The sequence below is a fragment of the Synechococcus sp. H60.2 genome (assembly GCF_047462315.1).
In the GTDB taxonomy this organism is placed as follows: domain Bacteria; phylum Cyanobacteriota; class Cyanobacteriia; order Thermostichales; family Thermostichaceae; genus Thermostichus.
The window spans coordinates 1-54,630 of sequence record NZ_JANSIZ010000007.1 but is presented as its reverse complement, the minus strand read 5'-3'; the positions used below and the strand labels follow the sequence as shown (position 1 = coordinate 54,630).

Sequence of the window (54,630 nt, the reverse complement as noted above, 5' to 3'; positions counted from 1 at the left end):
GGCCTTGGCAAGGGCTGTAGAACGCCTGGATAGCCTCGACCGCAGCCGCTGCCGACACCAGGTAGAACAGCACTATTCCCTACCGGCCATGACGGAGCGGTTTTTGGCCTGGAGTGAGCAAATTGTCCGGAATCCGATCCCAGCCGCTCGCGAGGGAGGGGACAGGCAATGGTACTATTAACTTGATTTTGGTGCCTGGGGCCGGATGACCAGCCCACTAATGCGAAGCTTCGACTCACGACGGGGAAACCACCATGACGACTGGGAAAGGATCTGTTGCGCTGGTGCGACCAGAGGTTCGTCGGCGGTCACAGGTTCTGGGAACGCAGGTGATTAGCCAAGCCAATGCAGCCCGACTCGGAGTAGTTAGCGAAGTTTGGGCAGATCTGGAAGCCAAGCAAGTGCTGGTGCTGGGGGTGCTGGAGAAAGCCTTTGCCGGATCCCCACGGTTGCTGGATCTACGGCAGGTAACGGCCTTGGGCCAAGATGCCATCCTCATTCCTAGTGATGAAGTTTTCGACGACTTGGACTTGCAAGGCCTAAGTCGAGTGGTTGGCAGCGAGGTGGTTACAGAAGAAGGGATCCGCCTTGGAAAAGTCAAAGATTTCGAATTCAACTCCGTCTCTGGCCTGATCACAGGCCTAATCCTCTCTAACCTCGGCCTTACCTTTTTGCCCGGCTTCATCCTCAGCACCTATTTGCTTCCTGCGGATGAGATCGTCTCAGTTGGCGGCGATCGCCTTATTGTTGCTGATGGCGCCGAAACCCGCCTAGCCCAACTGACCAAGGGAATTTTGGAAACCCTGGGACTGGGTAAGCCCTCTTGGTTACCCGAAACTGGCTTCGCCCCCGCCCTGCCCAGGGCTGTCGATGACTACTCTGCCGTCGAGGAAAACTACGAGGAAGAATACGAGGAAGGCGAACAAGAAGACGATCACCCCGAAGAAGAGCCCGAACTCCAGGGCGAAGCAGGGTCTCCCCGTCAGCCCGAGCCTGTTCCTGCTCCTGAACAACCGGAGTGGGAGCAGGAGTACGTCCAAGCAGAAGCCCCCCCTTCCGAGCCAGCTCCTGAGTCTGCCCCCGCCCCTCCTAGCCCCCCTCTGGATATCGACCCCTGGGAGAAAAATACTGGGGAGCCAACCTGAGCTGCTGCGCCCGGCTTACCTAGAAACCGCAGGAGCCCTGCCCTGTACCCGTAGGGGTACGTTCGGGAGGAATGCGCCCTGATGATACTGGGAACTCCCCCTGAATTAGAAGAACCCCAGCAACCAGGTCCCAGGCCAACGGCGCAATCCTTGTAACCGGCAGTCAGTCTGGTTGCTGCAGCAATCAAGGCGAAGGGATCCCCTATGCCGGCAGGGCAGCTTCGGCCTCGCCCAAAAAGCGCAAAGCTACTGACAAGAAGGCCTGCGGCGCTTCGATGTGAGGAAAAGCAGCCCCTGGCAGTCGATAGATCGGCACCTCTGGGCGCAAAGCGCGATACCGCTCCGCCTGTTCCAATCCGGTGAGGCGGTTGTTTTCTCCCCAGACCAGAGCCAGCGGCTTGTCCACCACGCGAAAGTCCTCCTGAATGGGCAGGTTAAGCTTGCCGGTCAAAAAAGAACGGGGGGCAAATTGGGCCCCCGCCTGGTGAGCCGCCTGATAGTAGTAATCCACCACCGTCTCATCCAGAGTGTACCCAGGAGAGAACAGGCTCTGCTCCGTAAATAGACGTACACTCCAGGGGGTGGTGATGGCGTTGTAAAAGGCCAGCCCCAAAACCGGCAGGCTGAGGATCCCGTAGACCGCCTCAGCCAAAGGGATCCCTAGCGCCTCGGGGATGAGGCTGTTGTCTCCTAGAGGGGCGATGAGTAGCAGCTTCTGCCAGTGGTGAGGTTGCAGCCGGGCCGAACGCAGCACAAACCCTGCCGAGAGGGAGTTGGCGATGGCGTGGCAGGGGCGCCCGATCACCTGCTGGACAAAATCCCCGATCATCCGGGCATATAGATGGCCAGTGTACTCCAGATCGGGGCGCTCCGAGTTGCCCCAACCCAACCAATCCAAAGCGTAAACCTGATAGTGCTGACCCAACTCTGCCATCACGGCGCGAAACTCGTAGCTGGAGGAACCGGCCCCAATGCCGTGCAACAACAACAAAGGCTGGCCAGATCCCGCCACTTTGTAAAACAGGCGATGGCCACACCAAAAATGGTGCCTCTCCTCCCCCGGCAAGAGGCTGGGCAAAGGCTGGGTTCGAGAAGCAATCCAGGCGTTGAGAACGGCCAAGGCGCTCACCCCGCCGGCTGCAACCCAGAGACCGGTTTTGAGAACTTGGCTCAGCTCCTTCATGCTCAGCGGCCCCAGCTAAGGCCAGGGATCTACTTTTTCTTGAGGCGGTAGGTGATGCGCCCTTTGTTTAGGTCATAGGGGCTGAGCTCGACCTTGACCCGGTCGCCGGGCAAGATCTTGATGTAGTTGCGGCGGATCTTGCCGGAGATGTGGGCGAGGACGTTAAAGCCGTTGTCCAGATCTACCCGGAACATGGCGTTGGGCAAGGACTCGGTAACCACCCCTTCCACTTCGATGGCGTCTTCTTTAGACAAGGAACCCTCCTTAAAACAACACAACAGAAGTAAGCGACGCTAAACCCGCTCTGTTAAGAGCGAGTTAAGAGCTGAAACAATACTCCACCTCTTCTATCCTAGCCGTTGCCGCCCTCCAGCAGGGGATCCCTAGGACTGAAAAGGGGTGCGATCCGTCAAAATCTCAGCCCCAGAGTCTGTGATCAAGACAGTGTGCTCAAACTGGGCCGACCAAGAGCCATCCACCGTAACCACTGTCCAGCCATCCGACAGCACCCGTGTGGCCTCTCCTCCTGCATTCACCATCGGCTCGATTGCCACCGTCATGCCGGAGCGCAGCTTGGGATTGGGAAGGTCGCGGGTGCGGTAGTGGGGAAACTGCGGCTCCTCGTGCAAGTTGCGCCCCACGCCGTGGCCGACGTACTGCTTCACCACGGAGTAGCCCCGCCCCTGGATATAGTCCTCGATGGCGCCTGAGACATCCTGTAGCCAGACGCCGTGGCGCACGTGGTCAATGCCCGTCTGCAGCGCTTTGGCTGCTGTGTCGATCAGGTCGCGGGCGGCATCGCTGAGGGGCTCTAGGCCAATGGTGATGCAAGAGTCGGCATGCCAGCCTTCGACCATGGCGCCAAAATCCACCTTGACAATGTCCCCCGGCTGCACCACTTTGCGGGGACTGGGGATCCCATGTACCACCTCATGGTTGACGCTGACACAGACACAGGCGGGAAAGCCGTAGTAGCCCTTGAAGCTGGGCAGGGCGTTCAATTCGGCCACCCGTCGCTCGGCATAGGCATCGATGTCTGCCGTTGTCCAGCCCGGCTGCAGGCACTCCGCGATCTCCTGTAGCACCTGGGCTACCACCCGCCCGGCCCGCCGCATCTTCTCCACCTCCCGGCGGGATTTGATCTCGATGAGCTGCATGCCCCGCCGCAGGGATCCGGGCTGGGAGGGATTTCCGGCCCCCGTTTTGATCACGCTGTCCTCCTGAAGCCTTCCAAGAGAGCCCGCAGATGCTCTTGTACCGATTCCATCGGCTGGTTGCCATCGATCCGTCGCAGACGACCCCTGGCCTCGTAAAAGTCGATCAGGGGAGCCGTTTGCTCCCGATACACCTGCAAGCGTTTGAGGATCACCGCCTCGTCCGCATCGTCGCTGCGCCCCTGCTCTTTGCCGCGGGCCAACAGCCGTGCCACCACCACGTCATCCGGCACTTCCAGGTTGAGGACGTGGTCGTAGTCTTGCCCCAACTCCCGCAACAGCTCTTCCAAAGCCTCCGCCTGCGCCAGGGTGCGGGGGAAGCCGTCTAGGATCCAACCCTGCGCTGGCGAGTGTTGCAACTGGCCTTTCACCATCCCGATTAACACCTCGTCAGGCACCAGCTCTCCCGCATCCATGTACACCTTAGCCTGGCACCCCAGCGGCGTTTGGGCTTTCACCTCGGCCCGCAGCAGGTCGCCTGTGGAAATTTTGGGCGTGTGGTAGATCGCTGCCAGCCGCTCTGCTTGGGTGCCCTTGCCCGCTCCCGGCGGTCCCAAAAAGATTAACCTCGGCACTATTGCTTGACCATCCCTTCGTAACGCTGCGAAATGACGTAGGTCTGGATCTGCTTGGAGGTCTCGATCGCCACCCCCACCAGGATGAGCAGCGAAGTTGCCCCCAAGCCCTGAAAAGTGGTGATGCCGGTCGCCCGCTCCACCGCCGTCGGGATGATGGCCACCGCACACAAGAACAAGGCCCCCAGCAGGGTCAGCCGGTTGAGGATCCCTTCGATGTACTCGGCAGTGGCCTTGCCCGGTCGGACTCCCGGAATGCTGGCTCCCATCTTCTTCAAGTTTTGCGCCAGATCCACCGGGTTAATGATCAAAGAGGCGTAGAAATAGCTGAAAAGGAGGATCAGCACGAAGTAGAAGGGAATGTAAAACCAAGAAGTAGGGGCCAAAAGGTTGGCCACCTGCACCAACGTTAGGTTCTGGGTGTACTGGGCCAAGGCAAAGGGCAGGGACATCACCGAGTAGGCGAAGATGATCGGCATCACACCCCCCTGGTTTAGCCGCAGGGGCAGGTAGCTCTTCTGCTCGCGGAATAGCTTGTTGCCCACCTGGCGCTTGGCGTAGACAATGGGAATTTTGCGGCTGCCCTCCTGGACGAAGACAATGCCGACAATGGTGGCTAGGAAGACGGCCATTAACACCAAGATGCCGCCAATAGTGCTGCTATCAGCGCGGGCCAGGCTGATGGTCTGACCCAGGGCGCGGGGCAGCGTGGCGACAATGTTGACGAAGATCAACAGCGAGGGACCACTGCCCACCCCCTTCTCCGTGATCATCTCCCCCAACCACATGACAAACATGGAACCTGCCGCCAGGGCCAGGGTGGTGGAGGCCATGAAGGCCAACTCGTTGCTGGTGTTGGCAAACTCCCGCACCCAGAAGGAGATGCCGATGCCCTGGATGATGGCCCAAATCAGGGTAACGTAGCGGGTGTACTGGGAAATCTGTCGCCGCCCCTGCTCCCCCTCGTTCTTCTGCAGGTTCTCCAGGGCCGGAATGGCCGAGACCAGCAGTTGCATGATGATGGAGGCGTTGATGAAGGGCAGGATGCCAAGGGCGAAGATCCCCAAAGCGGAGATACCGCCGCCCGAGAAGACATCCAGAAAGCCAAACACGGGGCTGTTGGCGGCTTCGGCGGCAAAGCGAGCCCGGTCAATGCTGGGGATGGGAATGTAAATGCCCAGACGCACCAACAGCAACAGGCCTAGGGTAAGAAACAGACGGCTGCGCAGGCCAGAGGCCATGGCCATCTGCATGAAGGTCTCTTGGGCGGAGGGAGCGGAGCCTCGTGTGTCAGCCATAAATGTAGAAAACCTCGCGGAAGGGAAAGGCAAGGTGAGCTATTTACCACTCTACGCTGCCGGTGGGAAAGTCGGCAAAATAGAGAAGCTGCAAACTGCGGCCCAATTTTAGGATCCGGCGGAAGCGGCCCGGGATCCCCCAATCTCCACCCGACCCCCCGCTGCCTCGACTTTAGCTCGGGCTGAGGGGGTGATGGCAGCCGCTCTGATCGTCAGGGGCACGCCCACTTCCCCGTCTCCCAAAATCTTCAGCGGGCCATCGTTGGTGGTCACGATCCCCAACTCCATCAAGCTTTCCAAGCTGACCTCGCTGCCGGCGGGCAACTTGGCCAAAGCGCGCAGGTTGATCAAGGTGTACTGGGGGCGCCGCACGTAGCGGGGGAAGTGCTTAAGTTTGGGCAGCCGCCGATAGAGGGGGGTCTGCCCTCCCTCAAAACCAGGCCGGGGACCGCCCCCTTTGCGCGCCTTCTGTCCCCGCATTCCCTTGCCACAGGAGGCTCCCTGTCCAGCAGCGATGCCACGGCCTAGCCGCCGCCGCCGCCGCGTTGAGCCTGGTTGGGGGCGAATGTCTTTTAGTCGCATACTGACCTCCGGCTGACTTGCTGTTACTTACTCAACAGGCGGCGCACGTCGATCCCTCTATCTTCAGCTACCTGCTCAAAGGTGCGCATCCGCCGCAGCGCGTCAATGGTGGCGCGGGCGTTGTTGAGGGGGTTGCTGGATCCCAGTTGCTTAGCCAGGCTGTTGCGCACGCCCGCCAGCTCCAGAACAGTGCGCACCGCTCCCCCGGCGATGACCCCTGTGCCAGGAGCTGCCGGCATCACCAGGACAGTGGCTCCACCGCCTGATCCCCGCATGGGATGGGGCACAGACAACCCTTTGGTGAGGGGCACTTCGATTAGGTGCTTTTTGCCATCTACAACTCCTTTGCGCACAGCCCCGATGACGTCGTTGGCTTTGCCCACGCCAACTCCCACCTGGCCGCGCTCATTGCCCACCACCACCACGGCCCGGAAGCTCAGCTTTTTGCCGCCCTTAACGACTTTGGTGACGCGCCGGATCTGGATGACCCGCTCCTGCCACTCGCTAGTCTGCTCTTCGCGGCTCTTTTTGCTTCTGCGACGTTCTCTTTGCTCAGCCATATGCCATCTCCTCAGGGCCTAGAACTGTAAGCCTGCTTCGCGGGCGGCTTCCGCCAGGGCCTGAACGCGCCCGTGGTAGAGCTTGCCGCCGCGGTCGAAAACCACTTGAGAAATGCCTGCCTGTAAGGCCCGCTGGGCGACGGAGCGCCCCACCATGGCGGCAGCCTCTCGGGTGGCCGTGCCAATGTCCTTGAAGGCTTCCCGCAGCTCCCTGTCCAGAGTGGAGGCAGAGGCCAAAGTGTGCTGGGCTACATCGTCGATCACCTGGGCATAGATGTGCCGATGGGAGCGAAACACAGCCAAACGGGGCCGCTCGGGTGTCCCGAAGACCTTGCGGCGAATGCGGCGATGGCGACGTTGGGTGGCAGCTTTGCGAGTGATTTTCATAGCTACTTCTTGGCCTTCCCGGATTTACCTGCTTTGCGACGAACCTGTTCCCCTACATAGCGAATCCCTTTGCCCTTGTAGGGCTCTGGCGGGCGGACGGCCCGAATCCGCGCCGCCGTGTTGCCCACCAGCTCTTTGTCGATACCTGAGACGACGATGACGTTGTTGCCCTCAACCGCAATTTGGATCCCTGGCGGGAACGGGATCTCCACTGGGTGGCTGTAGCCAACGTTCAAGATTAACTTGTTGCCCTGGGTGGAAGCCCGGTAGCCCACACCCACCAATTCCAGCCTGCGCTCAAAGCCCTTAGATACACCGTCCACCATGTTGGCGACCAAGGTGCGGCAGAGGCCGTGCAGTTGGCGGGCCGGGCGAGACTCGTTGACCCGGCTGACCTTGAGCGTCTGGGCTTCTTGATGCACCGCAATCAAGGGGGGCAAACTGCGAGACAGTTGTCCCTTCGGGCCTTTTACCGAGATCTGCTGGCCCTCGATCTGAACCTCTACCTTGGCAGGAAGGGTGATGGGCCGCTTGCCGATACGAGACATGGGGCAACTCCTGACAAGAGAACAACTCATCAATAGACATAGCAGAGCACTTCGCCGCCGATGCCCTGTTTGCGAGCCTCCCGATCGGTCATGATGCCGTTGGAAGTAGAGATGATGGCAATCCCAATTCCGCCCAATACGCGGGGCAGCTCTTTGTGGCTGCGGTAAACCCGCAGGCCCGGTCGACTCACCCGCTTCAGGCCGTTGATGATGGGCCTGCAGTTGCGCCCTTTACCTTTATACTTCAACCGCAACACAAGCTGAGCGTGGATCCCTTCTCCCTCTTCCTTCCAGTCGCTCACGAAACCTTCCTCATGAAGAACGCGAGCGATGCTGCGGGTCATGCGTGTGGCCGGAACCGCCACCGATTCATGCCGAGCCATGGTGGCATTGCGAATGCGGGTGAGCATGTCGGCGATCGTGTCGTTGGTGTGGGCCATGGGTGGGTCGGTGCTCCTCGGAAGATCGATCAAGTCGAGACAATTCGAGATGGGCAAACCTTAAGAGGCAAAGGGCATGCCAAACTCTTTGAGCAGGGCACGGCCCTCTTCGTCGGTTTCGGCCGTGGTCACAATGGAGATGTCCATACCTCTAATCTGGTCTACAGAGTCGTAGTTGATTTCGGGGAAGATCAGTTGCTCGCGAATACCAAGGGTGTAGTTGCCCCGCCCATCAAAAGATTTGGGGCTGACGCCGCGGAAGTCGCGGATACGAGGGAGGGCAATGTTGATCAGCCGATCCAAAAACGCATACATACGCTCCCGCCGCAGGGTCACCATCAGGCCGACCGGCATGCCCTTGCGGATTTTGAAACTGGCAATCGCCTTTTTGGCGCGGGTAATCACCGGGCGCTGGCCCGTGATGGCGCTGATCTCAGCGATGGAAGATTCCAGGGCCTTGGCGTTTTGGGAAGCATCTCCCAGGCCGCGGTTGATCACGATCTTTTCCAGACGCGGCACCTGATGGATGTTGGTGTAGCCCAACTCTTTTTGCAGCTTAGGAGCGATGACGGTGTTGTAGAGGATTTGCAGACGTTGGGGCATGGTGGGTTCTCCTTGCGGCTCTGGGCTGGGTCAGAGCCAGGCCAGTCTTGAAAAGGGAGTCTTAGTCGAGGATCTCGCCGGTTTTCTTGAGGACACGGACTTTGCGGCCATCGGCAGTGATTTGATAGCCAATACGGCTGGCCACTTCCTGTTTCTTGGAATAAAGCATCACCTTGCAGGCGTGGATCGGGGCTTCTTTGGTCTCGATCCGACCACTTTCGCCTTCCCGTTGCGGCTTGCGGTGGTAGGTGACGATGTTTACCCCTTCCACCAAGACCATGTTGCGCTCGGGAAAAACCTGCAGCACCTCGCCGATTTTGCCTTTGTCATCGCCGGAGATTACCTGGACGGTATCTCCCTTTTTGATGCGCATTTTGTAGCGTAGGCTGTTGCGGTGCTTGCGAACGCCAGTCTGCCGAATCAGCCGTCGAATTTGGCTGGGCTTGAGGGGACGAACCATTACAGAACCTCCGGGGCAAGGGAGATGATCTTGGTGAAGTTTTTCTCCCGCAGCTCGCGGGCTACAGGGCCGAAAACGCGGGTTCCGCGAGGGTTGCCGTCGTTGTTAATGATGACGGCAGCGTTGTCGTCGAAGCGGATACACATGCCGTCGGGGCGGCGTACCGTATCGACGGTGCGGATGACTACAGCTTTGACGACGTCGGATTTTTTGACAGGCATATTGGGTAGGGCGTCTTTGACAACGCCGACGATCACATCCCCCAGGCTGGCGTAGCGACGGCCACTGCTGCCCAGGACGCGGATGCACATCAGCTTGCGGGCGCCAGTGTTGTCGGCTACCGTTAACATGGTTTGCTGCTGAATCATAGTTTCTTCACCTCCCGAATGATTTCGGTCACTCGCCAACGCTTGGTGCGGCTGAGGGGACGGGTTTCCGTAATGCGCACCAGATCCCCTTCTTGACAGCGGTTCTCTTCGTCGTGGGCCTTAAACTTTTTGGTTTTGACGACGATTTTGCCGTACTTGGGGTGGGCAACCCGGTTTTCCACGGCAACGACCACTGTCTTTTGCATCTTGTTGCTGACGACAACGCCGATCTTTTCGCGAGCAGGCATTACTCCTCCTTCTGGGTCTGAGTTGAGGACAAGGACTTGTTGCGCTTGCGCTCTGACTCAACGGTCAGCAGTTGGGCCAGCTTGTGTTTGCGCAGGCGAATGAGATGGGGCTGGTTCAACTGCCGCGTAGCCTGCTGCAAACGCAGCTCAAACAGCTCTTTCTTGACGGCGTAGATCTCCTGGCGCAATTCTTCGTCGGATAGGGCGCGAGCGTCGGCAATTTTAGGCATGGGCATGGCTCAACTCTCCTCCCTTAGATAGCGCTGGCTGCTACTTCTGTTGTTTCTGGAGCTGCTTTCTGAGCAGGTTCCGACTCCTCAAAGTTAGCCTTGGTAACAAACTTAACTTTGATCGGCAGCTTTTGGGCGGCAAGGCGCATCGCCTCTCGGGCCGTGGCTTCAGGAACTCCCCCCATTTCAAAGAGGACACGGCCCGGCTTGACGACGCAAACCCAGTATTCGGGGTTGCCTTTGCCGGATCCCATGCGGGTTTCAGCAGGCCGTTGGGTAACGGGCTTGTCGGGAAAGATGCGGATCCAGATCTGGCCTCCCCGCCGGACGTAGCGGGTCATGGCCCGACGGCTTGCCTCGATCTGCCGCGCGGTGATCCAGGCGGGTTCTAGAGCCACAAGGCCGTATTCCCCAAAGTTGATGCGGTTGCCGCGGGTCGCTTTGCCTTTCATGCGCCCGCGCTGTTGCTTGCGGTATTTGGTTCGTTTGGGGCTTAACATGGCCGTTCCTTAAATCAACTGTGATAGGGATCCCTGGACTCTCGGGTGCTGGCCCTCAGGCTTCCACTGCTGAGCGGTCTTCAAAGGTGGGCCGCCGCCGCTGTTGCCGACGCTTGGGCTGTTGCAGGGGAGCCTTTTGTTCGGGACGTTCCTGCCCGGGGAGAACTTCCCCTTTGAAAACCCAAACCTTGACACCAATGACACCAAAGGTGGTCTGGGCGATGTGGTCGGCATAGTCGATATCTGCCCGCAGGGTGTGCAAAGGGATCCGCCCTTCCCGTGTCCATTCGGTGCGGGCGATCTCGGCTCCGTTCAGCCGCCCGGCAATTTGAATTTTGATCCCTTGCACCCCCGCCCGCTGGGCCCGCTGGATGACCTGGCGCACGATGCGGCGAAAGGCAATCCGCCGCTCCAACTGCTGGGCGATGTTTTCTGCCAGCAAAACAGCCTCGGCATCGGCACGGGTGACCTCGACTACGTTGATGCGAATGGTTCGCTCGGGGCTACCGTGCGAGCTCAGCTCTTTCTGCAGGCCCTGGCGCAGGGCGTCGAGGCCGGATCCCCCCCGACCAACCACCACTCCAGGGCGAGCGGCTCGGATCTCGAGGTCGATCTGATCCGCTTTGCGTTCAATTTGAATGTCGGCCAGGCCGGCGCTGCTCAACTGCTTGGTCAGGTAGGCGCGGATGAGATCGTCCTCTCGCAGCAGGGCTGGGTAGCGAGCTGGATCGGCAAACCAGCGGCTGCGATGTTCCTTGATGACGCCGAGTCGGAAACCGGTGGGGTGAATCTTCTGTCCCATGGTGGTGTCGGTTGAGAGGTAAAGTCTGGGAATACAGGCGTTTAGGAGGCCGTCGCCGCTTCAGGTTCTATGGGCCGGACGGCAATGGTAATGTGGCAGGTGCGCTTGCGGATTGGGTAGGCCCGACCTTGGGCACGGGGGCGAAATCGCTTCAGCGTCGGCCCCTGGTCAGCGTAGGCCTTGCTGATAACCAGATCCCGAGGATCCAGGCCGTTGTTGTGTTCGGCATTGGCCACCGCTGAGCGCAGCACCTTGCGAACCGGCTCACAGGCAGCGTAGGGCATGAACTCCAACAGGATCAGGGCATCGGCATAGGTGCGCCCTCGGATCTGGTTCAGCACGCGCCGCACCTTATAGGGGGACATGCGGATGTAGCGAGCTACCGCTTTGATTTCGGGGGATGGATCGGCCATGGCGCTCTCCTCGCTTATTCCCTCTTCTGTTTGTGGCTGAACTTAACGGCGGGCGGCTTTTTTGTCACTGCCCGCGTGGCCGCGAAAAGTACGGGTAGGGACGAACTCCCCCAGCTTGTGGCCTACCATCTGATCGGTGATGTAGATGGGCACGTGCTGCTTGCCGTTGTGCACGGCGATGGTGTGGCCAATCATGACAGGCAGGATGGTGCTGGCCCGCGACCAGGTTTTGATCATGTGCTTCTCGTTGCGCTCGTTCATCTTCTCGATTTTGAGAAGCAGCTTGGCATCGACAAAAGGGCCTTTTTTGAGTGAACGTCCCATAGCAACCTCAACAGTCTGGCAAGCTGGTAAGGGTCGAAAGAAAAAGAAGATTCAGGGGCGCAGCAGATGGCCGGACTCTTATTGAGCGGCCCTCCCGCCCTTGTCCCGGCGGCCGCCACGACGGCGACCGCGCACGATGAACTTGTTGCTGGGTTTGTTGCGTTTGCGGGTTTTGTAGCCCAGGGTGGGCTTGCCCCAGGGGGTGACAGGGGTGCTGCGGCCGATGGGGGCTTTTCCTTCCCCACCGCCGTGGGGGTGATCTACAGGGTTCATCACCGAGCCGCGCACGTGGGGACGGCGACCTAGCCAGCGGCTGCGCCCCGCTTTGCCGAGGCTGAGGTTGCTGTGGTCAACATTTCCCACTTGGCCGATGGTGGCGTAGCACTCGCCTCGGATCATGCGGACTTCGCCAGAGGGCAGCTTAAGGGAGACATACTTGCCCTCTTTGGCCACCACTTGGGCGCCAGCCCCGGCGGCGCGAACGATTTGCCCACCGCGGCCGGGATACAGCTCCACGTTATGAACCACCGTCCCCAGCGGGATCCGCTCCAGGGGCATGGCGTTGCCAAGCTCAAAGGGGGCATCGGGCCCCGCCATAATGGTGGCCCCCACCTCGAGGTTGCGGGGAGCGAGGATGTATCGCTTCTCGCCATCTTCGTATTCCACCAAGCAGATGCGAGCGCTGCGGTTGGGATCGTACTCGATAGTCTTGACGGTGGCCGGGATCCCGTGCTTGTCGCGGCGGAAGTCGATGATGCGGTAGAGCCGCTTGTGGCCGCCGCCCCGGTGGCGGCAGGTGATGACGCCGCGGTTGTTGCGCCCTTTTTTGCGGTGGATGAATTGCAGCAGCGACTTCTCCGGCCTGGGCCGCTTGCCGTTCTCGTCCCGCGACAGCTCCTCGAAGTCGGAGACAGTCATGTGACGGGTGCTGGGGGTATAGGGTCGGAAGGTACGAATACCCATGGCTCAAGGGGGGTGAAGGACGGTCGGAAAGGGGGGGTTGGTTAGGTGTCGGGGAAGAGGGTGATGGAGTCACCTTCGGCCAGGGTTACCACAGCTCGCTTGGGACGGCTGCGATAGCCGACAGAACGGCCTACCCGCCGCTGCTTTCGGGGCAGCTTGAGGGTGTTGACGGAGGTGACCCGCACCCCAAACATCTCCTCAACGGCAGCTCGGATGAGCGGCTTGGTGGCAGTGGGCATCACCTCAAAGACGTATTTACGCTGTTCCATCAGGGCAGTTGCCTTTTCGGTGATGACGGGACGCAACAGGACATCAGCCAGGATCCGCTTGCTCTCAGTCATCGTCTTCCTCCTCTGCTGCGGCTGTTTCGGCCTCCTCTACGGCTGGCGGCTGGGCAATGGGCTTTGCTTCTTGGGCTAGTTCTGCTTGTCCTTGAACTTCTCGCTCTTGTTCTGGGGCCAGCTCTTCTTCCTGGGTTTCCTGAACTTGTGGATTTGCTAGAGCTACTTGATCAGATTGATCAGCTTGCGCCTGTGGATCCTCTGGCTGGGCTTGAGCTTCCGTTTGCTCTTCTTGCCCTTGGCTTTGACCTTCGACTTGCTGAGCTTCTTGCTTTGCGGCCTGAGCCTGATCTTCAAGGCGATCGGCTGGGGTTGGAGCTGCTGCTGCCGCGCCGGATCCCCAGCGGGCCTTGAGCTTCTCCAGGGCAGAGGTGGTGATCAGCACCCAATCGACGTTGAGCAGATCAAAGACGTTGAGCTGATCCAGGCCGATCAGCTTGACGCGGGCGATGTTGCGCACGGCCCGCTCGACAACTTCCGAGCGTTCGGCGACGATGAGCAGTGCCGACTGATCCTCCATCACCCCCCAGCGCAGCAGAGCTTGGGCCACGGCGCGAGTCTTGGGCGGGTTGAGCTGATCCTGGAAATCTTCCACCACGATCAGATCCTCCACCCGGCTTTGCAGGGCAGTGCGCAGAGCCAGTTGCCGCTCTTTGCGGTTCATGGCCAGGTTGTACTCCCGCTTGCGGGGGCCAAAGATCACCCCACCCTTGCGCCAAAGGGGGGAGCGAATGGAGCCGGCGCGGGCTCGGCCGGTGCCTTTTTGCCTCCAAGGCTTGCGACCGCCACCGCGCACCTCAGCCCGGGTCTTGGTGTGGGCGTTGCCTTGGCGGGCGTTGGTCATCTGCCGGCGAAGAGCCAGATAGAGAATGTGGGAGGCCGTTTCGGGACGGGCAACTTTGAGACTTAGCTCTGCGCTGCCCACCGTTTCCCCTTGCCAGTTTTTCACCACACAACTTGCCATGGTTTCCTCGTCTTTGCGGATGCTGGTCAGCCTTTGCCAGGGATCCCTTTCCTAGCGTTTGTTACCCACCTGCTTGGCAGGGGTAATCTCCAGCAGCCCCCCTTCCACGCCGGGCACACAGCCCTTGATGATCAGCAAGTTCCGCTCCGGATCCACCTGCACCAGCTGCAGTTTGCGAATGGTAACGCGGCAACCTCCCATCCGACCCGCCATGCGTAGCCCCGGAAACACGCGGCCAGGCGTTGTGCCGGCGCCGACGGAACCCGGTCGGCGATGGTTCTTGGAGCCGTGGGACATGGGGCCGCGACCAAAGTGGTGCCGCTTCTGGTAGCCGGCAAACCCCCGTCCGATGGAAGTGCCCGCCACATCCAGCAGCTGGCCCGGAGAGAAGATCTCGACGGTGATCTTTTGCCCCAACTGGTAGGCCTCTGGCTGTTCGACCCGGAACTCGCGCAGGTGGCGCAGCAGCTCCGTCACCCCCGCTTTGCTCAGGTGGCCCCGCTGGGCTCGCGTGAGGTGCTTTTCGGTGGTGGGCCAGTAGCCCAACTGCACGGCGTTGTAGCCATCTGTGGCTTGAGTCTTGATCTGGGTCACCGTGCAAGGCCCCGCCTGCACGACGGTAACCGGAATGGCCAACCCTTCCGGAGAGAAGATCTGGGTCATGCCGACTTTTCTTCCAAGGATGCCAAGCGCCACGAGAACCTCCCCTCGAGCCTCTACAACTTGCTTTTATCAGCTTGCAACGGCTCAATGAGCCGGATCCAGGCAGCAACGGCGCGGCAGCAGGAAGCTCAGGACTACCTGAGCCTGCCCGCTCAGGCGAAAAAGCAATGAAAAGGAATCTCTGGATCCCTGGAGGCCAAACAGCGCCAGCGGCGCTGTCCCCTCTGCTTAGTTCAGCCTCAAATCACACGCCAAACTGCTTTTAAAGACTGCTCAGACTTACCTGCAAAGAGGCAGTATCTGGTTTAGCAGTACGCTAGGTTGCCGAGAACCGTCGTCAGAGCGGGCGGACTTGATTGGCAACAGTAGTACATCATAGTGAGGTGAGGACCTGTTTGTCCAGATTTTGCCGAGAAAATGGCTCGGTTGGGGGGCAGCGACCGTGAAAGCCATTCTGGTGGGCGAAAAGAGCTATCGGCAGCAAGAGCCATCTCCTTTTAGGAGTGTGATGGGGTTAGCCGGCGGCGGGCTGACCCAGGCTTGTGTAGATCGCTACCTGGATTTGTTGCGGGCGGGATCCGAGCCGGGCCGGATCTTGTTTTTGGTGCGCAGCCAGCGGCAGGCAGAGGAGGTGTTGCGGCGCTTGCGGCAGCTCAGCTCGAGGTGGATGGGGCCGTGGCGGATCGAGACGTTTTTGCAGCGGGTGGGACGCTCTTTGGCAGATCACTGGCCGCAGGTGTGCGAGCGGGTTCCTCAGTTGCCGCGCTCGTTTGAGCCGATTCCCTTGGCCAAGGATCTGACCCAATTTCTCTGTGGGCGAGCCTGTGCTTTGTGTCCGCGGCATGGGGAGGTCTTTGCCAATCTTGGGCTGGAGGAGTTCCAGATTTGGGATCAGATCAGCAGCGCTGCCTATATTGCGGGGGCTTCGGGTTTGGCGGCGGAAGCGGTGGGATCCCGGCTGGCGGCGGCCTGGCCGGCGGAGGGGGATCCGAGGCGGGCAGAGGCCTTGCAGGCGATGGGCTGCTGTGTGGGTCGGCTGTGGGAGGTGGGGTTGCGGCTGGGATCCCTGGATTTTGGCCTGCAAATCCGGCTGTTTGGCGAGCACATCCTGCCGCTGGCGGAGTTTTGGCAGGAGTGGGATCACCTGATCGTGGATCAGGCGGAGGACAGTTGCGGGGTGGCGCTGGAGTTTTACCGGCAAGGGCAAGCCCATCTGCAAAGCCAGTTTTTCAGCTACACCATCGGCGGCGGAGTCTCTTTGACAGGGATCCCGGAGGCCGTGGCTCGCTTTCTAATGGAAAACACCCAGGTTCAGCTTCTGGAGGGGAGCTACCGCGGCTCAGCCGGCATGATCCGCCTGGGACTGCAGATTGCACGGGTGCTAGATCCGCAGTTTGACCCTCCCCTAACGGAGCCTCTGGCAGAGAGGCTGCCAAGGGTGCAGGTGCTGGAGGGCGAGACCCAATTCGCGGCGGTGGAGGCGATGGTGGCCCAGATCCGGCAGCTTTTGGCGGCAGGGATCCCAGCTTCTCGCATCGCCGTCCTGCTGCCTCGCATGGATGCGGCGGTGAGCTTGAGCTTGCAGGAGCAGTTGGCGGAGGTTCCCGTCTTGCCGATCGCTCCCTTCCCTGCCCTGATCCGCTACCCACTGGTGCGGGCTTTGCTGACGGCGGCGGAAGTGGCCCATCCCCAGTGGGGAGCTTTTCCCACCTTGCCGGCCTGGCGACTGCTCCTGGGCAGGGTGTTGGATTTGGATCCCATCCGGGCGGCTTTGCTGGCCGAAGATACCCTTGACCCGGTAGGGCGTTCCCTGCGGCCCAAGACCGCCGTGCGACAGCCGGAGCGGGTGGGGTTTGCCAACCTGGAGCGCTACCAGAAGCTGCTGGATTGGCTGCGCAGCTACCGCGGCGGGCCCTCCTTGGCCGCTTTCTTCCAGCGGTTTTTCGCCGATCACCTAGCCCAGGGGATGGCTCTGCCCCAAGACCAAGAGCTGCTGCAAGCGCTGATCGAAGCGGCGCAACGGTTTCGCCGGGCCTTTCCTGCCGAAGGGGATCCCGCCTTTTTGGCCATGATCCGCTCGGGACAAACCCCCAGCAACAGCCGCTTCGAGCCCGACTATTCCCGCTACCTCGTGGTGGCGACGCCGGTGGCTTATATCAACTGGGGTTTGCAGGCAGATTATCAGTTCTGGTTCGACATCACCAATCCGCTTTGGTTCCGTTCTCTCTGGCGTGTGCTTTACAACAGCCGTGTGCTGACGCCGGAATGGGATGGGGAGGTTTTCGATGCGGCCCAAGACCTGCAGGCGCGTCAACAAATTCTGGCTCGCACACTGTTGAACCTCTGCTGCCGTACACGGCAAGGGCTGTGGCTGGTGCGCTCCACTTTTAATTACCGCGGCGAAGAGAACACCGGTATGTTAGATTATCTCGTTCTGAAAGCCGTGAAGGCTATGGCAACAGCCTGAGAGAAGAAACCCTGTACTTAAACTCCACTCCGGGTGAGAAAGAGCCCCAAGTGGCGCAACAGGGGCTTTCCAAACCGCCGTGAAGCGAGGACTGTACCAAACCGGGAAGGGGTGGCTAGTCAACGCGGGTGCCAATTCGCAAGGACTCTACCCCGCTGACGCGAACAGCAAAGTAAGCAGAACCTCGGGGCTTTGCCTTAGGGAACTGTGCAGGGGTGTCTTGACAGCACTTTTGCAAGTCTGTTTGTGGACTGCGTAAGAATTCCCCAACTTTAGTCGGGGGAGTGGCAAGCCGCTGCCTGATTACCTGGATCCCGGTAGCCTTGAGGATCACGACTTTCTGGAAGCAGATAGCTCTACCCAACAGCGAGCGGGCCTCGAAGGCAATGTTTGAGCTAGAGCCTCCTGAATCTTCGCTCTATGGCAGCTTCATAGAAGCTTCACGGAGGCTGCGTTGAGGGCAGATAAAGCTATTTTTAGGCGAGAGCTATCTTGCGGAATCCGAAGCTTTATCTCCTCTTTATCTTGCCGGATTTGGGTTAGCCTTGGGTTGAGTTTCCTTAGGCCCTGCCTGATGGATCCCGCCACCTTTTTGGAGCGCTACGGGTTTGAGCTGGAGGGGCGGCCCGGCCAAGTGTGGGTGGAGGGCTGGGGCCAGCAGTTCCCGACCTCTTGGATCCCGGCGGCCCTGCTGGAAGCCCTCTACCAGGGGCGCTACAAGGCTGCCTCTGTAGAACAGATCCTCCGCCTCTGGCAGCGCCGCGGCGCTCCTCACCTCACCTTCCCCCTAGAAATCAGCCAATCCCTGTGGCGGGAACAACAGGAGCAGATCCGCTCCTTAGTCTCGACTACCGCCCGCTCTTTTGCTCGCCCTCCCTCACCGCTCCCAGCCCCGCTCAGGAGAGGATCTTCCTTCTCCGGAGAATCGGCCATTTCTCTCGACTTGTTGTTGAGTGAGCTGCAGGATCTCCCTCCCAAGCTGCGCCACCTGCTCGTCAAGCCACAGGCCCTCCAACCGGCTCGCACCGGTGAGGCGGAGCTCTTGGTAACTTTGGAGCTGCAGCAGACTGTCGCCGAGCCTTCCACTCCTACCCAGCCCTCCCAGGGAGAGCCCTGATCTGGACTTCCTTGCGCTTTTCTCGAAAGGTCTACCTTAAGTTGGGGGATTCTTACGCAGTCCACAGACAGACTCGCAAAGGCACTGCCAGGACTTCCCCAGAGGGTTCCGCTGTGTCGCCACCCTGCCAGAGCCAAAACCGAGGGCCCCCAAACCGTCTCTGTTGCTGCCTGGGGATCCCAACTCTTGCCTAGGCCAGGATGGCGGCCGCTCCCGCGAGAGCTTCCTCCCGCAGCAGGGCAGCTTTGTCAGTGCGCTCCCAGGGCAGATCCAGATGGGTTTGCCCGAAGTGCCCATAGACCGCCACGTTTTGATAGAAACGCCCTCCCCTTTGGCGGGGCAACTCTCGCAGTTGGAACTGCGCCAGGATGGCCGCCGGCCTCAGGTCGAAGTGGCGCTGCACCAGCCGCAGCAGAGCTTCATCGGGGATACGGCCGGTGCCAAAAGTTTCCACCAGAATGTTGATGGGACGAGCTACCCCAATCGCGTAGCTGACCTGCACCTCGCATTTTTGCGCCAGGCCAGCGGCCACAATGTTCTTGGCCACATAGCGGGCGGCATAGGCGGCGCTGCGATCCACCTTGGTGGGATCCTTGCCGGAGAAGGCCCCGCCCCCATGACGGGAATAGCCGCCGTAGGTATCGACGATAATCTTGCGGCCGGTCAGGCCAGCATCCCCCTGGGGGCCACCAATGACGAACTTGCCAGTGGGATTGGTGAGGAAGCGGGTGTTGCTGTCGGGTTTAATGGACAGCTCGGCAAACACTGGCTTCACCACCGCCTCCCAGAGATCGGCGCGGATCCGCTCCTGCACCGCCGCCTCGTCTGTAATGGCACCGATGGTCGGCGTGTGCTGGGTAGAGATCAGCAGAGTGTGAATGCCCACCGGGCGCCCCTCCTCATAGGCCACGGTTACCTGCGTTTTGCCATCCGGGCGCAGGTAGGGCAGGGTGCCGTTTTTGCGAACCGCGGCCAACTGGCGGCTGAGGCGGTGGGCCAAGCTGATGGGCAGTGGCATCAGCTCAGGGGTTTCATCGCAGGCGAAGCCAAACATCAAGCCCTGATCCCCGGCCCCGATCAAGTCGAATTCATCTTCCTGGGATGCGCGACTTTCCAGAGCCAAGTTCACTCCCTGGGCAATGTCGGGAGATTGCTCATCGAAAGCCACCAACACCGCGCAGCTTTCTGCGGAGAAGCCGTTCCTTGCGTCGGTATAGCCAATTTCGGCCACCTTGTCCCGCACCAGCCGGGTGAAGTTGACATGCGCCTGCGAGGTGATCTCCCCCGTCAGGATCACCATGCCCGTATTCACCACCACCTCTGCCGCCACTCGACTTAAGGGATCCGCCGTCAAGAGGGCATCCACGATGGCGTCAGAGATCTGGTCGCAAATTTTGTCGGGGTGCCCTTCTGTCACCGACTCCGAGGAAAACAAAAACGACTTGGACAACGAACCTCTCCTTAAGACGAAACAGATACAACCAAGAACTGCCCAAAAAGCAGAGCCTGCTGCTGCCGTTCATCATCCGCTGGCCTGAGCAGGGATCCCTCCTGGCTCAGCCGAGCCAGAGAGCAGACCTAGGCCGCGGCCGACGCAGGAGTAAGAGCACCCTATCGCACCGAGGACTTCGCCGCCGAAGCAATAGAGCCTTGCTCTGCTGCTGCAACCAGAGCTATTGGGAAGCGCTAAGAGGCGAAGTTGCCAGAAAACTCCCCTGCCAAGAGGACTGTCCTCTGGAGAAAGCTTTATTCCTTTATCTTTCGGTTACTGACTAACCGCAGGAGTTAGCACCGTAGCGGAGACTTCCGCCGGTTGCCGCAGCTTCGTTGGGCCTGATCCCTCAGTCTGCTCTGGATAAAGAACGGAACTTGTCCTTATCGTACCCCTAACCTCTCCGCATTTGTCAAAAAAATGCACTCCGGGCAGGTCTCAGCCAAATAGCTCCTGCCACCAGTCGGTGGCCTGGGCAGCCCTGAGAAAAAAGACGCCCGCCAAGCCCAGAGGGAAGAGAACTCCCAGAAAGCCAACCGCCCCCAGTGCCCAAGCCAAGCGATGCAGATGCCTTTTGCTGGCAGCGCCCGCGGTTGTTTCCGCCAAGACGGCCAACATCGATCCCAGGGCCGCCAACAGGGATCCCCCCAGCCCGGCCAGATAGGCGGGCCCCAGCCAGGGCTGTAACTGGGCGGCAGAGGCAATTTGCAAACGGGGCAGGACTTGAAAACACCCTACCGCCAGCACGGCCCAGATGAAGGAGTACATCAGCAGGCTATCTCGAAAAGCGGTAGCCGGTTCTTTCATGATCCCAGCCCAATCCAGCCAGAGGTAGGATAAAAGCAGTTTGCTGGGGAAGAGCTTGCTCGGCCCACCCGAATTTCCTCTGATTATGGCCCAACCCGCCATGTCCGACCTCTCTGCACCGGCTTGGGGATCCCACTCGACAACAGAGCCTGAGGCTGTTGGCGTTGGCAATTGCGGGACGGAGTCTCTAGCGGGCACAGAGACTGACCTCAACCAGTGGCACCGCCGCAGAATGCAGCGCCGCCAGCAAATCCAGCGGCAGCGCCTATCGGGCATGCGCGATGACAAGGGCTTGATCATCGTGCATACAGGGCAGGGCAAAGGCAAGAGCACGGCTGCTTTCGGCATGATCTTCCGTGCCCTCGGCCAAGGCTTGTCGGTGGGGGTAGTGCAATTCATCAAGGGGGCCTGGGATCCGGGGGAAGCCAAATTGTTGCGCCAGTTGGCCGCCCATCCGGAGCTGGGCCTGGGGAAAATCGCCTTTTACGCCATGGGGGAAGGTTTTACCTGGGAAACCCAGGATCGCGAGCGGGATATCGCCCATGCGCAGGCGGCCTGGGCAAAGGGGCGGGAGCTGCTCAGCAGCGGCGAGTACCACCTGGTACTTTTGGATGAGATCAACGTCGCCCTCAAGCTGGGGTACCTCTCCCTGGAGCAGGTATTGGCCGGCCTGGCCGAAAAACCGGAGCGGGTGCATGTGATCCTGACCGGGCGGGGCGCGCCGGCTGGCCTGATCGACCGGGCCGACTTGGTAACCGAGATGACCTTGGTCAAGCATCCTTTCCGCGACCAGGGGATCAAAGCGCAAATCGGCATTGAGTTCTAGTCCTTGGGTAGGGCAAGATGGCCATTCTGGTGGCGGCAGCCACAAGCGGCAGCGGCAAGACCACTGTCACGCTGGCTCTGTTGGCCGCTCTCAGGCGGCGGGGCCTGCGCATTCAGCCCTTCAAGGTGGGGCCGGATTACATTGATCCCCTGTTCCACACAGCGGTGAGCGGGATCCCCTGTCGCAACTTGGATCCCTTTTTAACCGATGAGAACTTTGTGCAGCGCTGCTTTCGCCACCACTGCCAAGGCAAAGATGGAGCAATTGTAGAGGGAGTGATGGGCCTCTTCGATGGACGAGCGCCCGCATCCCTGCCCGGCGAGACAGAACCCTTTTTGGCCAGCAGCGCCCACGTGGCCCGCCTGCTGGGGATCCCTGTGGTGTTGGTTATCGACGGCAGCGGCCTGGGAATGACGGTGGCCGCTCTGCTCTACGGCTTGAGCCGCTTTGATCCCCGCCTCACCATTGCCGGGGTGATTTTCAACTGTGTGGCCTCAGAGCGGCACGGCCAGATTTTACAGCAAGCGGCGGCAGCGGTAGGGATCCCGGTCTTGGGCCAGTTTCCCCGCCGTGAGGATCTGCGCCTGCCCAGCCGCCACCTGGGGTTGGTGCCCGTCTCAGAACTGGATCACTTCCCCCGCTGGCAGGAGACCTGGGCCGACCTGGCCGAGCAGCATCTGAATTGGGATGAGCTACTGCCCTTGATTCGCTCCTTGCCGCCGGCAGTGGGGGAGCTGTGGCCAGAGATTTCCCCACAACCGCGTCGGGTTCGGGTAGGGGTGGCCCGCGATGCCGCCTTTAACTTCTACTACGCCGACAACCTAGATCTCCTGCGGGCCTGTGGCGCCGAGCTGCTGGAGTACTCTCCCCTGCAGGTGGGGCTGTGGCCCCCGGATCCCTGCGATGGACTGCTGCTGGGGGGCGGGTTCCCAGAACTGTTTGCCGCGACCCTCTCCGAAAAAATAAGCCACCGCCCACCGCCGCCCGCCCATCCACCCCTCTATGCCGAATGCGGCGGGCTGATGGTGCTGGGACGATCCCTCACCGATTTCAAGGGAAAGACCTACCCCATGGCCGGGCTGCTGCCTATCCAGGTGGACATGGGCGACCGGCTGTGTCTGGGCTACCGCGAGGCCACTGTCCTGCGCCCAACCCTGCTGGCCAAGGCCGGGGATCGCCTACGAGGGCACGAATTTCACCGCTCCCGCAGCACCCCTCTCTCCCCCAACCCAATCTACATCTGGGGATCCCCGCCTCACCAGGAAGGATGGATCAGCCAGCGCCTGCACGCTTCCTACCTGCATCTCCACTGGGGATCTCGTCCCGATCTGGCAGTGCGGCTACTCCAGAATTTCTTAAGGATTGCTCAAGGCGCTCCTGATCCCGCCTAAAATGAAGCAGCGATGTAGCCCAAGTCTCCTGTTGTCGCGTCCGCCTCAGCCGCTTTTGGGGCCTCGCCTCAACAGGGTGCTGGTCATTGTCCAAAAAAAACCTGCCAGCCTGCTCTGGGAGCGGAGATCGGCAAGTTGGATGCAAATTCAAAGCAGGGGAGTGATAAAGATCGCCATTCAGGGGCCAAAATCCGCTCCGATAGCAGGTTTCACCGATCCCCAGTTGCTCTTTGAGACTCTTTAAGCAATCAGTCTCCCTCCTTCCAAATCCGCAGGCCACAACATCGAGTGTTTCTCTCTAGTTATCCGTGATATTCCTGAGGCTTTTCTCAGCATCATTCCTCGGGAACTTACCCTAGTTCCATCCGTCTGTAAGGCCTAGCCCCGCCACAATTGCCCCGGCCAGGCAAAATCTTCACCGATAAAGCCCTTCAGGATCAGGGCCCAAGCCCCACTGCAGGAAAACTGACCGGTTCTTGGCAGAGAGCCGAGACCAGCAGGCAAGAGTTTTGAATTAGGGTAAACTTTAATGTCTCTTCCGAGAAGAGTGTTAAATACTACATCCTACTGCCTTAGACTTTACATAGCGTGCTATTTGGTCTTCAGTAGCCTTGGTTGATCTCTGGAGAGAGGCTAAATGGATCCCTTTCTTGAGGATTTGTCGATTGTTATGCTAGATCTGACTCTAAGTGACTAGGCATAAATTACTAGAATGCGCCCCCAATGGGCCAACTCACTATAGGAGGAGTGTGATGTTCGCACGGTTGGCGGAGCAATACCGCAGCTACGTTCAAGACCTGGTGATGAGTTTGCAGGCTCTGGCCATCGTTTTGGAGAAGCGGGGCTACCCGGCTTCTTGCTACACCTGCGGCACCTCATTTGAGAGCGCCTCCTTCATGGTCAGCTTACGGGAGGGGCACTTGATTCGCTTTTTGGTTTCCGAATGCTCTATCAGTTGGACGGAGATGCGGGATGACCGGGAGCTCATGAAGCTAGAAGGGGCAGAAGCCATTCGCCAACTCCAGGATCTGGCAGAGCTGATCAAAGACGATCTGGCTGCTGCTGCGCCGGCAGAAGCTCTGGCCACCAGCAGTTGATTCCCATGCAACTGGGCAACAAAGACAGCCTACGATCCCCTGAACTTCACTTCGGCTAGGCCAAGCTCTGGGCGCCTCCCCAGACTCTTGCCAGCGCCCAAGAGACCCTCTACTTCCAGTACTCACTACAGTCCTTTATACCCCCAAGGGGATTCGAACCCCTGTCGCATCCGTGAAAGGGATGTGTCCTAGGCCTCTAGACGATGGGGGCATCCCAGAAACGACGCGATCTTGATTGTAAAGAGGGAGGTTTAATTTTGTCAACTTAAATCTTTCTCATGTCCTCTCCTAGTCGGCGTCTCCCGAGTCCCGTTCTGCCAAGTTCAGGATCAAAATCCCCAGCAGAGCCAGGCCCAGCAAGCTGGCAATCACGAGGGGTTCACCTGGGATCACATCCATGCTATGCCTCAATCTGTCAACGCTACAGGCTGCCGGCTCCGAGCAACACAGTACGGCCCGGAGGCGGCAAACCGTCCTAGGCGGAGCAGACGTCCGGTGGCTTACACTACACTAAAAAGTAATAACCCATCGCTTGGACTGGCATGATTCCCACCGTTATCGAGCAATCTGCACGCGGCGAGCGCGCCTTTGATATCTACTCGCGTCTATTGCGGGATCGGATCATCTTCCTGGGCACCCAGGTAGATGACGACATTGCCAACCTGATCGTGGCCCAGATGCTCTACTTGGAATCCGAAGACCCCGAGAAAGATATTTACCTCTACATCAACTCTCCTGGCGGCTCCGTCTACGCCGGTATGGCCATCTACGACACCATGCAGCACATTCAGCCAGATGTCTCCACCATCTGCATTGGGTTGGCCGCCAGCATGGGAGCCTTTTTGCTGGCAGGGGGTGCCAAAGGCAAACGCATTGCCCTTCCCCACGCCCGCATCATGATTCACCAGCCCCTCGGTGGAGCTCAGGGGCCAGCCACCGACATTGAGATTCAGGCCAAAGAGATCCTCTTCATCAAAAACAGTCTCAACAGCCTGCTCGCCTACCACACTGGTCAGCCCCTGGAGCGCATCGAACGCGATACCGACCGCGACAACTTTATGACTCCAGAGCAGGCCAAAGAATACGGCCTCATCGACCAGGTGATTACCAGGAGACCCCAACCATCCTTGGCCGCCGTTTCTTAACCCCTCTGGCCGCTGCAGACAAACCCACCTAGCTCCCTTCTCAAGGGAGCTTTTGCCTTTTTCAGGGATCCCACCCTAAGGATATTAAGAAAGCCAAAGAAATCTATATTTTCGGCCCCAAGCCAGAAGCCTCACTTTAACCAAACTAATCGAACTCATAAAGAAAGTAATGATCAGCCCATCATTGCGGATGATAACTTAGGATTAAACCAGTGTGGATCTACATCTGCCGAGATTCTAGCTTAGACACTGTCTAGAGGTCTTCCCACTGGGTTTACAAAATCCAGTGCGTCGAAGCTAGCAATTGGAGGCGCTTGAGAAGGAGGGTTCAGGACTTTCATCTGTGTAGATGAAGTGTGTCTTGAAGCCCAAGTATGACCTCACAGGTGTGGGGCAGGCTCATTCCCAAAAACCCGGTGGTCTGGGGTTTTGCCCCTGGGTTTTTGCATCTTGGCTACATTTGTGAATGGCATTTTTGTCATGCGTTAAAGGGAGATCAACGTGGCCTACTCAGCAACCCAAACCAAAAAGGGCTATCAAGCCGGCGTCAAGGATTATCGACTCACGTATTACACGCCCGATTACACGCCCAAGGATACTGATATCCTGGCCTGTTTCCGGGTTACTCCTCAGCCGGGCGTTCCCCCCGAAGAGGCCGGGGCGGCGGTGGCGGCTGAGTCCTCGACCGGCACCTGGACAACGGTATGGACAGATTTGCTCACCGACTTGGATCGGTATAAGGGCCGCTGCTACGACATCGAGCCGGTTCCGGGCGAAGAGAATCAATACTTCTGCTTCGTCGCCTATCCGCTGGATCTGTTCGAGGAAGGCTCGGTCACCAACATGCTCACCTCGATCGTGGGCAACGTCTTCGGCTTCAAGGCCTTGAAAGCGTTGCGGCTAGAGGATGTGCGGATCCCGGTGGCGTACCTGAAGACCTTCCAGGGCCCTCCCCACGGCATTCAGGTGGAGCGGGACAAATTGAATAAGTACGGCCGCCCGCTGCTGGGCTGCACCATCAAGCCCAAGCTGGGCCTTTCCGCCAAAAACTACGGACGGGCTGTGTACGAGGCGCTGCGGGGTGGTCTGGACTTCACCAAAGACGACGAAAACATCAACTCCCAGCCCTTCCAGCGCTGGCGGGATCGCTACCTCTTTGTGATGGAGGCTGTCCACAAGGCGCAGGCAGAGACTGGCGAGATCAAGGGGCACTACCTGAACGTGACGGCGCCCACTTGTGAGGAGATGTTCAAACGGGCGGAGTTTGCCAAGGAGATTGGCGCCCCTATCATCATGCACGACTACCTGACTGCCGGATTTACCGCCAACACCAGCTTGGCTAAGTGGTGCCGCGACAACGGCATCCTGCTGCACATTCACCGCGCCATGCACGCCGTGATTGACCGGCAGAAAAACCATGGCATCCACTTCCGGGTGCTGGCCAAGTGCTTGCGCATGTCCGGTGGCGACCACCTGCATGCCGGTACGGTGGTGGGCAAATTGGAGGGCGACCGCGCCATCACCATGGGCTTTGTGGATCTCATGCGGGAAAACTACGTGGAGGCCGACCGCTCTCGTGGCATTTTCTTCACCCAAGATTGGGCCTCTATGCCCGGGGTGATGCCGGTGGCCTCAGGTGGCATTCACGTCTGGCACATGCCAGCGCTGGTGGAGATCTTCGGCGACGACGCGGTGCTACAGTTTGGGGGCGGAACCCTGGGACACCCCTGGGGGAACGCTCCAGGCGCGACGGCCAACCGGGTGGCCTTGGAAGCCTGCATCCAGGCCCGCAATGAAGGTCGGGATCTGGCCCGCGAGGGCAACGACATCATCCGCGAAGCAGCCAAGTGGTCGCCAGAGCTGGCGGCTGCCTGCGAGCTGTGGAAGGAGATCAAGTTCGAATTCAAGCCCGTCGATACGCTTTAAAGAAAGATCTGCCGGGGGCAAGGGATCCCCACCGTTCTCTTGCCCCGCTGCTTCGGCTTGCCCCTGGACTGGTCATGGATCTGAAACAGATCGCCAAAGATACGGCCAAAACCTTGATCAGCTACCTGACCTATCAGGCGATGCGCACGGTGCTGGCCCAACTGAGCGAGACGGATCCTCCTAGGGCTCTTTGGCTGCAGCAGTTCTCGGCCCGGCAAAACCTTCAGGAGGGGGAAACCTACCTGCGGGCTTTGCTGGCAGAGCGGCCTGACCTGGCCTATCGCATCATGACCGTTCGCGAGCACATTGCGGCGGAGGTGGTGGACTACCTGCCGGAAATGGCCAAGACCGGCATTCAACAGGCCAACATGGAACACCGCCGTAGCCACCTGGAACGGCTGACCTCCGCGCCGGGATCCCTGCCGGTCACGCACCCGGAAGCAGGATCCCCTCTACAGAACCCTACACCTGAAACGGAGTAACTTTAGTCATGCAAACCTTACCGAAAGAGCGCCACTACGAAACCCTTTCTTACCTGCCGCCGCTAACGGATCTGCAAATTATCAAGCAGGTGCAGTACATCTTGGATCAGGGCTACATCCCTGCCATTGAATTCAACGAATCCTCTGAACCGACGGTTCGCTACTGGACTCTGTGGAAGCTGCCCCTCTTCAGCGCCACTTCTCCCCAGGAGGTGCTGACCGAGGTACAGGCCTGCCGCAGCGCCTACCCCAATTGCTTCATCCGTGTGGTGGGTTTCGACAACATCAAGCAGTGCCAGGTACTCAGCTTCTTGGTTTACAAGCCCAGCGGCCTACGCTAAGAGAGGTTCGGGGCAATTGGTCTAATTCCCAGTCAATCAGCGCGGAGGGAGAGCTTCTCCCTCTTTTTTATTTCTTGCTTCGCATAGCCATTCTCACTCTCAAAAAACAGTCATTCCAAACAGCAACGAAACGGTTCCTTGCCTCGTTATTGCTACACAACGCTGTCGCGAAGGCGCCGCTCCAACTCCCCTCTCCCTGAGGGAGAGGGGTTGGGGGTGAGGGGCCCCTTTTTAGGATCCGATCCCCAAAAGCGCTCCCAATCCCACGGCCAGGAGAGCTGCTAGGGTCGTTTGAATGCCGTTCACCACTTCATTGCTCATCCAAGCCAGGCGAGGTTGCAACACCACCCCCATCCAGCTTTCTGCCAAGGTGGCCAGAATCCCACCCAGACAGCAAATGCTCAGCCAAAACGGGTCTCCTCTTACCCACTCCCCACCGATCCCCCAGGCCAACGTGGCCATCCCTACCGCTGCCGCCATCCCTGCCAGGGATCCCTCCAGGCTCACAGCTCCCTCTGTGCCCGCCGGCACCGGCTGAAAGGTGGTGATCAAAAAGGTCTGGCGTCCGTAGGCTTTTCCCACTTCGCTGCTGACGGTATCGGCCAACTTGGCGGCGAAGCTGGCGCTATACCCCAACCACCAGAGGGGATGGGCAAAAAGTGCATATCCCACCGCACAGGCAGCCCCCGTCAGGGCAGATCCCCAGACATTTTCCGGCCCTCGCGCCCCCTCCCGCTTCTCGGCGATCCCCTGCGCCTGCTTGCGCCGGATCCCCAGCCGGGTAACGGCGGTGCCGACTAAAAAATAGGCGGCTACTACTAGGTAACCCCGCCACCCCAGGCCCCCCCATACCAGCAGGCCAAGCAAGCCTGCATGGAGAACCCCAGCCCGCGTCAACGCCCTTTGCGGGATCAGCAGAGCCAGCGCCACCAAGGCCAGGTTGAGCCAGAGCGCCACTCCCCACTGACTTAGAAGCCACACCTGACCCATCGGTGCCCTCCATCAGCAGAAAGGGCGGCTAGGAACTAGCCACGGCAACGGAGAGGGAGGGATTCGAACCCTCGACGGAGCTTTTGGGCCCCGTAACTTCTTAGCAGGAAGCCGCTTTCGACCACTCAGCCACCTCTCCAGAGCGGCAGAGACCTCAGCAAGCTGGGATCCAGCTGCTAGTTTACCCATTGTAGAAGATGGGATCCCACCCGGCAACTGTTCTCGAGCGGGATCCCTTCCGGAACTCAGCTCACCACCTGCACATAGATATCGAAGCTGCCGCTGTTGTCGCCGTAGCTGCCCTTGGCATCGTTGACGTTGAAGGCGATATCCAAATTGGGATCCAGATCCACCTCTTGGGGCTGCTCCGGCGAGGATTCCCAAACCTGATGGGCCACCAGTTGGGCGTTGGGCTGAAACAGCACGAGGCCGTAGCGGCAAAGACCCGGGTAGCGCCACTCTGGCGGGGTCGGGATCCCTTTGCCCAGAGGCGAGCGGATGCTGGTGGAGAAGGAAAAGCCGTAGCGCCAAGCCACATTTTTCACAAAAAAGCGCAGGCGGCTGGCCCGCAGCGGGCGTCCTTGCCAGTGCAAGATATTGCCCGGCTCGTGGTTGACCCGCAGGCCGTAAAAGGCGATCCAGCCCTGCAACTCCCCCTCTTGGGGCTGCGCGCCCTCAATCACCACGGCTTGGCTCCAGTCCAAGTCGCTGCCATCACAAGTAATCTGGGGCGGAACTTGGGCCGAATCTTGCCTTAAGTTCATTTGCGGCAGTTCTAAGGTATTGGGTGCAGCAGATTGAACAGACATGCCGTCTCCTTTTCTCTTGCAATCTTTTTGGATGTAATGTCTCAAGACAAACTAAGAACCAAGCCGATCCCAGATTCCCCTTCTGGAGGTCTACTGAGAGACCATCCTCCGGCAAATCTAGGTCACTTGAGAAGCTTTATCAAACAAAAACTCAAGGAGCAGAGAGCTCTTTTCTAAGCCATTCCGTTAACTCCTCTTCCCTACATGGAAGCGACAACATGAAAAACGGGGCACGAAGTCAACCTAGGCCCCATCAATTGTCAGATCAACTTTACTTGATGGGTAAGAGCTTTTCTAGAAGAAAAAAAGTTACTTGCAATATCTTTTTAGATATCCTCAGCGTTCTGTTAACTCCTTGTAACTTCAGTTATGAGCAAAAGCTGAATCCAAATCCCGATTGGTGTAAGTTTTCCCAGTTTGTGTTCCAGAACACAGCAGAGTAGCTTGGTAGCCCCGTACTTGAATGCGGGGCGGAAAAGCCTTAGAGCAGCTTTAGCTGCTGTTCAATGCTATAACTGCTGCTAAGTAAGCACCTACCCCGGTGAAAGACCCGGACAGTGCTGAAAGCCAGTAAGTAAGCGGAACTTTGAGACTTGGTTCCAAGGAACCGTCTAGGGGCGTCTTGACAACGCCTTTACGAGTCCGATTGTGGACTGCGCAAGAATCCCCTGACTTTAGTCGGTGGGAGTGTCAAATAAACTCTCCTCTTTGTTCAGCTTCCTGAAGTCAGTCTGGGGGGTTTGCAACGGTTGTCCAGAGGCCGAAGCGTGCTGTCCGGCAGTTTTGATAGAATCGCCATCACAGGTTTTAGGGCGCGCAGCGCCCACGGCATGCACAACAACTCAACTTCTTCCGCTCCCACCGATCTGGAGATCATCTCTTTGTTGGATCCGCGGCAGGCTATGTCTCTGGCGGGCGTGCAGGAGGCCAACCTGAAGTGGATCAGCCGCTGTAGCGGCGCCTCGGTAACGCTGCGAGGACAAGACCTGTACCTAAGGGGCACACCTCAACAGCGGCAGCAGGTGCGGCAGTGGCTAGAATTGCTGAGACCGCTTTGGCAAACTGGACACCCTGTTACTGTGATCGATGCCGAACAAGCCTTTCGCGCCCTCTCTAACCAAGAAGCTGACGCCTATCATCAGGCGCAGGTAAGTGTTCTGGCCCGCACCCGCAAGGGAGAGCTGATCCGGCCCAAGACGCCCCGTCAACAGGAGTACGTGCGAGCCATCCGAGCTCACGACCTCTGCTTCGGCATTGGGCCGGCGGGCACCGGCAAAACCTATCTAGCTGCCGTCGTGGCCATCACGGCCTTGCAAAACCGCGAGTATGAGCGCCTGATCCTCACTCGCCCTGCGGTGGAAGCAGGGGAGAAGCTGGGGTTCTTGCCTGGGGATCTGGTAGAGAAGGTGGATCCCTATCTACGGCCCCTCTACGATGCTCTGTTTGAGTTTATCGATCCGGCCAAACTGCCCCAGTTGATGGAACAAGGGGTGATCGAGGTGGTGCCGCTGGCCTACATGCGCGGTCGCACCCTGAGCAATGCTTTCATCATTCTGGACGAAGCCCAGAACACCACCCCGGAGCAGATGAAGATGGCGCTCACCCGCCTGGGGTTTCGGTCGCGCATGGTGGTTACCGGGGATCTCACCCAAACGGATCTGGGCAAACATCGCCTGTCGGGCCTAGCGGCTGCGGAGCGCATCCTGGCCGGGGTGGAGGGAGTTGCCTTTTGCTACTTTGACCAGCGGGATGTGGTACGCCACCCCCTGGTGCAGCGGATTGTGGATGCCTACGCCCGCTACGAGAGCCAGCAGTGAGGCCGAGGGTAATCTTCTTCGATGCCGTGGGCACGCTGTTTCGGGTGCGGGGCAGCGTCGGCCAGGCCTACAGCCAGGTGGCAGCAGCGTATGGGGTATCGGTGGATCCACAGGCGCTGGATCGCGCCTTTGCCCAAGCTTTTGCCAGCGCTCCGCCGCCAGCCTGTGCCGGTCTGTTGGGATCCTCTTTGCTGGCTTGGGAGCGGGCCTGGTGGCGGCAGGTGGTGCGCCAGACTTTTGCAGGGGTGGGATCCCTGGCTGCTTTTGGGGAGGAACGGTTTGAGGCGTTTTTTGCCCGCCTTTTCGAGTATTTTGCCGGGGCGGATCCCTGGGAACTGTATCCGGAGACGCTGCCGGTTCTCCAGGCCCTCCAGGGGGAAGGGATCCGGCTGGGGGTGATCTCCAACTTCGACAGCCGCCTGCCCAAGGTGCTGCAGGCACTGCAGTTGGAGGGCTATTTTTCCAGCCTCACCCTCTCCACCCAGGTGGGCCATGCCAAGCCCGATCCCCGCATCTTCCAAGCTGCCCTAGAGACCCAAGGGATCCCGCCTGCCGCTGCCTGGCACATTGGCGACAGCTACCGCGAAGACTACCAAGGGGCCAAGGCAGCAGGCTTGAGAGCCCTTTGGCTGGATCGAGAAGGGAAAGATAGCGCCTGCCAAGAGCGAATCGAAAACTTGTGGGGATCCCTCTCAATGCGCTGGAGCGGAATTAAGCAGTAGCGGGGCAAAAACCCCATCGGGCTTGAGCAAGTAGCGCCGCAGGTTCATCTGCCGCTCCAGAAGGCAGGCATGACCGCTCAAAGGCGAGATCTCCACCTGAGCCTGGGGCAGTCGCTCCGCCAAACGCTGCACCTCCTGCACCGAGGGTAGGAGGCGATCCCGCCCCCCCGCCACCAGCAGGGTTGGCAGCCTCATCGACTCCAGCGGCAAATCTTCTACAGCAAAGGAGCCCAGCAAGGCCAGGCGCTGGGCAGCCACCTCGGGAGCAACGCTGTGTACGGCCTGGCGCAACCGCTCCCGATCCGGCGGCTCCATTTGGCTTAGCTCCGCCAAAAATCCCAGCCCCCGCTCCGCCATCTGGTGGTAGAGCGCTGGCGGCAAAAAGGGCAGGAGAACATGGCCCGCCCACCACCAGGGCCGGCGCCGCAGGGATGAGGCCGGGTTGACCAAGATGAGGCCACGACAGCGCTCCGGCTGCTGGGCGGCAACGGCCAACGCCAGACAGGCCCCAAAGGATTCGCCGCACAGATAGGCCCCCTCTTCCAGTTGGGATCCCACCCAATCGGCCAGGCTCTCCCAGCTATTTCCCGCTTCGGGGTGGTTTAGGCTCAAAGGGCGGACGTGAAACTCGGCTTGCAGAGCCTGCGCCTGCCGGTAAAACAATTGGCCTGTGCCATCCATACCCGGCAAATAGAACAGCGGGGGCCGCTTCTGGTGGCTTGGAATAGAGGCGGTGGGCTTACCCTTCAATTTTTCCATCTCCTTGCCAACCCCAAGCGCACCTGTTCGCGGGCGGCTGCCGTTAACTCCTGAATTAGCTGCAGCCTCTCCTGGCGGCAGGTATAGCGCCCTTCTCCCCTCACCCAGAGAGGGGATCCCACCTTGAGCACCACCCGGCGATAGATCACCACCGGGTGCCCTCCTTGCTGCTGAAACCTGGGCTCGCTGGGATCAAACCAGCGGAAAAAAGCCATGGGAATATCCATCCCCCGCCACTCTTCCTGGGCCCACAAGGCCACCGGCAGGATTGGCAGAGGATCCACCTTGGCAGCCAAGGCCAGATGGGCAAAGCCCGGCTGGAACCGTCCCACCTCCTGGGGTGAGGTCTCGCGGGTAATCTGGTCTGCCCCTTCCGGGAAAATTCCCACCCCTCCGCCCGCTGCCAACGTGGCCTGAGCCTGGCGAAAAAAGTGGATCTGCGGCCAGGATCCCTGCTGGAGGGGGATACACCCCAGCGCCAAGGCGATCTCCCGCAAGAGGGGCACCTGGGATAGATAGTAGTGGCAGGCAAAACGAATTGGTCGATCCAGCCCCGCGATCAGCACCGGCGCATCCAAAAAGCTGCGATGGTTGCTCACCACCAGCAGCGGGCCTTGGGGAACCCGCTCCTTGCCCTCCACCCACACCTCCGTCTGGAAAAGAGCAAGTAGCAACTGGGCCACTGCCCTCGCATCTGGGAAGCCACTGACCTGCATAGGCGCTGTCAAGGATTCCATTCTCTTGCTCAATAGTCCACCCCGCGCCGCAGATCCGCGCCTTGCTCGGCATAGTGCTTGTGGCTCACCATTTCCGAATGGACAGAGGCCAGCTCAAAGTAGGGCAAAGGAGCATGGCAGCGCCCTGTGATGATGATCTCCGTGTCGCGCGGCTTGCGCAGCAAAGCCTCAACAATCGGCTCCACGTCCAATAGCTCCAGATCCACCGTGGGGTTGAGCTCATCCAGAATGATGGTTTTGTAAAGCCCGGAGGCAATGGCCGCCCGTGCCAACTCCCAGCCTCGCTCTGCCTCTACATAATCGATTTCCTGCTGCTTGCCCCGCCAGACAATGGCATCGCGGCCGCAGCGCTGGTGATCCACTAGATCAGGGTAGCTCTCCCGCAAGGCCCGAATGGCCGCATCTTCCGTGTAGCCCGTCCCCCCTTTGAGCCACTGCATGATCAACACCCGGTGGGAGAGATCCTTGCTGATGCCACGCCCAATAGCCTGCAGAGCCCGTCCCAGAGCGCTGGTGGACTTGCCCTTGCCGTTGCCGGTGTAAATCTCAATGCCGCTAAGGGGGGGCTGGCCATTCTGGGGATCCGTCGCCCGACGGACGCTGCGCATTTCTGAGTGCAGATCGGCCAGGTCGATAATTTCCTTGGGGGCGCCCCGCCCGGTGATGATAACTTCCATCTCCTCCGGCTTTTGCTTGAGGGTGCTGACGACCTCCTCCACCGGCAGTAGGCCCAGATCCAGCACCGGGTTCAGCTCGTCCAGCACCACCACCGAGTAAAATCCAGACGCCAGCGCCCCCTTGGCCACATCCCAGCCGCGGCGGGCCTCCTGACGGTCAAACTTGGTGATCTCGTCGGGGCCAAAGAACTCTCCTCGCCCCGTGCGCAGTTGATCAATGAGGTGGGGGAAGCCCCGCTGCAGAGCGGCAATCGCCGCGTCCTCCGCATAAGTGCGGCCCGGCCCCTTGAGAAACCGCACCAGCAACACCCGGCTGGGGGCCGCATTTTCGATTCCCAAGCCAATGGAGCGCAGCACAACTCCCAACGCCGCCTGGGACTTGCCCTTGCCCTCGCCATCGTAAACGTGGATCTGGCCTCGTCGGCGGTCAAACTGTTGCGCGGTTACAATGCCGACTTCTGCCATGCCCCTCCGCATCACGCCGCTGTCCAGAACTCGTGCTTCTCTACCCCCATCTTAAAGTCTAGCCAGAGGTTTTCGGGAAAGCGCGGAGAAGGGCCAGAAAAAGCCGGCAAGAGCCGATCAACACCGGGATAAGATGAGCAATGGTTGTCCAGCCCAGTGCCCATCTAGCGAGGGATCCCCCTTGTACCCGACTGTGTTTTCTTCTCGCCCCTTGCCCCCTGCGGTTGATAGCCCTATTGAGCTGGTGGGCGGCACGCCCCTCATTCGCTTACGGCGGGTTACTGCTGAACTGCCGCCATCGGTGCGAGTGTATGGCAAAGCAGAGTGGTACAACCCCGGCGGCTCGGTCAAGGATCGCCCGGCCCTGAACATGATTCGCACTGGCGAACGCGAGGGCAAGCTGAGGCCTGGCAAGATCATCCTGGATGCCACCAGCGGCAACACGGGCATCGCCTATGCCTGGATAGGGGCAGCTTTGGGGTACAAGGTGAAGCTGGCCCTGCCGGCCAACGCCAGTCCAGAGCGCAAGAAGATCCTCGCTGCCTATGGGGTGGACTTGGTGCTCACGGATCCAGCCCTTGGCTCCGATGGGGCCATCGAGAAAGCCCGCGCCCTCTACGCCGAAAACCCCGATCTCTACTTCTATCCTGACCAGTACAGCAACCCCGCCAACTGGCAGGCCCACTACGAGACCACAGGGGTGGAGATCTGGGAGCAAACCCAGGGGCAGGTCACCCACTTCGTGGCCGGCCTGGGCACCAGCGGCACCTGTATGGGGGTAGGGCGGCGCCTGCGGGAGTACCGCTCTGATATCCAGATCATCGCCATGCAGCCCGACTCCCCCTTCCACGGCCTCGAAGGCCTCAAGCACATGGCCACCGCCCTTAAGCCGGAGATCTACGATCCCACCCTGCCGGATCGGCACGTCGAGGTCTCCACCGAGGCGGCCCAAAAGATGGTAAAACGCCTGGCTCGGGAGGAGGGCCTGCTGGTCGGCATCTCCGCCGGCGCCAATGTGGTGGCTGCCCTGCAGGTGGCGCGTCAGCTCTCGGCAGGGGTGGTGGTTACCATCTTCTGCGATGGGGCCGACAAGTATCTCTCCGAGCGGTTTTGGACAGAAGACTAAACTCGCCCGTACTGCAATGGCCCCTCCTCTTAACAGCTCCGCCCTTCTGCCGCTATGATGGTTAAGCCTAGAATGCGGATGTGGCGGAATTGGTATACGCGCACGTTTGAGGGGCGTGTGGCTTTGCCTTGCGAGTTCGAGTCTCGCCATCCGCACTGAGCCTTCACCCCCAGGCCCTCCCCCTCCTTGGGAGAGGGGAAATGGTCAGCGGTGGGCCAGCCGAGAATTGATCTCGACTTTTGCGCTATTCCCGAACGGCGCCCTGCAGGCGTGTGCCCCAGGTGCGGGCAAAGCTCAGGTCAGCCCCAGTCAGATTGGCATCGCGCAGATCGGCCCCGCGCAAGTCGGCGCCGTAGAGGGAGGCGGAGGAGAGATCGGCCCCCCGCAAATCGGCACCCCGCAGGTCCGCTCCCTCCAGGTAGGCACCGCTGAGGTCGGCGCCACGCAACTGGGCGCGCCGCAGATTGGCTCCCACCAAGTAGGACTGGCTGAGATCGGCGCCAGTGAGGATGGTGCGCTCCAGGTTGGCCTCGATCAGGTCGGCACCCTGGAAGTTAGCCTCTGCCAGATCGAGGTTGCTCAGCTCGAGGGATCCCAGCCGGCAGTTGGGACAGGTTCGCGAAGCGATAAGATAGCGCAAGAAGCAGGCGTTGGGGGTTGTGGCGGCGGCAGTGGAGGCCACGGCTGCTGTGGTCAGTAGCGCTAAAACGGCGGCAGCTTTGAGATGGAAATTCATGGTAATCAAGCCTCATGAAAGGTTGACTGAGACAATCCGGCAGAGCGGGGTTGTTCTGCGTTGGTCACATGATAGTGGCATCCGTCGGCTTCGACCACTCCACAGGTTTGCCTGGGCTCCCGCATTGACAAATTCCCTCAAGCTGCGATGACGTTGTGGCCTTATCGCCCTAGAGCTGGTGGGCTATCGCCGGGCGGGGGAGGATCTTGCAGCAGCGGCTCCACCCAATGCCAAGACAGTTGCCCCAGTCCCAGCAAAACCGAAAGTATCGCCGAGGCAGCCAAGACACAATCCCAGCGGATTGCCAGCCGAAGAGGATGGTTCGGCTTGCCTTTCCTCGAGCTGGGCCGGGCGACGGGCAAGCTGTCCCAGGAGGGGAGAGGGCGACAACGCAGGAAGCAACGGCAGCGGCGACAGCGACGATCGGAGTCGAGGTTGAGCCAATGGCAAGCTGGACAGCGGAGCATGGGAAAGGCCAGGGATCCCATCCGGGTGCAGCGCGAGCAGTTGCGGCGTCCGGCAACCATATCCGAAGATCTTCCCAATTCCCATGCAGGTGGTCAATTCTGCTCGTCCCCCTCTAGATCAGGGGTCGAGTTCGGGTCAGCCTTGGGAGAGAAGCCTCTGTGGAACTAGCCCTCCAAAATTAGTCAGCATTGAACAGCAACCCTGTGCCGATCCTATGCAGATTCGACTGGAAAACATCTGTAAGCGCTATGGCCGCCGTGAGGTGGTGAGCGACGTCAGCTTGCACATTCAGCAGGGAGAGGTTGTGGGGCTGCTGGGGCCCAATGGGGCGGGGAAAACCACCACCTTTTACATCATGACCGGCCTGATCCAGCCCAACCGTGGCCATGTCTGGCTGGATGACCAAGATATTACCCATCTGCCGATGCATCGCCGCGCCCGCTTGGGGATCGGCTACTTGGCCCAGGAGCCCAGCATCTTTCGTCGCCTCAGCATTCAAGACAACCTGCTGTTGATCATGGAGCAGACGGGGGTGCCTCGCCGCCTCTGGCAGCAGCGACTCAACCACCTGCTGGAGGAGTTCCGCATTGCCCATGTGGCCCACAGTTTGGGCTTGCAGGTGTCGGGGGGAGAACGGCGCCGCGCCGAAATTGCCCGCGCTCTGGCTGCCGGGATCCACGGGCCAAAATTCCTGCTGCTGGATGAGCCCTTTGCGGGGGTGGATCCCATCGCAGTGGCAGATATCCAGGAGGTGGTGGCCAAACTTAAGCAGCGGGGCATCGGTGTTTTGATTACTGACCACAACGTGCGGGAGACGCTGGAGATCACCGACCGGGCCTACATTCTCAACGATGGGGCCATCCTGGCCAAGGGCACGGCAGCAGAGCTGGCGGCGGATCCCTTGGTGCGCAAGTATTACCTGGGGGATAAGTTCCGCCTCTAACGAGCTTCCTCTACTGCCAGGAATACAAAGCCCGTAGGCGTTGGCTTTTCTTGTGCTGGTGGGCTTGCATCCGAGCCAGCAGCTCATCCAGAAGGGCAACCGCCTCCAGGAGATAGGGGCCCTTATTGAGCATGACGCACTCGGCGCGGGCAGACATCACCGCATCGGAAAGCTCAGGCCGCGAGGGCAGGCCCTCTTTGGTGAGCTGATCCAGCACCTGCGTAGCCCACACCACGGGCACATGGGCGGCCTCACAGATCCACAGCAGTTCCTCCTGGATCTCGCCCAAGCGCAGCCAGCCCATCTCCACAGCCAGATCTCCCCGGGCAATCATCACCCCCAGCGGCCTATTAGCAGCCGTCGCAATGAGAGCCGGCAGGTTTTTCACCGCTTGTCGGGTCTCGATTTTCAGGATTAACCCCAAGTCAGGCCGAGCCTGGCACCGCTCCAGCTCAGCAAACAGCACCTGCAAATCCGCCGGCTGCTGGACAAAGGAATAGCCCACCAGGTCGGCATACTGCACCACAAAGTCCAGGTCTTGGCGGTCTTTCTCGGTCAGGGGCTGGATCGGGAGCTGGCTGTCGGGAAAGTTGAGGCCTTTTTCGGCTCGCAACTTCTTGCCCTGGGGAGCAACTCTGTCCACCTCCAGTACCACGCCTGCTGGCTCGATCCCCACGACGCGGGCGCCAATCTTGCCGTCGTCGATCCAAACAGTTGCTCCCACCTGCAGGTTTGCCAAAACCTCCGGCAGAGTGCAAGCCACCTGGCAGGAGATGTCAGAGTTGACCGGCGGCATGGCTGCCGTGAGCAGGATGCGATCCCCGCAGTACACCTTGGCTTTGCCGGGGGGCATGGCCACCGGGCCAGTGCGGATCTTGGGGCCGGCCAGGTCGAACAAAATCTTGCAGCGCCGTTGGGTCTGGGCTTCGGCCCAGCGCAAGTGGGCCACCATTTTCTCCCACCCCGAGGGATCGTCGTGGGCGCAGTTGATTCGCGCTACATCCATGCCCCGCTGCAACAGTTGCAGCAGCAGCTCTGGCTGCTCGGCAGCTTCGCCGGGCAGGGTTACCATGATGCGGGCGCGGCGGTGGGCGGAGGGAGGGCCAAAGAGAACCGCAGTGTGCTGCTCCAGCGCCATGTCTCCAGCGTAAAACTCCTCATAGCTGGGCCCCTTGTGGCTTAGGCCCTGCGTGGCTGCCAAAATGGCAATCACCGCATCCAGGCTCTCCAAAACCCGCGATTCACACCGTCCCAGCGAGGACAGCCCCACAGCAGCCAGCTCCAATTGCAGGTTGCGCAGATCGTGTTGGCGCAGCGCCAGGTAGCGCGCCAGGTTGCAGAGGGCTGCAGGAGGATCTGCAGAACAGCCCCAAGCGGCCAGGTAGGTCTGGGATCCCTCGACCACTTGCCGGCGCAGCTCCAGGAGTCTTTCCAGCAAGCCTTTGAGATTGGGGAGAGCAGGAGCCATGCTCGGAGATTTTGCAGAAATAACCGGCCAGGCCCAAGGCTAATTCTGAGCACACTTTTGCACAATCATAGGTCGATCTAGGGGGGCAATCAACCTTTCGTTCCCCAACGTTCCAGTCTAGAGTCGTTAACAGCCTTCGGCTCTCCCGAAGGGCTGGCTGTCCTAGCTACTACTTCCTTAGGCTGCGTGAAACTCTCTTCTCCCCCCACTCCTTATTCGGTTGAGCAGTCCTGCCCCAGGCTCTCCCTCGTCTGTGCGGTAGGCCTGATGGATCGCTACGTCGTCTCGGAGATGCTGCTGCCTTTTCTGTTTGGGGTGGGGACGTTTACCACCCTGGTGATGGCAGTGGGATCCCTGTTTGAGCTGGTGCGCCTGGTGGTAGAGGCGGGGCTGTCCCTTTCGGCAGCGTTGCAAGTGTTTGTGTTGCGGGCACCGGGGATCATCGTCCTGACGTTCCCCATGTCCATGTTGCTGGCAACACTGCTGGCCTATGGGCGCCTGTCTGCTGATAACGAGATCACTGCCCTGCGGGCCTGCGGCGTGAGTCTCTACCGTCTGGTGGTGCCTGCTCTCCTCCTCAGCCTCTTGGTGACGACGTTAACGTTTCTCTTCAACGAGCTGGTGGTGCCGGTGAGCAACCGCCAGGCGGCCCTGACTTTAAACCGTGCTTTGAACCGGGATCCGGACTTTCGCCGCGAGAACATCCTTTACCAAGAGTTTGGCGAGATCCTTACGCCCGAGCCGGACGGCAGTTTTTCCCGCCGGCAAGGGCTAACCCGTCAGTTCTATGCCCGCAGCTTCGATGGCCAGCAGATGCGCGGCGTAATTGTCCTCGATTTTTCCAACGAGGCTCTCAGCCAAATTCTCCTGGCGCAACGGGGGCGCTGGGATCCCCAGGAGAACCTCTGGGTGTTTGAAGAGGGCACCACCTACCTCGTTTCGCCCGACGGCACCTACAGCAACATCGCCACCTTTGCTCGGCAGGAGCTGCGTCTGTCGCGGGCGCCGCTGGATTTGGCCCAGGAGGTTCGCAGCCCCGAGGAGATGAACATTCAAGAGCTGCGCCGCTACATTGAGGTCATCGCCAGCTCAGGGGATCTGCAGCGGGTACGCCGCCTCCAGGTCAACCTCAGCCAAAAGTACGCCATTCCCTTTGCCTGTCTGGCCTTCACCTTGATCGGGGCGCCTCTGGGCCTGCGCCCCCAGCGCACCAGTTCTTCTCTGGGCCTGGGCCTCAGCGTGCTGATTATCTTCGCCTACTACGTGCTGCTGTTTGTCAGCCAGGCGCTGGGGCAGATCGGGACGCTGGGGCCGGAGGTGGCAGCTTGGTTGCCCAACTTCATCTGCTCCGCAGTGGGACTGGGACTGCTTTACCGAGCCAATCGCTAGGCTAGCTAGCGCAGCGGGATGAACTCGGTGCGGCCAATAATTTGTTGGCCTTGGTCGGAGAGGGCGTAGTTGATGAAGTCAGCCACCACGGGGCTGGTTTTTGGCGGCACCACCAAAAATACGTTGCGGGCCAAAGGATAGCGGCCACTTTGAATGGCCTCGCGAGTGGGCATTTGGCCATCAATGGGCACCATCCTCACCGTTTGCTGGTTCTGCACCTGATCCACAGTGCTGTAGGTGATGCCGTCTTCTCCCAAAGCCCGCAGAAGGGGAGTGGTGACATCTTCAGTGGCGGTGGTGAAGTAGGGCGGGTTGTCGGGGGCAAAGGGCAGCCCCAGTAACACCAGCTCTTGGAAGACAGTGTAGGTGCCGCTCTGGGGGGCGCGGTTGAGAACGCGAATTGGGCGATCCGGGCCGCCCACCTGACTCCAGTTGGTGATCCGACCCTGGAAGATATCGGCCAATTGCTGCAGCGTCAGGCCGCCTTTGTAGGGGTTGTTCACCCCCACCGCCACCGCCAGGGCATCTTTGGCCACCGGGATCGCCTGCAAACCGGCCTGCACTTCGCTGGCATTGAGGGGGCGGGAGCTGGCGGCCATCTGGATGCGCCCTTCCATCAGGGCCTTGAGGCCGGCATTGGAGCCGTTGGGTTTGCCATCGGGGATCCCGTAGGTGAGGGGAATGCCGGGGTTGCGCTGGCTGTAGCCTGACTTCAAGGCCAAGACAAGGCGAACCATGGTGACGCTGCCATCCATCTGCAGCACCGCCGGGTTGGGCAGGGAAGTGTCCAGCTTAACCGGGCCGGCAGGCAGATTGGGAGCTTGCGCCTGGGGAAGGTTGGGTGCCGTCGGTGCCTGTGGCTGGGCAGCCGGAATCTGGCTGGGGACAGAAGGCACGTTCCCTCGATTCAGGAAAGAGTCAAATAGGCCGGAGCGATAGGCATACCAGCCGCCTCCCCCCAGTATCGCCAGCAAAAGAATGTAAACAATCGGAGGCGGGCCAGAGCTTTGTGCGGTCATGGGATCCCCTCAGAGAAATTCGCAGTCCGGACATTATGAGACCTTCCCCTTCCGTTGTATCAATTGCCTGGGGAGATTGGGTAAGCGTCAGGTTAAGGGGCATCCCGTCCCACCTCGCGCAGCTCGATCACATCCGCGCGGGGATCCGCCTGCACGACTTCCAGTTCAATCCAAGCCGCCAGAGGAACCTGGCGTTCTAGGCGCACCGGCACCCGAAAGGCAATCTCCTCCAGCAGAGCCATGACGAGGTTTTCCTGCTCCCGCAGATAGCCCAAGACCAAGGCCCGCCAAATCTGCCCCGGCCGCTGGCGCAGGTACTCGATGCTCCAGTAGCGCTTGGATTTGCGCTCCACTTGAACCGCTTCTGCCGTGCCTGGCTCGATGGCCAGCAACAACTGCTGCACCTCGGCTTCGGTCAAGGGCAAGGGATCCCCCCGCAAAAAGGCCTTGATCTGGTAGTGGGCCACCAGATCCAGGTAGCGGCGAATGGGGGAAGTTACCTGACAGTAGGCATCGAGACCCAACCCCGTATGTCGCCCCGGTTGGGTGGCCACCTCTGCCCGCGATAGACAGCGCATGATGGCAAAGGATCTCACCGGCCCCTGGGGATACAGATCCAAAACCTCCGGCGGGGGGAGCTCAGGGGCCGGCTGCAGGCGATAGGGCACCGGGATCCTGTTTTGGCAAGCAAAGCGAGCAGCCACCTCACCGGCCAGCACCATCATCTCCGCCACCATCTGCCGCGCCGGCGTATCCTCAATAACACGCAGGTGGGGGATCTCGTCCATGACCTTGATATCTTGCTCCGGCAGGCCGATCTGGATGGCCCCTTGAGCCAGGCGCCAGGCGTAGCGCCAGCGAGCGGCCCGGGCAATGGCCGTCAGTTGTGCCTCTGCCCCCAACTCCAGCATCTCGTCGGCATCGTCATAGGTGAGGCGGTAGTTGACCTGGATTTGGCTAAGGCAGATCTCGTAGTCCCGCACGGCACCGTCGCATCCCAGCCGGATGCCGAAGCTGAGGGCAGGCCGCACCTCCCCCTGCACCAAGCTCATCAGGCCGGTGGACAGCTCCGGTGGAAACATCGGGATCACCCGCTCGGGCAGATAGACGCTGGTGCCCCGCCGGCGGGCCTCCAGATCCAAAGGATCCCCCCACTGTACCCAGCAACTGGGATCGGCAATGTGGATCCAGAGCTTGATCTCCTCATCCGACCAAAACTCGACGCTGAGGGCATCGTCGATATCGCGGGTGCTGGCGTCGTCGATGGTGTAGGTGTGGAGATGGGTGAGATCGCGGCGCAGATGGGGATCCAGGAAGGGAGGAGGGCCGCCCAGCAAAGTTTGGGTGTAGCGCTCCACCTCCTTGGGAAACTGGGTGGGGATCCCGGTGAGGCGCAGAGCCAGGTTCTCGTGGCGGCTCCACAGGCCCAGGGCTACCAGGGCGTCAAAGGCTCCTTGGGGAGTGTCGGGAAATCCCATCAGTTGCAGCAGTTGCGAGGCCCGCTCCCGATCCGAGGGGGTAAGGTTGTGGGAGAGATCCTCGTGGCTGCGAATGCTGGCCGCCGCTCCCTGCAAAGCTAGGCGCTCCAGCAGCTCCAGACGGGCTCGCTCCGCTGGGGTCCAAGTGTACTTTTGCCCAGGCTGGGCCACCGCTGCCCTTAGGCGGGCCTCAAACTCGGCCTGTTCCTGCTGCCGCTGCTGGGTGACGGCAATTTGATGGCGGATTTCCTTCACCTGCGCCGGGGTACGCGGCTCGTAGCCTTCCCCCTTTGCCTTAAAGTAGATGAAATCCTCACTCAAAAGGCGGTAAGCAGCATAAGTAGAGACCGGGGAATCGTCGGAAAACAACAACTGGGCCATCTCCGACAGGCTCAGGGGCCGGCGCTCCTCCTGAACCAATTCCCAGGCCAAAGCCAAACTTTCGGGATCCAACTTCGCCTGCACCGCCTGCCAAAAGCCCGGGATATCCGCCACCGTAAAGTTGGAATTGCCGTTCAAGGCAAAGGTAATTTGGCGAGGGTGAACGCTGTGCACCTGCCCCGACGCTACGCCCAGCAGTAGGTTCTTTTTGCCCTCGGTGCCCTGAACTACGGCCAACACACGGTCGTTATTGTGGCGAAACTCCACCAGTGTGCCCTTTTCCACCCTTTCTCCCCATGTCGGCTGTTGTTGAAGTGCAGGCTTTCCTCCATTTTCCACCAGCTCTGCCCGCCTGCCCACGCGGAAACCCCGGCCAGAAGACACGCAGACACGAGAACTGGCAATCTTTGCAGATAAATACCTAAGGAGAATATGGGTATACGGTACTATGTATACATAAGACACCTACGGGATACAGGCCTTCCGGTAGAGTATGGTTACGTATTCCACACCACGATTCCAAGGGAGGGGCAAGTTCTGACAAGTTTCTAGGATCAAGTTACCAACTGGGATCCCTAAATTGCGTAGAGATACTGTTGCCAGCATTTCTCAAGCATGCAGTTTCCACTTCCATATGGTATTCTGGGCTCTGAGGGTAGGATACAGTTACCCCAGGCTGCTACTTAGTTAAGCTAGGGGTGTGCCATAAGAGGGCACCCATTGTGGTTTGTTTTCCCTAGACAAAGTTAGGGAAGGAGAGCTGTGCTTTTTCCCTCTTCTAGCGCTCAAAAGGTCAGCCGTGGACAACCCAAAGCGACTGTTGCTTGTCGATGACGATCCCAACCTGATCCTGCTGGTAAAGGACTACCTGGAGTTTCGCGGTTACGAGGTGGTGGCGGCGAGCAACGGTCAAGAAGGGTTAGAGGCGATGCGCCATTTCACTCCGGATTTGATCATCTGCGATGTGATGATGCCGGAGATGGATGGCTACACGTTTGTCCAGACCATTCGCTCCAACAGCGCGACGGACTGGATCCCGGTGATTTTTTTGTCGGCGCGCGGGCAAACAGCCGATCGGGTGCGCGGGCTCAACACGGGGGCAGATGTTTACCTGGTCAAGCCCTTTGAAGCGGAAGAGCTGGTGGCCCAGGTGGAGTCGGTTCTCAAGCACACGGAGCGCCTGTTGCAAATGCGAAGTGTCGGCATTCAGCCGGTCATCAAGCTGGATCGGGAAATTGAGCTGACCCCCACGGAAACCAAGGTGCTCCAGCATGTGGCTAGAGGGATGTCCAACCGCGAGATTGCCGAGGTGATGGGGGTGAGCCAGCGCACCGTCGAAAGCCATGTCAGCAACATGCTGGCCAAAACTGGCTTGCACAACCGCACCGAGCTGGCCCGCTGGGCCCTCGAAAGTGGTTTGGGCAGGGGCTGAGGGGCCGCCGAGAGAACTTCTGCTGTCCAGTGGGGTGGGCAAGCTGTGGGCCTCACTGGGCGGCGGTGAAGGTGGCCAGTAGGAGGGGGGATCCCTCAACTTTTCTGCCCTTGTCTGTCGTTTTGGCAGCAAACTGAAGAAAGTGAGGTAACCGGTCAGGGTGCCTCTGTCCACTACGGTCTAGAACCCATGGGATCCCGTTCCCCGCGTCCGGCCCGACCCATCCGCTCCGGCCACTATCCGGCCAAAGAGCTGTGCAGCCAGTGCGGCCTCTGCGATACCCGCTATGTCGCCTACGTCAAAGAAGCCTGTGCCTTCTTAAACCAGCAGTTTACCCACCTGGAAGAGCAAACCCACGGGCAATCCCGAGAGTCGCTGCGCTCCGAGTCGACTGCCGTTAGCGACAGCGACTACTTTGGCGTCTACGAGGCAATGTACACGGCCCGCAGGCGGGATCCAATCCCGGGTGCCCAGTGGACGGGCATTGTCAGCAGCATCGGCATGAAGGCCCTCAGCAGCGGCCTAGTAGAAGGGGTGGTGTGCGTGCAGGCGGATCCCCAGGATCGCTTTCAGCCGCGGCCTGTCTTGGCGCGTACTCCGGAGGCGGTTTTGGCGGCGCGGGTTAACAAGCCAACCCTATCCCCCAATCTCTCCGTGCTGGAGCAGGTGGAGCAAAGTGGCCTCAAGCGCCTCTTGGTTATCGGGGTGGGCTGTCAGATCCAGGCTTTGCGGGCGGTGGAGAAAAAGCTGGGCCTAGAGAGGCTTTACGTGCTGGGCACGCCCTGTGTGGACAATGTCAGCCGCGCCGGCCTGCAGAAGTTTTTGGAAACCACCAGCCGCTCCCCGCAAACGGTGGTGCACTACGAATTCATGCAGGACTTCCACATCCACTTCAAACACGAAGACGGCTCGGTGGAAAAGGTGCCTTTTTTTGGCCTCAAGACCAAAGAACTCAAGGACGTGTTTGCCCCCTCTTGCCTTACCTGTTTCGACTACGTCAACGGCCTGGCAGATCTGGTGGTGGGCTACATGGGATCCCCCTTTGGCTGGCAGTGGCTGCTGGTGCGCAACTGGCGCGGGCGGGAGCTCTTGGATCTGGTTTGGGAAGAGCTGGAAACCCAACCGGTGATCTCGCAGGGATCCCGGCGAGCAGCAGTGCAGCAGGGGATCCAAGCCTACGAGCAGGCTCTGAGCTTGCCCATGTGGCTGGCTCGGATCCTGGGGGCAGCAATCCAGCGCTTTGGGCCCCGTGGCCTGGAATATGCCCGCTTTTCCATTGATTCCCACTTTGTCCGCAACTATCTCTACCTGCGCCGCCACTACCCCCACAAGCTGGAGCAGCATGTCCCTCCCTTTGCCCGGCGCATTGTAGAGCAGTACCAACTCCCCTCTCCCTAGCTGGAGGTGAGGTAGCGGATCCCGGCTTCCGCCCAGCGGTCGATGGCCTGGCCCAAGCGCTCGCAATCGGCAATCAGGCTAATTCGCACATAGCCTTCCCCCCCTTCCCCAAAGGCGTTGCCGGGGGTTACGACCACGCCCGTAGATTCCAGCACCCGCAGGGCAAACTCCGTCGATCCCTCGGGAGTGCCGTCGGCAGCGCGGGGGGTCGGGATCCAGAGGTACATTGTTGCCCGCGGCGGCTCAATCTGCCAGCCCAGCTCCGCCAGGCGGCTAATGAGATAGTCGCGCCGGCGGCGGTAGCGCTCCTGCACCTGCTGTAGGTAGCTCTCTGGCAGGGCCAAAGCCGTCTCGGCCGCCTTCTGCAGTGCGCCAAAAATGCCGTAGTCGAGGTTGGTTTTCAGGGTGCGCAGGCTCTGGATGATCTGGCGGTTGCCCACCACAAAGCCCACCCGCCAGCCAGCCATGTTGTAGGTTTTGGAGAGGGTGTGGAACTCCACGGCCAAGTCCTTGGCGCCGGGGATCTGCAGCAGGCTGGTGGGTCGATAGCCGTCAAAGGCCAGCTCCGCGTAGCACAGGTCGTGCACCAGAATGAGCTCATAGCGGTGGGCAAAGGCCACCACTTCTTCAAAAAAAGAGCGGGGCGCCACCGCCGCCGTTGGGTTGTTGGGGTAGTTGAAGTAGAGCACCCGCGCCTGCTTGGCCACCTCCGGCGGGATCTCCTGCAGGTCAATGAGCCACTCCTTCTCGGGGCGTAGCAGCAGCGGGTAGATCTGCCCGCCGGCAATCATGGGCCCGCGAAAATGGGCCGGGTAGGCGGGGCTGGGCACCAGCACCAGATCCCCCGGATCCACATAGGCCAAGGCCAGGTGGGTCAGGCCCTCTTTGGATCCCAAAAGAGGCAGCACCTCCCCATTGGGATCCAGCTCCACTCCATAGCGGCGCCAGTACCACTCAGCAATTGCCTGGCGGAAGCTGGCCGTGCCCTCGAAGGGTGGGTAGCCGTGGTGGACGGGATCGGCGATGGCCGCCTGGGCCGCCTCCACCACCGGCTGGGGGGTGGGCCCATCGGGGTTGCCCATGCCCAGATCGATCAAATCTAGCCCCTGCTGGCGGGCGCGGGCCTTCAGCTCATCCAAGCGGGCGAAGACGTAGGCAGGCAGCTTGTTCAAGCGTTGGGCGGGGACGAGAGCGCGGTTCATACAAATAAATAGAAAGGCAAGCCGACACCTGGCTCACTTGGGGTTAACTGCACAGCTTACCGCCAGACCCGCACCTGAAGCAATGCGAAGCAGGGCCGAGCTTGGGTATCCGGGATCCCAAAGGCTAGGATAGAAATCTAAGTTCGGTTTTGTGGCAAGGCAGAGCAGTGGCTTTACCCCTTGTGGCCGTTGTGGGTCGCCCCAACGTGGGCAAGTCCACCCTCGTCAACCGCCTAGCGGGGGTGCGTTCGGCCATTGTCCACGATGAGCCGGGCATCACGCGGGATCGCCTCTACCAAGAGGTGGAGTGGAACGGGCGCCGCCTGCAGGTGGTGGATACCGGCGGCCTGGTCTTTGGCGACGACAGCGAGTTCTTGCCCCACATCCGCCAGCAGGCCATGGCGGCGATGGCGGAGGCGCACGCTGTGATCTTTGTGGTAGATGGCCGTGAGGGACTGACCCCCGCCGATCGGGAAGTGGCCGATTGGCTGCGCAAACAACCCCTGCCGGTGGTGGTGGCCGTCAACAAGTGTGAGTCGGGGCAACTGGGCCTGGCCCAGGCGGCGGCTTTTTGGGAGTTGGGGCTGGGGGAGCCGATCCCCTGTTCCGCCATCCACGGCAACGGAGTGGCAGAGGTACTGGAGGCGGTACTGCCCCATTTGCCTGAGGTAGACGAAGCTGCAGCAGCAGCGGATCCCATCGCCGTGGCCATTGTCGGCCGGCCCAACGTAGGCAAGTCCAGCCTACTCAACCGCCTGGTGGGATCCCAGCGGGCCATTGTCAGCCCCATTGCCGGCACCACCCGCGATGCCATTGACACTCTGGTGGAGTGGGAGGGGCAGAGCTATCGTCTCATCGACACCGCCGGGATCCGCAGAAAAAGCCGGGTGGAATATGGGGTGGAGTTTTTCAGCATCAACCGTGCCTTCAAAGCCATCCAGCGCTCGGATGTGGTGCTGCTGGTCATTGACGCCCTGGAGGGGGTAACCGAGCAGGATCAGCGGTTAGCTGGCCGCATTGAAGAAGAAGGCCGCGCCTGCATTATCGTCGTCAACAAGTGGGACGCGGTGGAAAACAAAGATACCTACACCATCAACGAGTACACCCGCGAGATCCGTGAGCGGCTTTACTTTATCGACTGGGCACCCCTGTTGTTTGTCAGCGCCCTCACGGGGCAGCGCACCCACAAGATTTTTGCCGAGGTCAACACGGCGGTAGCCGCCCATCGCAAACGCATCCCCACCGCTGTGGTCAACGAGGTGCTCCAGGATGCCCTTGCCTGGCAATCGCCCCCCGCTAACCGCCAAGGCAAGCAGGGCAAAATCTACTACGGCACCCAAGTGGCGGAGCGGCCTCCCACCTTTCTCCTGTTTGTCAACGATCCCGATCTCTTCAAAGAGAACTACCGCCGCTACTTGGAAAAGCACTTCCGGCAAAACCTCGACTTCACAGGCACCCCCATTCGCTTTCGTTGGCGCGGCAAAGCCGAGCGCCTCGTGGGACGGGCAGTGCAAAAATTAGAGGGATCCCTGGCCTCTCGTTAGGCCCTGTGGAGGACGGAGCTCTATTCTGAAAGCCTATGGCTGTGGATCCCAACGTCAAAACCCTGGTGGAGAATCGTCGCGCCCGCTTCGAGTACGAGATCTTGGAGACCTACGAAGCCGGGCTCCAGCTAACCGGCACAGAGGTCAAGTCAATCCGAGCCGGCAAAGCCAATCTCCAAGACGCCTTTGCCCTCTTTCGCGATGGCGAGGCCTGGCTGCACAACCTGCACATCTCCCCCCATGGCACCGCCAGCAAGGTGTTCAACCACGATCCCACCCGCCGCCGCAAGCTGCTGTTGCACCGCCGCGAGATCGACCGTCTGCGGGGCTTGGTGGAGCAAAAGGGCCTGACTGTGGTTCCCCTGAGGCTGGTGCTTAACCGCGGCTGGATCAAAGCGCATCTGGGCGTGGCCCGCGGCAAGAAGCTCCACGACAAGCGGCAGGCCATTAAAGAGCGGCAAACCCAGCGAGAGATCCAGCGAGAGCTCAAGGGGCGCTAAGGCCCGCCAAGCTTCCGGCAGCTTCCAATGGGGTGGCCAGCGGGGCAGCCTAGGCGATCCCAAATGCCGCTGGAGCCCTTCGTTGCAGCGATTTCCAGTTTTCCCCTCCCTTGGGCAGAGAGGCTGGGGGTGAGGAATCCTCCGATAGGCTTGGAAGCAAAATCCAACTCGGTCGGCTGCAGGGGGAGGGAAGGAGCCGCCGCCAGCAAGTTCTAGGCACCAGGGAGGGGGAAGAAGCGGTCGGTGGTTTTCACCCGCTCACACCAGGCGCGGATGTTGGGGAAGGGTTTGAGGTCGAAGCCGCCCTGCTCCGCCACGTGGGTGTAGGTAAAAAGGGCCAGATCTGCAATCGTGTAGCGGTTGCCCACGAAGAACGCTTTCCCCTGCAAATGGCCCTCCATGATCTCCAAGGCCTCTGTGCCGGATTTGAGGTTCTGGGCAATCAGCTCGGCGTGGGCCTCGGCTTGTCCAGCCCGCACCAGGAAGCGGGTGGTGGCAATGTAGCGGGCAATGCGGGTCTGTTCAAAAAGCAGCCATTTCAAGATCTCGGCTCGTTCCAGCCGCGTTTGGCCGTAGAGGGGGGTGTCTTCTGCTAAGTAAACCAAGATTGCCGCCGACTCGGCCAAGACCGTGCCGTCTTCCAGCTCCAAAGCCGGGATCTGGCCCAGAGGGTTCTTGGCCAGGTACTCGGGGCGGCGATTTTCTCCGACCCTAGAATTGACTTCAACCGTCTCGTAGGGGATCCCCAACTGCCTGAGGAGCAGCTCCACCTTGTAGCAATTGCCGGAGGTGGGGATCCCGTACAGTCGCAGCATGGCCGTTATCCTTCACGTGCAGCGTTGCATCTCCATAATTAGCCGCAATCACCGCTCCGCTCAACCCAAGACCCCTACGTCTCGATGCGGTAGCCGAAGTCGCGCAGCAGGTGCTCGGAGCGCCGCCAGTGGGGCCGCACTTTGACAAACAGCTCCAGGTATACCTTGCCGGCAATCAGCTTTTGAATCTGGAGGCGGGCGGCCTGGCCGATCTGCTTGAGCCTCTCTCCCCCCTTGCCGATGAGGATCCCTTTTTGCGAGTCCCGCTCCACGTAGAGGGTGGCTAGGATACGGGTAACGGTGGGGGTTTCTTCCACCTGGTCGATGGTTACGGCCACCGAGTGGGGCACCTCCTCGCGGGTATGCAGCAGCACCTGTTCGCGGATCAGCTCCGCCATAATGAACCGCTCTGGCTGATCCGTCACCAAGTCCGGCGGGTAGTAGTAGGGGCCGCTAGGCAGCAGGTCAACGGTGGCCTGGATGAGGGGCGCCAAACTGCTGGGATCCAACGCCGACACCCAGACGACAGGGGCGTTGGGCCGCAGGGCTTGGTAGCTCTCCTGGTGAGCCTGGCGCGTGGCCGCCTCTTTGGGCACAAGATCGGCTTTGTTGCAGACAAGGATGCAGGGGGTAGCAGCAGGGATCCGCTCAGCAATAAAGGCGTCGCCGCGACCTGCTGGCACTGAGCCGTCCACCACAAAGAGGACGACATCCACGCTCCCAATGGCAGCCTGGGCGTTGTGTACCAAGATCTCCCCCAGGCGGTGGTGGGGCTTGTGGATGCCAGGGGTATCCACCCAGATGATCTGGGCTTGCGGCAAAGAGAGGATCCCGCGCAGACGGTTGCGGGTGGTCTGGGCCACGGGGGAGGTGATGGCGATCTTCTGGCCCACCAGAGCGTTCATCAAGGTGGACTTGCCCACATTGGGCCGCCCGATTAGCGCCACAAACCCCGACTTAAACCCCGGCGGCGCCATCGGGATGGCCGACAGCTCCCCGCTTTTGATACCACTGTGCTCCCCCTCTACGCCCGCTTGGGCTGCCTCGGCCTCCAATCCCTGCCGAGAGGGCTCCCGAAGAGGGGGATGGCTGGCACTTTGTTCCTGTTGCTCTCCTCCCATCGTGTCCCTTATCTCTGGTAGCCGGACAAGGACTGCACCTGGCTATTGTCAAAGGCCAGCGAAGCCTCAGGCAACTGCAGGGAGAGGGATCCCAGCTCAGCCAGGGTGGTACCGGGGTAGTAAAAGGCGAGGATTTGCGCCGCGTTAAACCCCTGCCGCGCCAGGGTGTAGGCGCCGTACTGGCTCAGCCCCACCCCGTGACCAAAGCCACCGCCGATAAAGCGGTAGCCTGTCAGCCGCTCGCCCTGTTTCAGGGGTTCCACGCGAAACAGGGTACTGTACAAGCGGGGAAAAGCCAGGCGCACTTGATCCTTGCGCAAAACCATTGAGTAGGGCCCTCGGGGCGTCTGCAAGCCCACTTGCAGCGCCTGCACCCGACCACTGACCGAGCGCTCCAGGACGTGCAGCCCCTGGATGGTTGTCCACTCGGGAAGAGGGATCCCGAGGTACTCTTGAGCGGCCCGCAGTTGGGCGTTTAGCTCCTCCAGCGATTGAGAGAACTCCCAGCGGAAGAGGCGCGATACCCCCGCTTCGTTGAAACCTTCCCGTCGGGCCAGAAAGGCTTGCAAGTCGCCCTCCTGCCGCAAATCAAAGAGCTGATCGGGTTGGTGGGCAATGTCAGCGCGAGGGCGCAGGTAGGGGCGCGGCTCCCCGTCCCAAACTTCTTCAAAACCTGCCGAGATGCCGCCGTTGGTGGAAGAATAAACGGCATCCACCAGCTCGCCGTTGTAGGTGAGCACCAGGCCGCTGGTCTGGCGAATCGCCTCATCAGCCCGTGGGTGGGTGCCGCTCAGCCCCTTGTAAACCTGGCAGTGGGTGTTGGCACAGAGCTGGTAATCGTCGATCCGAAAGCGGTGCAGGTTCTTGAGAGCATAGGTGCGCGCCAAGATGGCCTGGGCCGCCATGGCGGCAAAGGGAGCCCCTGGCCCCACCTCATGGGGCACCACCCCCCGCAAATAGGTTTCCAAGGGCACAGCGTTGACCACCGTATAGCTGCCGTAGGCATTGGGCTGAAGGGTAATCGATCCGGCGTAGTAGCGGTCGTTCACCCGCAGATAGCCGGCATCGGAGGTCACCCTCAGGCGAGTGCGATGGTAGCGAAAATGCTCATGCACCCAGCTCAGCTCCGCCCGTTCGCGTCGCTCCTGCACCTCCAGCCGCACCTGGGGGATCTCTTTTGCTTGCGCATATTGTTGAATCTGGATCAATTGTTGGGGAGTGTAGGCGCGGCTGGCCCACACCTGCCATTCCTGGGGCTGGGCGATCTCAGTGCGGACGCCCAGAGATTCCCAAGAGTTGGCACTGGCCTCGGCGCTCTCGAAGCTTTTGTGGCTGCTGAGGATAAGGCGGTACACGGTTTCCGGGCTGGCTAGGGCGCGGTTGACGATTCCAACAGTTACTCGCGGAGTGCGCTGCCTCTGGGTGCTGCCGTCGGCCTGGGCAAATTCCAGCGTCAGCAGCGACCCCCTTGGCGCTGCCAACTCCACTTGATCTTTGTTGGAACGGCCAAAGTGCTGCAGGATGCCCACATGTAAAACTGGGTTTTGCGGGGTAACCACCGTCGCCCAAGTCTCCCCAGGATCCCCTCCGGCAGCATGGAGCGCCAAAGCCGCAAGCAGCGCCCCCAACCCAGAAATGAGCGTACCCGGCAAGGGGAGCCGGCGCTGGGGGAAGGGAGGCTGGTAACTGGGCATAGGCGCTTTATGCTGATCATGCACCCCGTTGATTCTACCCGCATCTCTTTGGCCTACCCTAGTATGGATGCTTTTTTCTCCTATGCCCCTCCTCCTCTGCGCAAGGGATCCGGCTGGCGACTGGGCTGGGATCCGGCGCGCTCCCCGTTTGTGGCCCTGGTGGGGGGAGAAACGTGGGCGCTGGAGCTAACCCTAGAAGAATGGCAAGCGTTTGTGCAGGGGGTGTATCGTCTGCAGCAGGATATGGAAGCTGTCGCCTCCCAATTGATGGCTGAGGAGAGCATTACACTGGAGCAGACCTTTCCTGCCCTCACGTTGATTGCTAGCGGCAGCGCCACCGCTTGGGGCCTCTACCTCCAGTTGCACCAGGGCCGGCGCGGCGAAGGTTTCTGGCCAGCAGAAGTTGTCCCGGAGCTGTGCCGTGCCCTCGAGCAATTCCAGGAGTGCTGACCCGCCGCCGCTTACAGGTTTTGGGGAGGAACCCAAGGGAACTCAGGTCAAACTCCAATCAATTGCTGAAGAAAAGATACTTGATAAACCCTGAGGCCACCCCAACCACTAGGGCCACGATCGCGCCGCGGCTGATGAACTCCTGTTGGTCAAGCCGCTTGCTGTAGCCATCCATTTTGCTGCTTAGCTCCGCGATTTTCACTTCCAGGCTGCTATGGCTGAGATCGATCTTGGCTTCCAGCTCGTTGCGAGTGAGGTCAATCTTGGCTTCCAGATCGGTTTTGACCAGCCGGATTTCGCTTTTGATCTCCGTCACCTGGATTTCCAACTTGCGGTCGATGCCCTCCAGCTTTTTGTCCAAAGCCAGGAAGAGGTCTATGAACTACCCCACCGCGCAGGCGGGTGGGGTTTCCCCATCCGCTTTACGGTGAGATTTTTGTCTCTTCCTCTGCCCCAGTTGCTTCATCGTTCGCGGCAGCGGGACGGAGTCCATCCCGTGTACCGGGTCTCCGAAGTAGAGCTGAAGCATCCAAGACTCACGAGGCGGGTTCCCAGCCCCGGTTGCTGATTAGTAGCAACGTTGTAGAA

General features: G+C 60.3%; 59 protein-coding genes, 3 tRNA genes, 1 pseudogene and 1 riboswitch (1 of these 64 only partly in view). Of the genes and pseudogenes, 22 read left to right on the top strand and 41 right to left on the bottom strand.

The features are described 5' to 3' along the window. Positions 1-181, top strand: partial view of a glycosyltransferase family 4 protein gene (locus NW845_RS02175; RefSeq protein WP_414376605.1) — the end only. The gene continues 968 nt to the left of window position 1, outside the view; 181 of the gene's 1,149 nt are visible here — the last part of the coding sequence; its start codon lies off the left edge, out of view; the stop codon is at positions 179-181. Positions 182-254: 73 nt separating this feature from the next. Next, positions 255-1,145 (top strand): PRC-barrel domain-containing protein, encoded by an 891-nt coding sequence (locus NW845_RS02170; RefSeq protein WP_414376603.1) that lies wholly within the window; start codon positions 255-257, stop codon positions 1,143-1,145. A gap of 202 nt (positions 1,146-1,347) precedes the next feature. On the opposite strand, the gene NW845_RS02165 is transcribed toward NW845_RS02170, so the two are convergent. From NW845_RS02165 to rplC, 23 genes and pseudogenes are all read right to left on the bottom strand, one after another. Next, complete coding sequence (locus NW845_RS02165; RefSeq protein ID WP_414370685.1) at positions 1,348-2,328, bottom strand: alpha/beta fold hydrolase; 981 nt, start codon at positions 2,326-2,328, stop codon at positions 1,348-1,350. A gap of 29 nt (positions 2,329-2,357) precedes the next feature. After that, entirely contained in the window at positions 2,358-2,582 is a 225-nt protein-coding gene (infA, locus tag NW845_RS02160) for a translation initiation factor IF-1 (RefSeq protein WP_011430026.1), read from the bottom strand. 129 nt (positions 2,583-2,711) lie between these two features. Next, positions 2,712-3,485 (bottom strand): type I methionyl aminopeptidase, encoded by a 774-nt coding sequence (gene map, locus NW845_RS02155; RefSeq protein WP_414363838.1) that lies wholly within the window; start codon positions 3,483-3,485, stop codon positions 2,712-2,714. Between the two features lie 50 nt (positions 3,486-3,535). Next, positions 3,536-4,117: an adenylate kinase gene (locus NW845_RS02150; RefSeq protein ID WP_011430028.1), complete on the bottom strand. Its 582-nt coding sequence runs from the start codon at positions 4,115-4,117 to the stop codon at positions 3,536-3,538. Then, complete coding sequence (gene secY / locus NW845_RS02145) at positions 4,117-5,415, bottom strand: preprotein translocase subunit SecY (RefSeq protein ID WP_414363789.1); 1,299 nt, start codon at positions 5,413-5,415, stop codon at positions 4,117-4,119. Before secY ends, NW845_RS02150 begins: the two co-directional genes overlap by 1 nt. Positions 5,416-5,523: 108 nt before the next feature. After that, positions 5,524-5,997, bottom strand: coding sequence for a 50S ribosomal protein L15 (gene rplO, locus NW845_RS02140; protein ID WP_414376601.1), 474 nt, complete (start codon positions 5,995-5,997; stop codon positions 5,524-5,526). A gap of 23 nt (positions 5,998-6,020) precedes the next feature. Further along, entirely contained in the window at positions 6,021-6,557 is a 537-nt protein-coding gene (gene rpsE / locus NW845_RS02135; protein ID WP_414363791.1) for a 30S ribosomal protein S5, read from the bottom strand. An 18-nt stretch (positions 6,558-6,575) separates the two neighbouring features. Beyond that, on the bottom strand, positions 6,576-6,944 hold the full coding sequence (rplR, locus tag NW845_RS02130; protein ID WP_414363792.1) for a 50S ribosomal protein L18: 369 nt from the start codon (positions 6,942-6,944) through the stop codon (positions 6,576-6,578). Between the two features lie 2 nt (positions 6,945-6,946). Then, complete coding sequence (gene rplF, locus NW845_RS02125; protein WP_414363793.1) at positions 6,947-7,492, bottom strand: 50S ribosomal protein L6; 546 nt, start codon at positions 7,490-7,492, stop codon at positions 6,947-6,949. Positions 7,493-7,521: 29 nt separating this feature from the next. Further along, complete coding sequence (gene rpsH, locus NW845_RS02120; protein WP_414363795.1) at positions 7,522-7,932, bottom strand: 30S ribosomal protein S8; 411 nt, start codon at positions 7,930-7,932, stop codon at positions 7,522-7,524. A gap of 60 nt (positions 7,933-7,992) precedes the next feature. Then, positions 7,993-8,535, bottom strand: a complete 543-nt coding sequence (gene rplE, locus NW845_RS02115) for a 50S ribosomal protein L5 (RefSeq protein ID WP_414363796.1) — start codon at positions 8,533-8,535, stop codon at positions 7,993-7,995. Positions 8,536-8,596: 61 nt separating this feature from the next. Further along, positions 8,597-8,995, bottom strand: a complete 399-nt coding sequence (gene rplX / locus NW845_RS02110; RefSeq protein WP_011430036.1) for a 50S ribosomal protein L24 — start codon at positions 8,993-8,995, stop codon at positions 8,597-8,599. Next, positions 8,995-9,363, bottom strand: coding sequence for a 50S ribosomal protein L14 (gene rplN / locus NW845_RS02105; RefSeq protein WP_414363797.1), 369 nt, complete (start codon positions 9,361-9,363; stop codon positions 8,995-8,997). The genes rplX and rplN overlap by 1 nt, the downstream gene beginning before the upstream one ends. After that, complete coding sequence (rpsQ, locus tag NW845_RS02100; protein WP_414363798.1) at positions 9,360-9,611, bottom strand: 30S ribosomal protein S17; 252 nt, start codon at positions 9,609-9,611, stop codon at positions 9,360-9,362. Before rpsQ ends, rplN begins: the two co-directional genes overlap by 4 nt. Beyond that, positions 9,611-9,847 (bottom strand): 50S ribosomal protein L29, encoded by a 237-nt coding sequence (gene rpmC / locus NW845_RS02095; RefSeq protein ID WP_414363799.1) that lies wholly within the window; start codon positions 9,845-9,847, stop codon positions 9,611-9,613. The genes rpsQ and rpmC overlap by 1 nt, the downstream gene beginning before the upstream one ends. A gap of 17 nt (positions 9,848-9,864) precedes the next feature. After that, positions 9,865-10,341, bottom strand: coding sequence for a 50S ribosomal protein L16 (gene rplP / locus NW845_RS02090; RefSeq protein ID WP_414363800.1), 477 nt, complete (start codon positions 10,339-10,341; stop codon positions 9,865-9,867). A 55-nt stretch (positions 10,342-10,396) separates the two neighbouring features. Beyond that, on the bottom strand, positions 10,397-11,143 hold the full coding sequence (gene rpsC, locus NW845_RS02085) for a 30S ribosomal protein S3 (protein WP_414363801.1): 747 nt from the start codon (positions 11,141-11,143) through the stop codon (positions 10,397-10,399). A 41-nt stretch (positions 11,144-11,184) separates the two neighbouring features. Further along, on the bottom strand, positions 11,185-11,556 hold the full coding sequence (gene rplV / locus NW845_RS02080) for a 50S ribosomal protein L22 (protein ID WP_011430042.1): 372 nt from the start codon (positions 11,554-11,556) through the stop codon (positions 11,185-11,187). A gap of 42 nt (positions 11,557-11,598) precedes the next feature. Next, on the bottom strand, positions 11,599-11,880 hold the full coding sequence (rpsS, locus tag NW845_RS02075; protein ID WP_011430043.1) for a 30S ribosomal protein S19: 282 nt from the start codon (positions 11,878-11,880) through the stop codon (positions 11,599-11,601). 78 nt (positions 11,881-11,958) lie between these two features. After that, positions 11,959-12,843 (bottom strand): 50S ribosomal protein L2, encoded by an 885-nt coding sequence (rplB, locus tag NW845_RS02070; RefSeq protein ID WP_414363802.1) that lies wholly within the window; start codon positions 12,841-12,843, stop codon positions 11,959-11,961. Between the two features lie 41 nt (positions 12,844-12,884). Next, the gene (locus tag NW845_RS02065; RefSeq protein WP_414363803.1) at positions 12,885-13,184 is read right to left on the bottom strand and encodes a 50S ribosomal protein L23; all 300 of its coding nucleotides are present in this window, start codon (positions 13,182-13,184) and stop codon (positions 12,885-12,887) included. 334 nt (positions 13,185-13,518) lie between these two features. Then, positions 13,519-14,148, bottom strand: a pseudogene (rplD, locus tag NW845_RS02060) (50S ribosomal protein L4); the annotation flags it as partial. 51 nt (positions 14,149-14,199) lie between these two features. After that, positions 14,200-14,844, bottom strand: coding sequence for a 50S ribosomal protein L3 (gene rplC, locus NW845_RS02055; protein ID WP_414363804.1), 645 nt, complete (start codon positions 14,842-14,844; stop codon positions 14,200-14,202). Positions 14,845-15,253: 409 nt separating this feature from the next. On the opposite strand from rplC, the gene NW845_RS02050 reads away from it, so the two are divergent. Next, complete coding sequence (locus NW845_RS02050; RefSeq protein WP_414376597.1) at positions 15,254-17,278, top strand: hypothetical protein; 2,025 nt, start codon at positions 15,254-15,256, stop codon at positions 17,276-17,278. Positions 17,279-17,852: 574 nt separating this feature from the next. After that, positions 17,853-18,395 (top strand): hypothetical protein, encoded by a 543-nt coding sequence (locus tag NW845_RS02045; protein ID WP_414370673.1) that lies wholly within the window; start codon positions 17,853-17,855, stop codon positions 18,393-18,395. Between the two features lie 190 nt (positions 18,396-18,585). Here the strand turns inward: NW845_RS02045 and metK are convergent, their stop codons facing one another. Next, positions 18,586-19,830, bottom strand: coding sequence for a methionine adenosyltransferase (gene metK, locus NW845_RS02040; protein WP_414376610.1), 1,245 nt, complete (start codon positions 19,828-19,830; stop codon positions 18,586-18,588). 316 nt (positions 19,831-20,146) lie between these two features. Beyond that, a riboswitch (SAM riboswitch) is annotated at positions 20,147-20,257 on the bottom strand. Positions 20,258-20,325: 68 nt separating this feature from the next. Continuing rightward, positions 20,326-20,694 carry a hypothetical protein gene (locus tag NW845_RS02035; protein WP_414363808.1) on the bottom strand — a complete coding sequence of 123 codons (369 nt, stop codon included), beginning with the start codon at positions 20,692-20,694 and terminating at the stop codon, positions 20,326-20,328. 85 nt (positions 20,695-20,779) lie between these two features. Between NW845_RS02035 and cobO the strand changes: the two genes are divergently transcribed. From cobO to NW845_RS02020, 3 genes are all read left to right on the top strand, one after another. Next, positions 20,780-21,520, top strand: coding sequence for a cob(I)yrinic acid a,c-diamide adenosyltransferase (cobO, locus tag NW845_RS02030; protein WP_414376609.1), 741 nt, complete (start codon positions 20,780-20,782; stop codon positions 21,518-21,520). A 17-nt stretch (positions 21,521-21,537) separates the two neighbouring features. Further along, a complete protein-coding gene (locus NW845_RS02025; RefSeq protein ID WP_414376595.1) occupies positions 21,538-22,911 on the top strand; it encodes a cobyrinate a,c-diamide synthase in 1,374 nt (457 codons plus the stop codon). Positions 22,912-23,663: 752 nt separating this feature from the next. Continuing rightward, entirely contained in the window at positions 23,664-24,008 is a 345-nt protein-coding gene (locus NW845_RS02020; RefSeq protein WP_414363811.1) for a DUF1815 family protein, read from the top strand. A 138-nt stretch (positions 24,009-24,146) separates the two neighbouring features. Here NW845_RS02020 and NW845_RS02015 read toward each other — a convergent pair. Continuing rightward, positions 24,147-24,219: transfer RNA gene (locus NW845_RS02015), tRNA-Glu, on the bottom strand. Positions 24,220-24,550: 331 nt separating this feature from the next. Between NW845_RS02015 and clpP the strand changes: the two genes are divergently transcribed. From clpP to NW845_RS01995, 4 genes are all read left to right on the top strand, one after another. Next, on the top strand, positions 24,551-25,153 hold the full coding sequence (gene clpP, locus NW845_RS02010; RefSeq protein WP_011430060.1) for an ATP-dependent Clp endopeptidase proteolytic subunit ClpP: 603 nt from the start codon (positions 24,551-24,553) through the stop codon (positions 25,151-25,153). Positions 25,154-25,654: 501 nt separating this feature from the next. Beyond that, positions 25,655-27,079 carry a form I ribulose bisphosphate carboxylase large subunit gene (locus NW845_RS02005; RefSeq protein WP_414363812.1) on the top strand — a complete coding sequence of 475 codons (1,425 nt, stop codon included), beginning with the start codon at positions 25,655-25,657 and terminating at the stop codon, positions 27,077-27,079. Between the two features lie 74 nt (positions 27,080-27,153). Continuing rightward, positions 27,154-27,561, top strand: a complete 408-nt coding sequence (gene rcbX, locus NW845_RS02000; RefSeq protein WP_414363813.1) for a RuBisCO chaperone RbcX — start codon at positions 27,154-27,156, stop codon at positions 27,559-27,561. Positions 27,562-27,569: 8 nt separating this feature from the next. Then, on the top strand, positions 27,570-27,902 hold the full coding sequence (locus NW845_RS01995) for a ribulose bisphosphate carboxylase small subunit (RefSeq protein ID WP_414363814.1): 333 nt from the start codon (positions 27,570-27,572) through the stop codon (positions 27,900-27,902). A 231-nt stretch (positions 27,903-28,133) separates the two neighbouring features. On the opposite strand, the gene NW845_RS01990 is transcribed toward NW845_RS01995, so the two are convergent. The 3 genes from NW845_RS01990 to NW845_RS01980 all read right to left on the bottom strand — a co-directional run bounded on the left by NW845_RS01990 (position 28,134) and on the right by NW845_RS01980 (position 29,701). Continuing rightward, a complete protein-coding gene (locus tag NW845_RS01990; RefSeq protein ID WP_414376593.1) occupies positions 28,134-28,892 on the bottom strand; it encodes a TIGR00297 family protein in 759 nt (252 codons plus the stop codon). A 48-nt stretch (positions 28,893-28,940) separates the two neighbouring features. Further along, positions 28,941-29,031: transfer RNA gene (locus NW845_RS01985), tRNA-Ser, on the bottom strand. 106 nt (positions 29,032-29,137) lie between these two features. Continuing rightward, entirely contained in the window at positions 29,138-29,701 is a 564-nt protein-coding gene (locus tag NW845_RS01980) for a hypothetical protein (protein ID WP_414363816.1), read from the bottom strand. 830 nt (positions 29,702-30,531) lie between these two features. Here NW845_RS01980 and NW845_RS01975 point away from each other — a divergent pair. Together NW845_RS01975 and NW845_RS01970 are read left to right on the top strand one after the other, a co-directional pair. After that, complete coding sequence (locus NW845_RS01975; protein WP_414363817.1) at positions 30,532-31,518, top strand: PhoH family protein; 987 nt, start codon at positions 30,532-30,534, stop codon at positions 31,516-31,518. Beyond that, complete coding sequence (locus NW845_RS01970; protein WP_414376591.1) at positions 31,515-32,240, top strand: HAD-IA family hydrolase; 726 nt, start codon at positions 31,515-31,517, stop codon at positions 32,238-32,240. The genes NW845_RS01975 and NW845_RS01970 overlap by 4 nt, the downstream gene beginning before the upstream one ends. Here the strand turns inward: NW845_RS01970 and NW845_RS01965 are convergent. From NW845_RS01965 to NW845_RS01955, 3 genes are read right to left on the bottom strand one after another with little or no spacing between them, the layout of a single operon-like run. Continuing rightward, positions 32,211-32,999, bottom strand: coding sequence for an alpha/beta fold hydrolase (locus NW845_RS01965; protein ID WP_414376589.1), 789 nt, complete (start codon positions 32,997-32,999; stop codon positions 32,211-32,213). The genes NW845_RS01970 and NW845_RS01965 overlap by 30 nt on opposite strands. After that, entirely contained in the window at positions 32,987-33,715 is a 729-nt protein-coding gene (locus NW845_RS01960; protein ID WP_414376587.1) for a lysophospholipid acyltransferase family protein, read from the bottom strand. The genes NW845_RS01965 and NW845_RS01960 overlap by 13 nt, the downstream gene beginning before the upstream one ends. A gap of 29 nt (positions 33,716-33,744) precedes the next feature. Beyond that, complete coding sequence (locus tag NW845_RS01955; protein ID WP_414370656.1) at positions 33,745-34,878, bottom strand: cob(I)yrinic acid a,c-diamide adenosyltransferase; 1,134 nt, start codon at positions 34,876-34,878, stop codon at positions 33,745-33,747. 181 nt (positions 34,879-35,059) lie between these two features. Between NW845_RS01955 and NW845_RS01950 the strand changes: the two genes are divergently transcribed. Continuing rightward, positions 35,060-36,004, top strand: coding sequence for a PLP-dependent cysteine synthase family protein (locus NW845_RS01950; RefSeq protein WP_414363822.1), 945 nt, complete (start codon positions 35,060-35,062; stop codon positions 36,002-36,004). Between the two features lie 74 nt (positions 36,005-36,078). Further along, positions 36,079-36,159 (top strand) — tRNA-Leu (locus NW845_RS01945). Positions 36,160-36,248: 89 nt separating this feature from the next. Here NW845_RS01945 and NW845_RS01940 read toward each other — a convergent pair. Beyond that, entirely contained in the window at positions 36,249-36,740 is a 492-nt protein-coding gene (locus NW845_RS01940; protein ID WP_414363823.1) for a pentapeptide repeat-containing protein, read from the bottom strand. Positions 36,741-37,422: 682 nt separating this feature from the next. Here NW845_RS01940 and lptB point away from each other — a divergent pair. Then, positions 37,423-38,151, top strand: a complete 729-nt coding sequence (gene lptB, locus NW845_RS01935; protein WP_414363825.1) for an LPS export ABC transporter ATP-binding protein — start codon at positions 37,423-37,425, stop codon at positions 38,149-38,151. A 10-nt stretch (positions 38,152-38,161) separates the two neighbouring features. On the opposite strand, the gene NW845_RS01930 is transcribed toward lptB, so the two are convergent. Then, on the bottom strand, positions 38,162-39,619 hold the full coding sequence (locus NW845_RS01930) for a pyruvate kinase (protein ID WP_414376585.1): 1,458 nt from the start codon (positions 39,617-39,619) through the stop codon (positions 38,162-38,164). A gap of 267 nt (positions 39,620-39,886) precedes the next feature. On the opposite strand from NW845_RS01930, the gene NW845_RS01925 reads away from it, so the two are divergent. Then, a complete protein-coding gene (locus tag NW845_RS01925) occupies positions 39,887-41,008 on the top strand; it encodes an LptF/LptG family permease (protein ID WP_414363827.1) in 1,122 nt (373 codons plus the stop codon). A 5-nt stretch (positions 41,009-41,013) separates the two neighbouring features. Here NW845_RS01925 and NW845_RS01920 read toward each other — a convergent pair whose 3' ends face one another. Together NW845_RS01920 and NW845_RS01915 are read right to left on the bottom strand one after the other, a co-directional pair. Continuing rightward, positions 41,014-42,027 carry a phosphate ABC transporter substrate-binding protein gene (locus NW845_RS01920; RefSeq protein WP_414363828.1) on the bottom strand — a complete coding sequence of 338 codons (1,014 nt, stop codon included), beginning with the start codon at positions 42,025-42,027 and terminating at the stop codon, positions 41,014-41,016. Positions 42,028-42,119: 92 nt separating this feature from the next. After that, positions 42,120-44,171, bottom strand: coding sequence for a ribonuclease catalytic domain-containing protein (locus NW845_RS01915; RefSeq protein WP_414376583.1), 2,052 nt, complete (start codon positions 44,169-44,171; stop codon positions 42,120-42,122). 514 nt (positions 44,172-44,685) lie between these two features. On the opposite strand from NW845_RS01915, the gene NW845_RS01910 reads away from it, so the two are divergent. Both NW845_RS01910 and NW845_RS01905 read left to right on the top strand, forming a co-directional pair. Further along, positions 44,686-45,318, top strand: a complete 633-nt coding sequence (locus NW845_RS01910) for a response regulator transcription factor (protein ID WP_414363830.1) — start codon at positions 44,686-44,688, stop codon at positions 45,316-45,318. 189 nt (positions 45,319-45,507) lie between these two features. Then, positions 45,508-46,716, top strand: coding sequence for a Coenzyme F420 hydrogenase/dehydrogenase, beta subunit C-terminal domain (locus tag NW845_RS01905; protein ID WP_414376581.1), 1,209 nt, complete (start codon positions 45,508-45,510; stop codon positions 46,714-46,716). Here NW845_RS01905 and NW845_RS01900 read toward each other — a convergent pair. After that, complete coding sequence (locus NW845_RS01900; RefSeq protein ID WP_414376579.1) at positions 46,713-47,918, bottom strand: aspartate aminotransferase; 1,206 nt, start codon at positions 47,916-47,918, stop codon at positions 46,713-46,715. The two genes, NW845_RS01905 and NW845_RS01900, sit on opposite strands and share 4 nt — an antisense overlap. 167 nt (positions 47,919-48,085) lie before the next feature. Here NW845_RS01900 and der point away from each other — a divergent pair, with 167 nt between their 5' ends. Together der and smpB are read left to right on the top strand one after the other, a co-directional pair. Continuing rightward, positions 48,086-49,462 (top strand): ribosome biogenesis GTPase Der, encoded by a 1,377-nt coding sequence (der, locus tag NW845_RS01895; RefSeq protein WP_414376577.1) that lies wholly within the window; start codon positions 48,086-48,088, stop codon positions 49,460-49,462. Positions 49,463-49,497: 35 nt separating this feature from the next. Further along, a complete protein-coding gene (gene smpB, locus NW845_RS01890) occupies positions 49,498-49,962 on the top strand; it encodes an SsrA-binding protein SmpB (protein WP_414337930.1) in 465 nt (154 codons plus the stop codon). Positions 49,963-50,174: 212 nt separating this feature from the next. On the opposite strand, the gene NW845_RS01885 is transcribed toward smpB, so the two are convergent. From NW845_RS01885 to NW845_RS01875, 3 genes are all read right to left on the bottom strand, one after another. Next, positions 50,175-50,777, bottom strand: a complete 603-nt coding sequence (locus tag NW845_RS01885; RefSeq protein WP_414363834.1) for a glutathione S-transferase family protein — start codon at positions 50,775-50,777, stop codon at positions 50,175-50,177. A gap of 74 nt (positions 50,778-50,851) precedes the next feature. Continuing rightward, complete coding sequence (gene era, locus NW845_RS01880) at positions 50,852-51,754, bottom strand: GTPase Era (RefSeq protein ID WP_414363839.1); 903 nt, start codon at positions 51,752-51,754, stop codon at positions 50,852-50,854. A gap of 152 nt (positions 51,755-51,906) precedes the next feature. Further along, complete coding sequence (locus NW845_RS01875; protein ID WP_414376576.1) at positions 51,907-53,592, bottom strand: SpoIID/LytB domain-containing protein; 1,686 nt, start codon at positions 53,590-53,592, stop codon at positions 51,907-51,909. Between the two features lie 9 nt (positions 53,593-53,601). Between NW845_RS01875 and NW845_RS01870 the strand changes: the two genes are divergently transcribed. After that, positions 53,602-54,042: a DUF1818 family protein gene (locus NW845_RS01870; protein ID WP_414363836.1), complete on the top strand. Its 441-nt coding sequence runs from the start codon at positions 53,602-53,604 to the stop codon at positions 54,040-54,042. Positions 54,043-54,100: 58 nt separating this feature from the next. On the opposite strand, the gene NW845_RS01865 is transcribed toward NW845_RS01870, so the two are convergent. Next, complete coding sequence (locus tag NW845_RS01865) at positions 54,101-54,403, bottom strand: hypothetical protein (RefSeq protein WP_414376574.1); 303 nt, start codon at positions 54,401-54,403, stop codon at positions 54,101-54,103. Positions 54,404-54,630: the final 227 nt, after the last annotated feature.

Excerpts from the sequence above, each read along its gene's own strand:
- rplN (WP_414363797.1), bottom strand. The coding sequence starts at position 9,363 with ATGATTCAGCAGCAAACCATGTTAACGGTAGCCGACAACACTGGCGCC.
- rcbX (WP_414363813.1), top strand. The coding sequence starts at position 27,154 with ATGGATCTGAAACAGATCGCCAAAGATACGGCCAAAACCTTGATCAGC.
- era (WP_414363839.1), bottom strand. The coding sequence starts at position 51,754 with ATGGCGCCGCCGGGGTTTAAGTCGGGGTTTGTGGCGCTAATCGGGCGG.
- rplO (WP_414376601.1), bottom strand. The coding sequence starts at position 5,997 with ATGCGACTAAAAGACATTCGCCCCCAACCAGGCTCAACGCGGCGGCGG.
- NW845_RS01955 (WP_414370656.1), bottom strand. The coding sequence starts at position 34,878 with ATGGCAGAAGTCGGCATTGTAACCGCGCAACAGTTTGACCGCCGACGA.
- NW845_RS02035 (WP_414363808.1), bottom strand. The coding sequence starts at position 20,694 with ATGAAAGAACCGGCTACCGCTTTTCGAGATAGCCTGCTGATGTACTCC.
- NW845_RS01875 (WP_414376576.1), bottom strand. The coding sequence starts at position 53,592 with ATGCCCAGTTACCAGCCTCCCTTCCCCCAGCGCCGGCTCCCCTTGCCG.
- rpmC (WP_414363799.1), bottom strand. The coding sequence starts at position 9,847 with ATGCCCATGCCTAAAATTGCCGACGCTCGCGCCCTATCCGACGAAGAA.
- rpsC (WP_414363801.1), bottom strand. The coding sequence starts at position 11,143 with ATGGGACAGAAGATTCACCCCACCGGTTTCCGACTCGGCGTCATCAAG.
- cobO (WP_414376609.1), top strand. The coding sequence starts at position 20,780 with ATGGCCCAACCCGCCATGTCCGACCTCTCTGCACCGGCTTGGGGATCC.
- NW845_RS01870 (WP_414363836.1), top strand. The coding sequence starts at position 53,602 with ATGCTGATCATGCACCCCGTTGATTCTACCCGCATCTCTTTGGCCTAC.
- NW845_RS01975 (WP_414363817.1), top strand. The coding sequence starts at position 30,532 with ATGCACAACAACTCAACTTCTTCCGCTCCCACCGATCTGGAGATCATC.
- NW845_RS01990 (WP_414376593.1), bottom strand. The coding sequence starts at position 28,892 with ATGGGTCAGGTGTGGCTTCTAAGTCAGTGGGGAGTGGCGCTCTGGCTC.
- NW845_RS01925 (WP_414363827.1), top strand. The coding sequence starts at position 39,887 with ATGGATCGCTACGTCGTCTCGGAGATGCTGCTGCCTTTTCTGTTTGGG.
- rpsQ (WP_414363798.1), bottom strand. The coding sequence starts at position 9,611 with ATGCCTGCTCGCGAAAAGATCGGCGTTGTCGTCAGCAACAAGATGCAA.
- smpB (WP_414337930.1), top strand. The coding sequence starts at position 49,498 with ATGGCTGTGGATCCCAACGTCAAAACCCTGGTGGAGAATCGTCGCGCC.
- rplE (WP_414363796.1), bottom strand. The coding sequence starts at position 8,535 with ATGCCCCAACGTCTGCAAATCCTCTACAACACCGTCATCGCTCCTAAG.
- NW845_RS02065 (WP_414363803.1), bottom strand. The coding sequence starts at position 13,184 with ATGACTGAGAGCAAGCGGATCCTGGCTGATGTCCTGTTGCGTCCCGTC.
- rplF (WP_414363793.1), bottom strand. The coding sequence starts at position 7,492 with ATGTCTCGTATCGGCAAGCGGCCCATCACCCTTCCTGCCAAGGTAGAG.
- map (WP_414363838.1), bottom strand. The coding sequence starts at position 3,485 with ATGCAGCTCATCGAGATCAAATCCCGCCGGGAGGTGGAGAAGATGCGG.
- secY (WP_414363789.1), bottom strand. The coding sequence starts at position 5,415 with ATGGCTGACACACGAGGCTCCGCTCCCTCCGCCCAAGAGACCTTCATG.
- NW845_RS02165 (WP_414370685.1), bottom strand. The coding sequence starts at position 2,328 with ATGAAGGAGCTGAGCCAAGTTCTCAAAACCGGTCTCTGGGTTGCAGCC.
- NW845_RS01905 (WP_414376581.1), top strand. The coding sequence starts at position 45,508 with ATGGGATCCCGTTCCCCGCGTCCGGCCCGACCCATCCGCTCCGGCCAC.
- rpsH (WP_414363795.1), bottom strand. The coding sequence starts at position 7,932 with ATGGCCCACACCAACGACACGATCGCCGACATGCTCACCCGCATTCGC.
- NW845_RS01980 (WP_414363816.1), bottom strand. The coding sequence starts at position 29,701 with ATGTCTGTTCAATCTGCTGCACCCAATACCTTAGAACTGCCGCAAATG.
- NW845_RS01995 (WP_414363814.1), top strand. The coding sequence starts at position 27,570 with ATGCAAACCTTACCGAAAGAGCGCCACTACGAAACCCTTTCTTACCTG.
- NW845_RS02170 (WP_414376603.1), top strand. The coding sequence starts at position 255 with ATGACGACTGGGAAAGGATCTGTTGCGCTGGTGCGACCAGAGGTTCGT.
- rplX (WP_011430036.1), bottom strand. The coding sequence starts at position 8,995 with ATGGTTCGTCCCCTCAAGCCCAGCCAAATTCGACGGCTGATTCGGCAG.
- NW845_RS01900 (WP_414376579.1), bottom strand. The coding sequence starts at position 47,918 with ATGAACCGCGCTCTCGTCCCCGCCCAACGCTTGAACAAGCTGCCTGCC.
- NW845_RS01885 (WP_414363834.1), bottom strand. The coding sequence starts at position 50,777 with ATGCTGCGACTGTACGGGATCCCCACCTCCGGCAATTGCTACAAGGTG.
- rplP (WP_414363800.1), bottom strand. The coding sequence starts at position 10,341 with ATGTTAAGCCCCAAACGAACCAAATACCGCAAGCAACAGCGCGGGCGC.
- NW845_RS01920 (WP_414363828.1), bottom strand. The coding sequence starts at position 42,027 with ATGACCGCACAAAGCTCTGGCCCGCCTCCGATTGTTTACATTCTTTTG.
- NW845_RS01965 (WP_414376589.1), bottom strand. The coding sequence starts at position 32,999 with ATGGAAAAATTGAAGGGTAAGCCCACCGCCTCTATTCCAAGCCACCAG.
- NW845_RS02020 (WP_414363811.1), top strand. The coding sequence starts at position 23,664 with ATGTTCGCACGGTTGGCGGAGCAATACCGCAGCTACGTTCAAGACCTG.
- rpsS (WP_011430043.1), bottom strand. The coding sequence starts at position 11,880 with ATGGGACGTTCACTCAAAAAAGGCCCTTTTGTCGATGCCAAGCTGCTT.
- NW845_RS01940 (WP_414363823.1), bottom strand. The coding sequence starts at position 36,740 with ATGAATTTCCATCTCAAAGCTGCCGCCGTTTTAGCGCTACTGACCACA.
- NW845_RS01960 (WP_414376587.1), bottom strand. The coding sequence starts at position 33,715 with ATGCAGGTCAGTGGCTTCCCAGATGCGAGGGCAGTGGCCCAGTTGCTA.
- NW845_RS02045 (WP_414370673.1), top strand. The coding sequence starts at position 17,853 with ATGGATCCCGCCACCTTTTTGGAGCGCTACGGGTTTGAGCTGGAGGGG.
- lptB (WP_414363825.1), top strand. The coding sequence starts at position 37,423 with ATGCAGATTCGACTGGAAAACATCTGTAAGCGCTATGGCCGCCGTGAG.
- rpsE (WP_414363791.1), bottom strand. The coding sequence starts at position 6,557 with ATGGCTGAGCAAAGAGAACGTCGCAGAAGCAAAAAGAGCCGCGAAGAG.
- rplB (WP_414363802.1), bottom strand. The coding sequence starts at position 12,843 with ATGGGTATTCGTACCTTCCGACCCTATACCCCCAGCACCCGTCACATG.
- rplR (WP_414363792.1), bottom strand. The coding sequence starts at position 6,944 with ATGAAAATCACTCGCAAAGCTGCCACCCAACGTCGCCATCGCCGCATT.
- NW845_RS02025 (WP_414376595.1), top strand. The coding sequence starts at position 21,538 with ATGGCCATTCTGGTGGCGGCAGCCACAAGCGGCAGCGGCAAGACCACT.
- rplV (WP_011430042.1), bottom strand. The coding sequence starts at position 11,556 with ATGGCCGATCCATCCCCCGAAATCAAAGCGGTAGCTCGCTACATCCGC.
- clpP (WP_011430060.1), top strand. The coding sequence starts at position 24,551 with ATGATTCCCACCGTTATCGAGCAATCTGCACGCGGCGAGCGCGCCTTT.
- NW845_RS01930 (WP_414376585.1), bottom strand. The coding sequence starts at position 39,619 with ATGGCTCCTGCTCTCCCCAATCTCAAAGGCTTGCTGGAAAGACTCCTG.